Below are 43,145 nucleotides of genomic sequence, written 5' to 3'. Positions count from 1 at the left end.
TCCGTGCGGACCGGGAGGCGCGGGCGGCTGACCCGTCACGGCCGGACCCGCCAGCATCGTCGCGGCATGGTCCAGCCCGCCACCGAGCGAACCCGGCGAACCCGGAGGACCGGGCGGCGCGGGCACGCCGGCACCGGGCGCTCCGGGCGGACCGGGAGGCGCGGGCGGCTGACCCGTCACGGCCGGACCCGCCAGCATCGTCGCGGCATGGTCCAGCCCGCCACCGAGCGAACCCGGCGAACCGGGCGGACCAGGCGGCGCGGGCGGCTGACCCGTCACGGCCGGACCCGCCAGCATCGTCGCGGCATGGTCGAGCCCGCCACCGAGCGAACCCGGCGAACCCGGAGGACCGGGCGGCGCGGGCACGCCGGCACCGGGCGCTCCCGGCGGACCAGGCGGCGCGGGCGGCTGACCGGTCACGGCCGGACCGGCCAGCATCGTCGCGGCATGGTCCAGCCCGCCACCGAGCGAAGCCGGCGGCGCGGGCGGCTGGGGCACACCGGGCGCCGGAGCAGGCGCGGGCGGACCCGGGGGCGCCGGCTGGGCAGCCGGGCCCGGGCGGCCGACCTGGGCCTTGCTCGTCGGCGCGTCGGCGATGTCGCCGCTCAGCGCGGGCGAGACGGCGGTCTTCGGCAGCTGGCTGCCGCCCGCCATCAGGGTCGTCTTCGCCTCCGGGGCCACCCCGGGGCGCGGCGCGTCCTCCAGGTCGGACCCGGACAGCGGCGGCGCGAACACCGTCGCCGGCAGCGGTACGGACACGTCGTCCGCGCCGGAGTTCACATCGGTACCGGCCCACGGCGTGGCCCCGGCCGGCACCCCGTCGTTGGCGGTCGGCTCGTACGGGATCTCACCCCCGCGACGCAGCGGAACCGGCGCCTGCGCCGCACCGGGCGCCTCGGGCGCACTGTCGGCGGCAACCGCGGCAGCCGGGGCGGGCACCGGAGCCTCCACCACCGGCTCCGGAACCTGGACCGGCTCCGGAACCTGGACCGGGGCCGGCGCCGGGGCCGGGGCCGCAGCCGGGGCGGGCACCGGAGCCGGAGTCGGCGCGGGCGCCGGCGGGATCCCCGCCCGGTCCGCGGCCTCCTGCAACCACTCCGGCGGGCTCAGCATGAACGAGGTCTGCTCCGAGTCGATCCGCGGCGGCGGGACCGAGGCCTCCGAAGCCGCGGCCGCGGCCGAAGCCCCGTACTCCTCCTCGTACCGGCGGATCACCTCACCCACCGGCAGCCCGGGCCACAGCGACACCTCCCCGCTGTCACGCGCGATGACCAGCCGCTGCCGGCCCCCGCCCGAGACGGGGCCCGCCGCGCGGTCCTCGGCCCACAGCACGAACCCGAGCCCGAACTCCCGCACCCGCACCTCGCGGTGCTGGTAGGCGGGCACGTCCCCGTTGATCCACTCTTCGGCGCGCTCCTGCGCCTGTGCGAACGTCACCACCGCGCCGTCACCCCTCCACCGGCGTCGCCGCCGGACCCGCGACGGGAACCGAGCGCGCGAATCCGCCGTCCACCATCAGACCGGCCACCGTCTCCAGCTCCGGCGGATTACCCGCCAACCGCTCAAGGAAGGCATCGAAATCGGCACCGCACGGCAGCAACAGCCGCTCCACGCGCTCCTGCACCGACCAGCCGTCCCGGTCGCGTGCGTCGTCGTACGGGGAGAACCAGACGGAGCCGATCCCCTCGCCCTTGACCTTCACCGCGAGCAGCCCGCCCTGGGCGAAGGCCACGCACAGGTAGTCCTTCGTCAGGTGGTCCCGCAGACACTTGTTGACGTAGACGAGGTCGTTGACCGCCGCCTCCTCGCGCACCGTGAAGAACGGCTGGTCCACCAGCAGTCCCAGGTCCACGTCGAGGCCCGCGCCCACCGGCGCGCAGCCGCCCGCCGCCTTCAGGAAGGCGCGGTACGCCTCCGGCAGCCGGTAGCCGAGGTCCTCCTCGACGCCCTGCACCTGCTGCTCGGACACCGAGACCACCGACTTCGGCAGCCCGATGTGCACCGGGCGCACCTCCTGCAACGGCCGCGTACCGCGCTTGTCGTGGTCCACGGGCGCCGTCGCCAGCCCCGCGTGGTGCCGCAGCAGCGCCTTCACCTCGACCGGGACCAGCTCCATCCGGCGGGTGCCGGCCACGTGGTGCCAGGTCCAGCCGTGCGGGGTCGCCACCGGACCGACGGTGTCCCACAGTTCGTGGCCCGCCGCCCGCATGGCGGCGTTCGCGGAGACGCAGTCCGTCAGCCGCAGCTCGTCCACGCCGAAGCCCTCCGGCGGGTCTGCGATCTCCACCGCCGCGCGGGCGTACGGGGAGAAGTCGGGATGCCCGCCCCCGTCGATGCGTACTCCGTGGGGATGCCGAGCAGCCCGGACCGGGTCCGGGAAATGCACGACCTGCCCCGAGTAAGCGGCGTTGGGTGGCGCGGCCTGCTGCCCGAGCCGACCTGTCGTCATGGCGGTAGCCCCCTGCTGGATCTGGCTGGTTCACCACAGCCTATGCGGTTCGGCAAGAGCGTCACCCGCCTGCGAGGCGGGCACCGGCACGACGGCCGGGAAGATCCGAATTGATACGAATATTCGACCCCGCTTCCACACGACAGGGGACATTTGACAGGCTGTCCCCGCAGCACGGGGGCGTGCGCGACAGCGGCGACCACCGCGGGCACGGGAGGGAAAGCGCGACCATGCAGAACACGGCAACACGCACAGAACCGGCCGACGCCGCATCAGGGGGCTCAGGAGGCACGGGCGCCACAGCGACGCCGGGCCCCCCGGGCCAGCCCGGAACCACCGGCCACCCCGGCACGACCACCGGCCACCCCGGCGCCACCGCCGGCGACCCCCGCCTGCGCTGGAGCAGCACCGACGGCCGCCCCGCCGCGCCCACGCTCCGCTTCCGCCGCGACGGCATCCTCCCCACGGTCGCCGCCGCGCTCTCCGTACGCGGCGAAACCCTCACCGGCACCGCCGGCAAGGCCGACCATCCGCCCGTGCTCCACCCCCTGGTCCAGGACTTCCTCGACACCCTCACCAGCGGCCAGCGGGAACGCTTCACCGGCCGCTGTCCGGAGGCAATCCTGCTCTCCCGCCACCTCGCCGCCGTCGAGGGCGCCCGCAGCAAACGCGCGTCCCGCAAGCCCCTCACCCCGAGCGAGGCGCGCCGCTCCCTGAAGCACGCCAAGATCACCGCCCGCCGCATCCGCGAGGACGGCGACCCCCTGCACGGCAGCTACGCACCACCGTGCCGCTCCTGCGACGCCCTCCTCGCCCACTTCGGCGTACGCCCCGTCGACCTCTCCCATTCCGAGTAGCCGCCATGACCGCCACCTCAGCCTCCTACGACCGCTCCTCGACCACCCGCTTCCCGGTCGCCGTGGACTCCGCCCTGCGCACCGCCGGCTGGGAGCCCGGCCGCTGGGACATCAAGCAGGCCGAGTACTGGGCCGACGCACTCCGGGACCACACCACCCGGGCCGGACACCAGCACACCGTCTTCCCCGCGGCCGTCGAGGCCTGGGCCGAATTCGGCGGCCTCACGGTCACGGCCCCCGGCCCGGGCCGGCAGATAGCCCCCGCCGTGGTGCGCCTCGACCCGCTGACCGGCCTGCACCTCGCCCGCACCTTCGCCGACCTCGGCCGCGCCCTGTCCACGCAGCTGTGCCCGCTGGGCGTGGAGGCCGACGGGGGCTCCCACCTGGCCCTGGACCGCGAGGGCCGCGTCTACGGCATCGACCACACCGGCGACTGGTACCTCGGCGCGGGCCTCGACGAAGCCCTCACCCTCCTCCTGACCGGCCTCCAGCCGATCCGCCTCACCACGGCGCCGTAGCGCCGCGGCGGCTACAACGCGGGAGGCCGCTCCCCCACCCCGGGGTAGCGGCCCTCCTCCAGCCGCAACGGGTACCGGACGGACGCCGCTCCTTCCCCACGGACGTCCGCCGGACAACCCCTACCCCCTGTCGCGCGGCAGCACCGCCGAGACCTTGAAGCCGCCCTCGTCCGTCGGCCCGGACACGAACACCCCGCCCAGGCCCAGCACCCGCTCGCGCATCCCGACCAGCCCGTTCCCGCCGCTCGGCAGGCCCGGCTCGGCGGCCTTGCCGTCGCAGGGCCCGTTCTCCACCTGCATCGCCACTTCCCCGTCACGATGGGCCAGGCGTACGACGACCTTCGCGCCCGGGGCGTGCTTGTGGCAGTTCGTCAGCGCCTCCTGCACCACCCGGTACGCCGTCTGCTCCACCTCGGCCGGATACCCGGCCCCCGCACCCCGGACGTCCAGCTCGACGGCCATCCCCGCGGCCCGCGACTGCCCGACCAGCGCCTCCAGCTCCCCCAGCGAGGGCCCGTCGTCGAAGCTCCCCACGAGCGCCACGGGTGCGACCGCCGGCACCGCCTTGGGCGGCTCGGCCCGCAGTACCCCGAGCATCTCCCGGAGCTCCGTCAGCGCCTGGCGCCCCATGTCACCCACCAGTGCGGCGTTCTTCACCGCCTTCGCCGGATCCTTGGCCGCCACCGCCTGGAGCGCCGCCGCGTGGACCACCATGAGCGACACCCGGTGCGCCACGACGTCGTGCATCTCGCGCGCGATCCGGGTGCGTTCCTCCGTACGGGCCCACTCGGCGCGCTCCTCCGCGCGGTCCGCCAGCAGCGACAGCTCCCGCTCCAGCGAGTCCGCCCGCTCCTGCAGGCTCTCCATGAGCCGCCTGCGGGCCCCTATGTAGAGGCCGAGGAGCACCGGCGGCACGGTCAGCGCCACCGCGATGAAGACGGAGAGCACGATCACGAGCGTGCGGTCGGCCTCCACGTCCCCCTGGGTCCGCATGTACATCACCACGAAGGTCGCGGCCAGCGACATCGAGGTGAGGATGGCGGTGATCCGCCGCGGCACCTCGGAGGTGGCGAGCGTGTACAGCCCCACCACGCCGAGCAGGAACCCCATGGCGGCCGGCGAGACCGCGATCCCGATGAGCACCACGGCGATCGGCCAGCGCCGCCGCAGCGTGAGCGAGGCCCCGACCACGATCCCGAACATCACCCCGACGGCCACGGGCACCGCGGCCTCGTGGGCGAACGACACCCCCTCCAGGGCGCACTCGACGGCCGAGACCCCGCCGAGCCCCACGTCGAGCGCGGCCCCCCGCCGCCTCTCCCACCACAGCGGCCCGTCCCGCCCTGCCCCTTGCTCTTCCCCCGTACCGGTCATGCCGACCAGCGTACGCAGGGGTGCCTGCACAGCCGCGACCGAAATTCCGGCAAACCCCGGGTAATCGCACATACGACGGAATCGACCGCTCAGCGAGACCCGTATCCCACATTCCGGACGACATTGGCGACATGACCGAAATCCGACGTCGCCCCGGCGACGGCACCGGCGGCCTCCGCTCCGGAGCCGCGACCTTCGAATCCCTGCGCGAGCAGGCCATCGCCTTGCGGCGCGAGGGCCTCAGCCTGCGCCAGATCCGCGACCGCCTCGGCGTCCACAACAACAACATCCTCAACGCCCTGGTGAAGGGCGAGCCCCCACCCGAATGGACGAAGCGCCCCAACGCGAAGGACGACCTGCGCGACCGCGCCCGCGAGCTCCGCCTCAAGGGGATGACCTACGACGAGATCCAGATCGAGCTCGGCTGCTCGAAGAGCTCCATCTCCCTCTGGGTCCGCGACCTCCCGAAGCCGGAGCGGCGACGCACCACCGAGGAGGCCTCGGCCATCGCGCGGCGGGGCTGGGAACGGACACTGGAGGTCCGCGACGAGGACCGCCGCCGGGTGAAGCAGGACGCGGCCGCCGAAATCGGCGACCTCGCCGAACGCGAGCTCTTCCTGCTGGGGGTCGGCCTCTACTGGTCCGAGGGCAGCAAGGACAAGCCCTACGACCGCCGCGAACGTGCGGTCTTCGTGAACAGCGACCCGGGAATGGTGAGCGTCTACCTCGCGTGGCTACGCCTGCTCGACGTAGGAGCCGAGCACCTGCGGTTCGCCCTCACGATCCACGAGTCGGCCGACGTCACGGGTGCGGAGGAATTCTGGGCGGAACTCACCGGGGCCGCTCCCGGCCAGTTTCTCAAGACCACCCTGAAGCGGCACAACCCGAAGACCACCCGCAAGAACACCGGACAGAACTACTACGGCTGCCTCGCCATTCGCGTGCTCCAAAGCGCCGGTCTGTACCGTCGCATTGAAGGCTGGTGGTGCGGCATAGTAGGGGCTGCATCGAAGTTCGATCACGAGAATCGGACATAGAGGGCGAACCATCCCGGATCGTCTAAGGGCAGGACAAATGGTTTTGGTCCATTGAATGAGGGTTCGAATCCTTCTCCGGGAGCTCCGCACGTTCGGGTCCTGACCGTCAAGGGTCGGGACCCGGCCTCGTTTCCGGGCTCTGACCCACCGGTATCCTTCACGGGTCCACCACCCGAAGCCGAAGGGCACACCCGTGAGCGCCAACCGCCCGGCAGCCGTCGTCGTACTCGCAGCGGGTGAAGGCACCCGCATGAAGTCGGCCACACCCAAGGTTCTGCACGAGATCAGCGGGCGCTCGCTCGTCGGTCACGTCGTCGCCGCCTCCCGTGAGCTGGACCCCTCCCACCTCGTCGTCGTCGTCGGACACGCCCGCGACCAGGTCGTCGCGCACCTCGCCGGGATCGACGCCGAGGTCCGCACCGCGATCCAGCACGAGCAGAACGGCACCGGGCACGCCGTCCGCATGGCGCTCGAAGAGCTCGGCGGCACCGTCGAGGGCACGGTCGTGGTCGTCTGCGGCGACACCCCGCTGCTCACCGGCCAGACCCTCGGCGCCCTCGTCGCCACGCACGCCGCCGACGGCAACGCCGTCACCGTGCTCACCGCCGAGGTGCCGGACTCCACCGGGTACGGACGCATCGTCCGCGCGGCCGACGGGGCGGTCACCGCCATCGTCGAGCACAAGGACGCCACCGACGCCCAGCGCGCCATCCGCGAGATCAACTCCGGGGTCTTCGCCTTCGACGGCGCCCTGCTGAGCGAGGCCCTCGGCAAGGTCCGCACCGACAACAGCCAGGGCGAGGAGTACCTCACGGACGTACTCGGCATCCTGCGCGAGGCCGGCCACCGCGTCGGCGCGGCCGTCGGCGCCGACCACCGCCAGATCCTCGGCATCAACAACCGCGTCCAGCTCGCCGAGGCCCGCGCGCTGCTCAACGCACGCCTGCTGGAGCGCGCGATGCTCGCGGGCGTGACGATCGTCGACCCGGCCAGCACGCTCGTCGACGTGACGGTCACCTTCGGCCAGGACGCCGTCGTGCACCCGGGCACCCAGCTCCTCGGCGCGACCCACATCGGCGAAGGGGCCGAGGTCGGCCCGAACAGCCGCCTGAAGGACACCCGCGTCGGGCCGCGCGCCACCGTCGTCAACACGGTGGCCGACACCGCCGTGATCGGCGAGTCGGCTTCGGTCGGACCCTTCGCGTACCTGCGTCCGGGGACGAACCTGGGGGCCAAGTCCAAGGCCGGCACGTACGTGGAGATGAAGAACGCGACGATCGGCGAGGGCACCAAGGTGCCCCACCTGTCGTACGTGGGCGACGCGACGATCGGTGAGTACACGAACATCGGCGCTGCGAGCGTCTTCGTGAACTACGACGGCGAGCACAAGCACCACACGACCGTCGGCTCACACTGCAAGACGGGCTCGGACAACATGTTTGTGGCTCCCGTCACCATCGGGGACGGCGCCTACACGGCCGCCGGCTCGGTGATCACGAAGGATGTGCCACCCGGCGCGCTGGCCGTGGCCCGTGGCCAGCAGCGGAATATCGAGGGCTGGGTGGCCCGCAAGCGTCCGGGAAGTGCCGCCGCGACAGCGGCCCAGTCGGCGGTCCACGAGGACTCCGGCGAACGCTGAGGTGAACTGACCGGAAACGGGTACGCCGCAGACGGCGTACCGTGATAGGTGCACGCAATTCGGCTGGCTCACCGTGTGCGGGACGGACGCGCACGGGGGCGAGCAGCTTTCCCACGTCTGAGGAGACAGTGCTGTGACCGGGATCAAGACGACCGGCGAGAAGAAGCTCATGCTCTTCTCCGGCCGCGCCCACCCCGAGCTGGCCGAGGAGGTCGCACACCAGCTGGGAGTCGGCCTCGTGCCGACCAAGGCTTTCGACTTCGCGAACGGTGAGATCTACGTCCGCTTCCAGGAGTCGGCTCGTGGCGCGGACTGCTTCCTGATCCAGAGCCACACGGCTCCGATCAACAAGTGGATCATGGAGCAGCTGATCATGATCGACGCGCTCAAGCGCGCGTCGGCACGCTCCATCACCGTGATCGTCCCGTCCTACGGGTACGCCCGCCAGGACAAGAAGCACAAGGGCCGCGAGCCCATCTCGGCGCGCCTGGTCGCGGACCTGCTGAAGACCGCGGGTGCCGACCGCATCCTCACGGTCGACCTGCACACGGACCAGATCCAGGGCTTCTTCGACGGCCCGGTGGACCACCTCTCGGCCCTGACGGTCCTCGCGGACTACGTCGGCGCCAAGGTGGACCGCACCAAGCTGACGATCGTCTCCCCGGACGCCGGCCGCGTGCGCGTGGCCGACCGCTGGTGCGACCGCCTGGACGCGCCGCTGGCCATCGTGCACAAGCGCCGCGACAAGGACGTCGCCAACCAGGTGACCGTCCACGAGGTCGTCGGTGAGGTCAAGGGCCGCGTCTGCGTCCTGGTCGACGACATGATCGACACCGGTGGCACCATCTGCGCCGCCGCCGACGCGCTCTTCGCGCACGGCGCGGAGGACGTCATCGTGACGGCCACGCACGGCATCCTGTCGGGTCCGGCGGCCGACCGCCTGAAGAACTCCAAGGTCAGCGAGTTCGTGTTCACGAACACCCTGCCGGATCCGTCCGACCTGGAGCTCGACAAGATCACGGTCCTGTCGATCGCCCCGATGATCGCCCGCGCGGTGCGCGAGGTGTTCGAGGACGGTTCGGTCACCAGCCTCTTCGAAGAGCAGCAGTAACGAAGAGCAGCGGTAACCGGGACCACAGAAGATCCTTTTGAAGTACGGCCTCCCCGCCGGGTAGACTCTGCGAGTTGCTCGGCGAGGGAGGCCGTACCTTTTGGTACCGGCTCTCCGTTATCGACGCGCTCTTCGTAGCAGGCCGTTCCGGCCGGGTGACTCGTCCGTTTTCCGTCACCCCACGAGGAGTGAGCATGTCCGAGGTCAAGCTTTCCGCCCAGCTCCGCACCACCTTCGGCAAGGGCTCCGCCCGCCAGGCCCGTCGCGACGCGCTGGTCCCCGGTGTCATCTACGGCCACGGCCAGGACCCGAAGCACGTCAACGTCGAGGGCCACGGCCTGCAGCTGGCGCTCCGCACCCCGAACGTCCTGATCACCCTGGACATCGCGGGCGACGGCACCGAGCTGGTCATCCCGAAGGCCGTGCAGAAGCACCCGCTGAAGCGCTCCATCTCGCACGTCGACTACCTGATCGTCAAGAAGGGCGAGAAGGTCACCGTCGACGTCGCGATCGTCACCGAGGGCGAGCTGGCCGCCGGCGGCAACATGCTGGAGACCCTCCAGAACACCATCTCCGTCGAGGCCGAGGCCACCCACATCCCGACCGAGGTCACCGTCTCCATCGCGGGCCTCGAGGCCGGCGCCACCATCCACGCCAAGGACCTGGTCCTGCCGGCCGGCACCACGCTGGCCGTCGACGGTGACATCGCCGTCCTGCAGGTCGTCGCCCCGCAGGCCGAGGAGCCGGCCGCCGAGGAAGCGGGCGCCGAGGCCTGAGCCTCGCCCTTCCCCCTCAGCACTTGCTGACCGACCGCCGTCCGGCTCCACTGGAGCGGGACGGCGGTCGTTCTCGTATAAGGAGCTTTTGATGTCGGACGCGGACGACGCAGCGCCCTGGCTGATCGTCGGTCTCGGGAACCCCGGGCCGGAGTACGCGGGCAACCGCCACAACATCGGGTTCATGGTCGCGGACCTGCTGGCGGAGCGGATGCGCGGGAAGTTCAAGGCGCACAAGGCCCGTGCGCAGGTGGTGGAGGGGCGCATCGGCCCGCCCGGCCCCGCGAACCGCCGGGTGGTGCTGGCCAAGCCGATGTCCTTCATGAACCTGTCCGGCGGCCCGGTGACGGCACTGCGCGACTTCTACAAGGTGCCCCTGGACCGGATCGTGGCGGTCCATGACGAGCTGGACATCGACTACCCGACGCTGCGCCTGAAGCTGGGCGGCGGGGACAACGGCCACAACGGGCTGAAGTCGATGACGAAGTCCATGGGTCCGGACTACCACCGGGTCCGGTGCGGCATCGGCCGTCCGCCGGGCCGTATGCAGGTGGCGGACTTCGTGCTCAAGGACTTCTCCTCCACGGAGCGCAAGGAGCTGGAGTGGTTCGTGGACCGGGCGGCCGACTCCGTGGAAAGCCTGATCACGGAGGGTCTGGAGCGCGCCCAGTCGGCGTACAACTCCTGACCGGTCGGGGGCGTGTGCCGATCGTTACTTCGGACAAACCCGATCACGAGCCCCCAAGCCCGTACGAATACTGACGAGTACCTCTTGACCGGGGCGGCGCACTGTCACGAAGCTGAGCGCCGCCCCCCACGGCTCTCCGTCCTCATCAGTGTCAGAGGTACTCCAATGTCCCTTTCCAGGATCCAGCGCGCCGCCTTCACCGTCGCCGCGTCCTCGCTCGTCCTCGCCGCGGGTGCGGCTCCGGCCCTCGCCACCGACTCGTACACCGTTCCGCTGCACCAGCCGCTTCCCATCACGGCGGCCTCCTTCGGTGAGAAGGAAGCCAAGTGCGCCGACATACCGGAGTCCCAGGACGGCTGGCACTTCGTCGCGCCGGGCAGCCCGAAGAGCATCTCCTTCGTGAAGCTCACCGTGCAGTTCGAGGGCGGCGAGAAGCTGGTGACCACCACCTTCGCCAAGAACCCGAACCAGGCGTACGTGGCCTCCGCGCCCGGTGCCAAGCTCGTCTACGCCGTCGCCGAGCTGAAGGGCGGTGCGCTCCAGTGGTTCAACCTGTCGCACACCTGCCCGGCCAAGACCACGTCGCCGAGCCCGTCGCAGTCGCCGTCCACCTCGGCTTCGCCCTCGGCCAGCGCGTCGACCTCGGTCTCGCCCTCGGTCTCCACCTCGGTCTCCACCTCGGTCTCGCCCAGCACCTCCACCTCGGTTCCGCCGAGCGGGTCGCCGTCGGCCTCCTCCCCGGCTCCGACCGGTTCGGTCCCCGCGACGGGCGGTACCACCGGCGGGGGTGACCTGGCGAAGACCGGTTCCGACGCACCGGTCGGCCTGATCGCCGCGATGGCCGCCGCGCTGATCGGTGCGGGCGCCGTGCTGGTGACCCGCCGCCGCAAGGCCGGCGCCGCGGGCTGAGTCCCGTAGCTCCGCAACGACGAGGCCCCCGCACCAGGAAGGTGCGGGGGCCCTGTCATGCGTACGGCAGGCCGTCAGCCGGTGTTGCGCAGGCCGGCGGCGACGCCGTTGACGGTGAGGAGCAGGGCGCGGGAGAGGATCGGGTCCGCTTCCTCTCCGCGCTCGGCCGCCGCGCGCTGGCGGGCCAGCAGGGAGACCTGGAGGTAGGAGATCGGGTCCAGGTAGGCATCGCGGACGGAGAAGGTCTGCTGGAGGACCGGGTTGGAGTCCAGGAGCTTCTCGCCGCCGGTGATGCGCAGGACCTCGCGGACGGTGAGCTCGTGCTCGGCCTCGATCCGGGCGAAGACGTGCTTGAGGTGCTCGGGCACGAGGGTGTCGACGTAGTGGCGGGCGATCCGCAGGTCGGTCTTGGCCAGCGTCATCTCGACGTTGGACAGGAAGTTGCGGAAGAAGTGCCAGCGCTTGCCCATCTCGGTGAGCGAGTCGCCCTGGCCGGCCTCGCGCAGGGCCTTGAGGCCCGAGCCGACGCCGTACCAGCCGGGGACGATCTGGCGGGACTGGGTCCAGCCGAACACCCAGGGGATGGCTCGCAGGCCGTCGAGGCCGGCGCCGGAGTCGGGGCGGCGCGAGGGGCGCGAGCCGAGGTGCAGGTCGGCGAGCTGGTCGACCGGGGTGGCGGCGAAGAAGTACGCCGGCAGGTCCGGGTCCTCGACGAGCTCCCGGTACGCGGCGTGCGCGGCGTCGGAGACGATGTCCATGCCCGCGTCCCAGCGGGCCAGGTCGTCCTCGGACTGGCGCGGGGAGGTGTGCAGGGCCGAGGCCTGCAAGGTCGCCGCGACGGTCAGTTCGAGGTTCTCGCGGGCCAGCGAGGGCACGAGGTACTTGTCGGAGATGACCTCGCCCTGCTCGGTGACCTTGATCTCGCCCTCCAGGGTGCCCCAGGGCTGGGCGAGGATCGCGTCGTGCGAGGGGCCGCCGCCCCGGCCGACGGTGCCGCCGCGGCCGTGGAAGAGGCGCAGGCGTACGCCGTAGCGGTGGGCGACGTCGCGCAGCCGGCGCTGGGCGCGGTGGATCTCCCACTGGGAGGTGGTGATGCCGCCGAACTTGGAGGAGTCGGAGTAGCCGAGCATGACCTCCTGGACGTCACCGCGCAGGGAGACGAGGCGCCGGTAGGAGGGGTCGGCGAGCATCTCGTCGAGGATGACGTCGGCGGCGCGCAGCTCGTCGGTGGTCTCCAGGAGCGGGACGATGCCGATCTTGGCCCAGCCGGCGTGCAGGTCGATGAGTCCGGCTTCGCGGGCCAGGACGGCGGCGGCGAAGACGTCGTCGGCGCCCTGGCACATCGAGATGATGTAGGACTCGATGACCTCGGGACCGAACTTCTCGAAGGCGTCCTTGATGGCGCCGAAGACGCCGAGGGTCTTGTGTCCGGCGGCGTCGAGGGGTGCCGGGGTGGGGGCCAGGGGGCGGCGCGAGCGCAGTTCCTTGGCGAGCAGCTTGCCGCGGTAGTCGCGGGGCATGTCGGCGTAGCGCCAGGATTCCTCGCCGAGCCGGTCGAAGAGCTGGCCGAGCGCATGGTGGTGGGCGTCGGCGTGCTCGCGTACGTCCATGGTGGCGAGCTGGAGGCCGAAGGCGGCGAGCGTGCGGATGGTGCGGTCCATGCGGCCGTCGGCGAAGAGTGCGCCGCGGTGCTCGCGCAGGGAGCTCTGGATGAGGGTGAGGTCGGTGAGGAGTTCGGCGGTGCCGAGGTAGTCGCGGCCCTCCTCGTGGGGGATGCCCTTGGCGAGGCGCTCGCGGGTGTTGACGAGCTTCTGCCGGATGCAGGTGGCCTTGAGGCGGTAGGGCTCCTCGGCGTTCAGCCGCTTGTAGCGCGGGCTGATCTCGGGGAGGCGCTCCAGGTCGGCCTGGAGGGAGGAGAGGAGCTCTTCGGTGGCTCCGGTGTAGCGGATGGAGTTCGACAGCAGTCCGCGCAGGAAGTCGATGAGTTCCAGGGCGTCGGTGATGCCGTGTTCGTGCTGGAGGATCAGCACGTCCCGGGTGACCTCGGGGGTGACGTTGGGGTTGCCGTCGCGGTCGCCGCCGATCCAGGTGCCGAAGGTGAGCGGGCGGGTGCCGGGGGGCAGCTCGACGCCGACGCGCTGGAGCTCGGCGGCCAGGTCCTCCAGTACGTCCCCGACGGCGCCGGCGTGCAGCTCGTCGAGGTAGTAGATGGCGTTGCGGGCCTCGTCGGCGGGCTCGGGGCGGACCACGCGCAGTTCGTCGGTCTGCCAGACGAGGTCGATGTTCTCGGCGAGCCGCAGGTCGTGGCGGCGGCGCTCGCCGGCGCCGGTGACGGGCTCCTCCAGCAGGGCGGCGATGCGGCGCAGCTTGTTCAGGACGCTGCGTCGGGCGGCCTCGGTGGGGTGCGCGGTGAAGACGGGGCGGACGTTGAGGTTCTTGACCGTCTCGCGCAGGTGCTCGGGGTCGGCGTCCTTGAGCATGTCGGCGGTGCGGGCGAGGAGCCCGCCCTCGGCGGCCCGGTGGGCGCGCAGTTCCTTGCCGCGGTGCACCTGCTCGGTGACGTTGGCGAGGTGGAAGTAGGTGGAGAAGGCGCGCACCAGCTTGGCGGCGGTCTCCAGGTCGGTGTCGCCGAGCAGCGCGGCGGCAGCGATGCCGTCGGTGCGGGTGAGGGCGCGGACGCGTTCGACGAGGTCGAGGAGTTCCTGGCCCTCCTGGCGTACGAGGGTTTCGCCGAGGAGGTCGCCGAGGCGGCGGATGTCCGCGCGCAGCTCTGCGTTCGCGGCGGCTTCCGTGGTGCGGGCGGGGGCCTGGTCAGCACTGCTCACAGGTGCGGCTCCTTGCAGTGTTCGAGCGCTACTGGGAGGTGGGCGCCCGGGTGCGCGCGGCGGTGGCCGCTCCTGATGCGCAGCTCGGGACTGCCCGTGCGGACCGCGCTGTCCGACGACACCAGGATAGGTGTCCCGTCCTCGTGCCTCGGTATACGTGTCACCAGGCGGGACGGGGGCGTGCCCGGTCGGCGTGGTGGCGGTCGTGCTCCCCTTGCCGCAGGCCGGAGCTTTGCCATACTTACGTTGCCGTAGGTTACGGGTCCGTAGGGTCCGTGATCCACGCCTGCCGACCTCACCCCCAGGGGAAAATCACCCATGACCACCAGCCCCGATTTGATCGAGGGCGCCTCCGCGCCCTCCGATCCGTCCGAGTCGTCCGCGACCCTCGGCGGCGAGAACAAGCGGTCCATCGAGCAGATCGCGCTCCTGCTGTTCATCACCGTTCCCTTCCTGGCGCTGCTGGCGGCGATCCCGCTGGCCTGGGGCTGGGGGGTGAGCTGGTTGGACCTCGGCCTGATGGTGTTCATGTACTTCCTGGCCTGCCACGGGATCACCATCGGCTTCCACCGCTACTTCACGCACGGTTCCTTCAAGGCGAAGCGTCCGCTGCGGATCGTGCTGGCCGTGATGGGGTCGATGGCGGTGGAGGGGCCGCTGGTGCGCTGGGTGGCCGACCACCGCAAGCACCACAAGTACTCCGACCACGAGGGCGACCCGCATTCGCCGTGGCGGTTCGGGGAGACGCTCCCGGCGCTGATGAAGGGCCTGTGGTGGGCGCACATCGGCTGGCTCTTCGACGAGGAGCAGACCGATCAGCAGAAGTACGCCCCGGATCTGATCAAGGACCCGGCGATCCGGCGGATCTCGCGGGACTTCATCTTCTGGACGATGTTCTCGCTGGCGATCCCGCCGCTGGTGGGCGGTCTGGTGACGATGTCCTGGTGGGGGGCGTTCACGGCGTTCTTCTGGGGTTCCCTGGTGCGGGTCGCGCTGCTGCACCACGTGACGTGGTCGATCAACTCGATCTGTCACGCGGTGGGCAAGCGGCCCTTCAAGTCGCGTGACCGCTCCGGCAACGTCTGGTGGCTCGCGGTGCTGTCGTGCGGGGAGTCCTGGCACAACCTGCACCACGCCGACCCGACTTCGGCGCGCCACGGTGTGCTGCGCGGCCAGGTCGACTCCAGCGCGCGGCTGATCCGCTGGTTCGAGCAGGCCGGCTGGGCCTCCGACGTGCGGTGGCCGTCCGCGGCCCGCATCGATGCCCGGCGCAGGGAATACGAGTCGAACGCGGCATGATGGGGGGCGTGGCGATCGACGGCGGTACTTCCAGCAGCGACAAGCCCAGGCGCGGCCGCCGGGTTCGGATGACGGGCGCGGAACGGCGCCAGCAACTGCTGGACATCGGTCGGACCCTGTTCGCCGAGAAGGGCTTCGAGGGCACCTCGGTGGAGGAGATCGCGGCGAAGGCCGGGGTGTCCAAGCCGGTGGTGTACGAGCACTTCGGCGGCAAGGAGGGTCTGTACGCGGTCGTCGTGGACCGGGAGATGCGGCAGTTGCTGGACGGTGTGACGGGCGCGTTGACGGCCGGGCACCCGCGGGAGCTGCTGGAGCAGGCGGCGTTCGCGCTGCTGGACTACATCGAGTCGTACACGGACGGCTTCCGGATCCTCGTGCGGGACTCCCCCGTCGCCCAGTCCACGGGCACCTTCGCCTCGCTGATCAGCGATATCGCCACGCAGGTCGAGGACATCCTGGGCCTGGAGTTCAAGGCGCGGGGCTTCGACCCGAAGCTGGCGCCGCTGTACGCGCAGGCGCTGGTCGGGATGGTGGCGCTGACCGGGCAGTGGTGGCTGGACGTCCGCAAGCCGAAGAAGGCGGAGGTCGCCGCGCATCTGGTGAACCTGGCCTGGCACGGGCTGGACGGGCTGGAGTCCAAGCCCCGGCTGGTGGGCCACCGCAAGAGCTGAGCCCCGTACGAGTGGGTGTGTACGCGACGGCGCCCCGTCACCCGGTCCGGGTGGCGGGGCGCCGTCGCGTCGCGTGGTGGGCTCACCCCGCGTGCGGCTCCAGGAATTCGAGCCGGTTGCCCACGGGGTCCTCGGAGTAGAAGCGCCGGTGGCCCGGGAGGTTGTCGTCCCAGACGACCTTGGCGCCCTTCTCCTCCAGCCTGCCCGCGTACGCCTCGATGCCGGTGACCCGGAGCCCCGGGTGGGCCTTGAGGGCGGGCCGGAAGTCTTCCTCGATGCCCAGGTGGAGCTGTACGGGTCCGGCGGCGAACCAGCAGCCGCCGCGGGCCGCGAGGACGGGCGGCTTGGGGATCTCGGTCATGCCGAGGACGTCCTGGTAGTAGGCCCGGAGTCTGTCCTCCGAACCGGGTGGCGCGGCGAGTTGTATGTGGTCGATGGCGCTGAGCACGGTCATGCCTCCTTGCGGGCGACGGCGAAGATGCGGCGGAACGGGAACACGGTGCCACGCGGCCCGGGCGGGTAGGCCACGCGCAGCAGGTCGCGGTATTCGGCGAGGAATGCGGTGACGGCCTCGTGGTCGTCGCCGAGGGCGGTGAGCACCGGCCGCAGGGCGGTGCCCTTGACCCAGTCCAGCACGGGGTCGGGGCCTTCGAGGAGCTGGTAGTACGTCGTCTCCCACACCTCGACGGTGCAGCCGAGCTCGGTCAGCCGTTCCAGGTACTCGGCGGGTTCCAGGAGGTGGATGTAGCGGGCCCCGTGTCCGGCGAGCCGGGCCCGCCAGCGCGGGGTGTCGCAGAGGTCGGCGAGGAGCCGGTGGCTGGGGGCGCCGTAGTTGCCGGGGATCTGGAAGGCGAAGGTTCCGCCGGGGCGCAGGCCGTTGGTCCAGGCGGCGAAGGAGCCGGGGTGGCTGGGGACCCACTGGAGGGCGGCGTTGGAGACGATCAGGTCGTACGGCTCCTCGGGGAGCCAGTCGGCGAGGTCTCCCCGGCGGAAGTCGAGGCTGCCGCCGCCGCGCGTGGGGCCGGCGTACTCCCCGTCGGCGCGGTGGAGCATCTCGGGGGAGAGGTCGAAGCCGGTGATGCGGGCCTCGGGCCAGCGCTCGGCGAGCAGGGTGGTGACGTTGCCGGGGCCGCAGCCCAGGTCGGCGATCCGGGCGGTCCGGGTGGGCAGCTCGGGTATGCGGGTCAGGAGGTCCAGGAAGGGCCGGGTTCGGTGGCCGGCGTGTCGGAGGTATTGCTGCGGGTCCCAGGTCGGGGCGGATGGCGCTGTGGAGGTGGATGAGGACGTGGGGGCGGGGATCCTGGCCGAGGCGGTATCGGAATGCATGTTCGAGCCTCCCTACTGGTGGGGCGGGCGGAAGCGGAAGCCGTTCCGGCCACCTCCATGCCCCATGGTCGCGCAGAATATATCTCGACGTCAAGAAACATGATCACGAGATACTTGACATGAAGAGACTTCACATCGACAGACCCCTTACACTGATCGACATGGAGGACGAGGTCGACCGACTGGTAGCGGCATGGCGGCGGGAACGCCCTGACCTCGACGTGGAACCGCTCGAGGTGCTGAGCCGCGTGAGCAGGCTCGCGCGCCACCTCGACCGCGCGCGCAGACTGGCCTTCTCCGAGCACGGCCTGGAGCCGTGGGAGTTCGACGTGCTGACCTCGCTGCGGCGGGCCGGGGCGCCGTACCAGCTCTCCCCGGGCCAGCTGCTGACCCAGACCCTGGTCACCTCGGGCACCATGACCAACCGCATCGACCGCCTCGCCAAGAAGAGCCTCGTCGAGCGGCTGCCCGACCCCAGCGACCGGCGCGGGGTCCTGGTCCGGCTGACGGCCGAGGGCCGCGACCGCGCCGATCAGGCGCTGGCGGGACTGCTGGCCCAGGAGAGGGCGATCCTGGCCCAGCTCTCGCGTACCCAGCGCGGCGACCTCGCCGCGCTGCTACGCCAGTTGACCGCTCCGTTCGACAACATCCCCGGCTAGGTCCGCGGGCCGCACGCCGGCCCGCCGGGCCAGCGCCACCGCCGCCAGCGTCGAGTGCACGCCGAGCTTGCCCAGCACGTTCTGCATGTGGGTGCGGACGGTGTGCGGGGACAGGAACAGCCGCGCGGCCACGTCCTTGCGGCCCAGCCCCGCCACCATGCAGCGCAGCACCTCGTGTTCGCGCGGGGTGAGGGACTCCACGAGCCGCTCGCTGTCCGTACGGTGCTTGCGTGCCGCGGTCAGCTCCCGGAGCACTCCGGTGAGCAGCGCGGGCGGCAGGTGCGTCTCCTCGCGCAGGACCCCGCGGATGACGGCCAGCAGCCGCGAGAGCGAGCAGTCCTTGGCCACCCAGCCGGAGGCCCCCGCCTGGAGCGCCAGGGCGGCCCGGCGGGGGTCGTCCCGCTCGGCCAGGACGACGGTGCGGACCCCCGGATGGGACACGCGTACGCCCGCCACCAGTGCGATCCCGTCGGAGCCGGGCGGCGGGCCGGCGCCCGGGCCGGAGCCGGACTCCCGCTGCGCGGGCACGGCGCCGACGACGGCGCCGAGGTCGGCGTCGACCAGCAGGACGTCGAAGCGGCGGCCCTCGGCCGCCGCGCGTTCGAGGCAGCGCAGGGCGGCGGGACCGCTGCCGGCCGCGGACACGTCCACGTCCGGCTCGGCCGCGAGCGCGGCGGCCAGGGATTCGGCGAAGATGCGGTGATCGTCGACGACGAGAACACGGATACGAACCACAAAACCCCCAAGGGTCGGGGAACGGACGGCGGCGGGTACGGCGCCCGGACCGGGTGGTCCGCAGCCGCCGCGGCCGCCGCCGTGACACCTCTGCAACTACCCCGGACCGGACGTCGTACCCGACTTGTCTCGACCCCTGAATCAACACCGGCCCCCACCGGTGTCACGCATCAGCGTAGGGCCGGGGGTCGCACACGGTTGGCCGAATAGCAGAAGTTTTCCCAGGGATTTTCCGGCGGGGCGGTCCTGAACGGGCTTTATGGTGGCTTGAATTCGACTGCCCGGAAGGCCCGGAAGGCCGATTCCGGCAGGGCCCGTGCCACCGGCAGTTGCACGCTGCGCGTTTCACCCGGCGTGTGCACGCCGGGCGCCCGCGCACAGCGCCCCCGAACGGCGCACACCGAGCACACGCGCGCCCCCGGCGCCGAGTTGCGCCGGGGGCGGGTGGAACAGGAGGCGATGCGCGCGGGCAGGGCCGTCAGGAGAGCTCAGGAGCCGTCGCGAGTGGTCAGGAGCGCTGGCTGAGCGCGAAGTTCCAGGCGTCCGTGACGATGCCGTTGAGGTCCGAGCGGGTCGGGGTCCAGCCGAGCTTCACGCGAGCCGTCTCCGCGGAGGCCACGAGCACCGCCGGGTCGCCGGGGCGGCGCGGGGAGACGATCTCGGGGATCTCCCGCCCGGTGACCCGGCGGACGGCCTCGATGACCTCCCGGACCGAGAAACCGCTGCCGTTGCCGAGGTTGCAGATCAGGTGCTCCCCCTCGGCGGCGACCCGCAGCGCGGCCAGGTGCGCCTGCGCCAGGTCGGCGACGTGGATGTAGTCGCGGACGCAGGTGCCGTCCGGGGTCGGGTAGTCCTCGCCGAACACCGAGATCGACTCCCGCTCGCCCAGCGCCACTTGCAGCACCAGCGGGATCAGATGGGTCTCGGGGTCGTGCCGCTCCCCGAACTCCCCGTACGCGCCCGCCACGTTGAAGTAGCGCAGGGACACCGCGGCCAGGCCGTGCGCCGCGCACTCCCCCGCGATCATCTGGTCGACGGCCAGCTTCGAGGCACCGTAGGGGTTCGACGGCTCGGTCACCGAGGTCTCGGTGAGCAGCCCCCCGGCCGGCTCGCCGTACGTGGCGGCGGTCGAGGAGAACACCAGTCTGCGCACCCCCGCCGCGCGCATCGCGGTGAGCAGGGCCAGGGTGCCGCCGACGTTGTTGTCCCAGTACTTGCCGGGATTGGCCACGGACTCGGCGACCTGCGAGGAGGCCGCGAAGTGCAGGACGGCGTCGTAGGAGGAGTCCAGGTATTCGGCCGCGTCCTGGATCCGGCCGTTGATGAACTCGGCGCCTGCCGGGAGCCCGGTGCGGAAGCCGGTGGTGAGGTTGTCGACGATCGTGACCGCGTGGCCCGCCTCCAGGAGGTGCGCCGCGACGACGCTGCCCACATAGCCGGCGCCGCCGGTCACCAGGTACTTGCTCAACGCTCCACTGCCTCTCGTGCGGGGGCGCACACGGATTGCGCGTGCTGGAACTGGATACCCGATTCGCTCCCGCCGGGGAAATCCTCAGAGCTGCGCGGCCCCGGACACCGGCCCCGCCCGGTCCAGCAGACCCGTGCGCGCGGCCAGGGCGGCCGCCTCCAGCCGTGAACCCACGCCCAGCTTCATCAGCACCCGCTGCACGTGCGTACGCGCGGTGCTCGGTGCGATGGCCATGCCCGCGGCGATGAGCCGGGTGTCCTCGCCCTCGGCGACCCTGACCAGTACCTCGACCTCCCGCGGGGTGAGCAGCCGAAGCAGCCTGCTGCCCTCGTCGTCGGGCTGGGCGGTGGGGTTGAGCAGTTCGGCGAAGGCCCCCTGGAGCAACTGCGGGGCGATGGCGACCTCTCCGGCGCGCGCCTTGGCCAAGGCCCGCTCGACGCCCTCGATGCGCTCGTCGTGCCGTACGTATCCCGAGGCGCCGGCGGCGAAGGCCGCGGCGATCCCGCGCGGGCTCGGCACCGGGCCGAGCACGACCACGGCGATCTGCGGGCGCTCCCGCTTGATCCGCACGATCGGCTCGAAGACCCCGGGCTCGGCCGGGGTCGCGGTGCCCAGGAGGCAGACCTCCGGGGCGCGGCTGATGACCAGTTCGGCGGCGCCCGCGGCCGGGGCGGCCGCCGCGAGGACCCGGTGTCCGCGCAGTTTCAGGGCCGAGGCGAGCGCCTCGGCCAGCAGCCGGTGCTCGTCGACCACCATGACCCGTACGCCCATTAAGGCACCCACCCCCGACCCTTCTGACCCGGCAAGCTACACGCTTGTTCGACGGCGCGAGGCGGATACCGACGAGAAGCCCCCGAACGGTACGGACCGTTCGGGGGCTTTCCGGATGTGCGCGGTGCGGATCAGCTGGCGGTGAAGGAGACGAACAGGTACTCCGGGTCGCCGCTGTCGTAGGAGGACTTGCGCACCGACGGGCGCGCGATGAACAGCTTGTTGTTGTGGTACCGGTACTCGGCGCTCTCCGGCGGGTACTGGGTCTCGGCGCGCTGCGAGGCCTTGTCCGCCGGGTTCACCATGAGGACGGTCTCCTTCATCGTCGCCGTGTCGATGGAGACGATCTGGCCGCCCTTGTCGTACGGGGGGATCTTGTACGCGATGATGTTCGACCCGTCCATGCGCAGCGGCATGATCTTGTACCGCTCACCGGCGTCCGCGCGGTCGGTGGTCTGCTTGCCGGTCTCCAGGTCGAAGGAGATGATCTCGTTGGTCTTGCCGACCTCCGCCGAGCCCTGGTGCTCGTACGACGGCATGTAGATCTTGCCGTTGCCGACCACCATGTTGACGCACTTCTCGACCTCGGTGCCGCCGCACTTGGGGTTGAAGTTGCCGGAGGTGAGCGGGATGCGCGCCTTCAGCTGGCCCGCGTCGTCGACGACGAAGAGGTCGCTGACGCCAGTGGCGTTCTTGGCCGTGTTGTTGATGTTGGCCGAGACGACCAGCGGCTTGGTGGAGACGATGCTCGCCCACTCGATGCCCTGGGAGAGCTTGTACGAGAACTTCGGCGCGCCCGTCGCCGGGTCGAGCGTCTGCGCGTACAGGGTCTGGTTCGGGCTGCGGCCGCACTTGCGGATCACCGCGAGGGACGGGCCGCCGCCGTAGCCGAGGTCGTAGCAGCCCTCGCCGTCGACCTTGGGCGTCCACAGGGGCTTGCCGTCGGCGAGGTTCCAGGCGGCGCCGCCGTAGAGGCCGCCCGCGGCGACGGTCTGGCCGCTGAGGGTCACCTCGGCGAAGACCACGTTCTTGTCGCCGCTGGTCTGGGACTTGGTGGTGGCGGACCACAGGAGCTTGCCGGTGTTCAGGTCGATGACGCCGACCTGCGTGCACTGCGGGTACTTCCGCTCGGCGGTCGGCATCGCCTCGTCGAACATGATGGCGGTCTTGTTGTCCGAGACGAACGAGGTGGCCGCGCAGATGTTGGCCGGGAGCGGCGTCTCCCACTTCTTGCCGCCGTCGACCAGGTTGTACCCGACGACCTTCGCCATGTCGGACTTGATGTACGTGGTGTCCGTGATCCAGGAGCCGCGGACCGTGACCATGTCCTCGGGCTTCGGCATCGGGGCGTTGAACAGCGTCTTCGACTTGGGGTTGGCCGGCGGCTTCTCGCTGCCGAGGGCGGCGGCCTGGCCGCCCTTGCCCTTGTTGCCGTCGGGAGAGGTGCCCTGGCCGCCGTCGGCGCTGACGCCGGTGGAGCCGCCCTTGTCGTCCTCGGAGACGTACCAGAAGCCGCCGCCCACGATGAGGACGATGGCCAGCAGGGCCGCGCCGACGATCATCAGCTGGGTGCGCACGGCGTTGCCGGCCGCCGCCCCGCCCGGGGCCGGGGCCTGGGCCGCGTGCATGGGCGCGGTCGGCGCGCCGAACGGCTGCGGGCTGCCGGGCTGCTGCGGGTATCCGTAGCCGGCCTGCGGGTAGCCGTACGCGGCCTGCGCGGGGGCGGTCGGCGGCTGCGCCGGGGCGGCCGGGGGCTGGGCCGGCGGCTGCGGGGCCGTCGGCGGTACGGGCGGCGCCGGCGGCGGCGTGGGCGCACCGAAACCGCCGGGCGGGGGATCCTGCGGCGCGCCGAATCCACCGGAGGGCGGCTGGTTGGGCGGCGGCGGGGTACTCGGGGTACTCATCTGGGGGGTCTACTGCCTCTCGGTGGGCGCTCGGTGGACTCGTTCACTTGCCGAAGACCATCAGGAACTTCTCGTCCTTGCCCTGGGCCAGCAGGCGCGAGGCGGACAGGAAGAACCGCCCGTCCACGTAGTCGATCCTCGGGGAGTGGAAGGAGCTCTCGATCGGAGCGGCGGGGCCGGACGGGTTGCGCAGGACCGCGGTGGGGGTGCCCCCGCCGGCCGGGATGGTGAGGATCTCGCCGCCCTTGTCGTACTCGGCCTGGCGGTAGACGACCACCTGGCCGCCGGCGGCCTTGATCGGGACGAGGGTGCGGCCCTGGCCCGCCGGGGTGCGCCACTTCTCCTTGCCCGTGCCCAGGTCGAAGGCGACGAGCTCGTTGCCCTTGGTCCCGTCGGCCGAAGTGCGCAGGTACAGGGTGTTGGAGTCGACGGAGGAGGTGCCGCAGGCCTGGAGGGAGCGGTCGAAGCCCGCGCCGCAGTTGACCGCGAAGCTGCCCTGGCCGGAGACGGTGGCGCGCTGCTTGCCGTCGGGGCCGAGGACGATGATCGAGCGTTCCTTCTTCTCGTCGTTGCCGAGGTCGAGGACGATCGGGTCCACCGAGTACACGCTGGTGACCCTGAAGCCCTTGGGGAGCCGGTAGCTCCAGGTCTTCTTCCCGGTGACCGGGTCGGCGTCCTGGACCTCGACCGTGCGGTCGCCGTCCTGGCAGCCCGCGATGGCGATCATCTTGCCGTTGCCGGCGGCGTAGTCGTTGGGCTTGCAGCCCTCGAACTGGTTGGAGCCGAAGAGCTTGTCGCCGGTGCTGACCTTGAAGGCGCTGGTCTGCCCGAGCCGGTTGACGGCGACGGTGTCGCCGGTGATGGCGAGGTTCGGGGAGGTGAAGATGTCGAAGAGGCCTTCCTTCGGCACCTCGTGCGACCATCCCTCCTTGCCCGTCCTGAGGTCGACCAGCCGCATCTGGTTGCAGTTGGCGGAGTCGGACTCGCCGTCCTTGTACATGACGACGGTCTTGCCGTCCGCGGTGGTCTGGCCGGTGAGGGCGCAGATCACGGCGGGGAAAGCGAGGGTCCACTTCTCCTTGCCGTCGGCCACCGCGTAGCCGGTGAGGGACTTCCAGGCGGACTTGACGACGGTGTCGCCGACGACCCACTGGCCCTTGGTGTCGACGCCCGAGCCGGGGCCGTCGATCTTGTTGGTCTTGAGCCAGAGGACCTTGTCCTCGCCCTGCTTGCGGCCGGCGTTGAGGTCGCCCTGCGCACCCGCGCCGTTGCCGCTGCCGTCGCCGCTGTCCACGGACGCCGAGGCGGAGGGCTTGTCGTCGGCGGGCGTCGAGCCCTGCGCGACGGGCTTGTCGGTGCCCTTGTCGTCGTCCTTGAGGAAGGCGAAGTACGCGCCGGTGCCGAGTACGAGCACACCGGCGACGGCGGCCGCGATCAGCACCGCCGCACGCTTCTTCGGCGGCATCCCGGGGGCGCCCATCGGGACGCCGGGCGGCATGTGCGGGGGCGGCGGGAAGCCGTAGCCCCCGCCGGGGGGCTGCTGGCCGTACGGCGGCTGCTGCGCGGGCTGCTGGGCGTACGGGTTCTGGCCGCCGGCCGGCGGGTACCCGTAACCGGGCTGCGGCGGGCCGGGCAGGTGGCCGTAACCGGAAGGTGTCGGCGGCTGGTTCGGCGGCTGGGGCGGCTCGGTCATCAGCGCTTACCTTCGGCGTCGGGTGGTGGGGAGGATGACCTTTCTATCACTCACGGCGCCCATACATCGGGCCGGTCCGCCCCCTGTTCCCAAGGGAGGACCGGCCCGTGACGCCGCCGTTATCCGGCCAGTGGAAATCCGGCGGCCCTAGGTGACGCCTGACGGATGTCCGCGGTGTCGCGACGCCCGGCACGCGCTCTCGCCGCGGACATCCGCCAGACACCCCCTACGCCTCCTCCGCCAGCTCCAGCCAGCGCATCTCCAACTCGTCCCGGTCCGAGATCAGTTCGCGCAGCTCGGCGTCGAGCTTGGCGACCTTGTCGAAGTCGGTGGAGTTCTCGGCGATCTGGGCGTGCAGGCCGCTCTCCCGGTCCGCCATCTTGTTGAGCTGCCGCTCGATCTTCTGCAGCTCCTTCTTCGCCGCGCGGGCGTCGCCCGAGGCGGTCGACTTCGCGGCGGCGACGGGCGCCGGGGCCGCGGCCTCGATCATCCGCTGGCGGCGCTCCAGGTACTCGTCCAGGCCGCGCGGCAGCATCCGCAGGCTCGCGTCGCCGAGCAGCGCCATCACCGTGTCGGTGGTGCGCTCGATGAAGAACCGGTCGTGGGAGATCACGATCATCGAGCCGGGCCAGCCGTCGAGGAGGTCCTCCAGCTGGGTCAGGGTCTCGATGTCGAGGTCGTTGGTGGGCTCGTCGAGGAAGAGGACGTTGGGCTCGTCCATCAGCAGGCGCAGGATCTGCAGCCGGCGCCGCTCACCGCCGGAGAGGTCGCCGACCGGCGTCCACTGCTTCTCCTTGGTGAAGCCGAACTGCTCGCACAGCTGCCCCGCCGTCATCTCACGGCCCTTGCCGAGGTCGACGCGGTCGCGCACGCGCTGGACGGCTTCCAGGACCCGCAGCGAGGGGTCGAGCTCGCCGACCTCCTGGGAGAGGTAGGCGAGCCTGACGGTCTTGCCGACCGTGACGGAACCGGCCGCGGGCTGGACCTCGCCCTGCGTGCGGGCGGCCTCGGCGAGGGCGCGCAGCAGGGAGGTCTTGCCGGCGCCGTTGACGCCGACGAGACCCACGCGGTCGCCGGGGCCCAGGTGCCAGGTGAGGTGCTTGAGCAGCGTCTTGGGTCCGGCCTGGACGGTGACGTCCTCAAGGTCGAAGACGGTCTTGCCCAGGCGGGCGTTGGCGAACCTCATCAGCTCGGAGGTGTCGCGCGGCGGCGGCACGTCGGCGATGAGCTCGTTGGCGGCCTCGATGCGGTAGCGCGGCTTGGAGGTGCGGGCGGGGGCGCCGCGGCGCAGCCATGCCAGCTCCTTGCGCATCAGGTTCTGCCGCTTCGACTCCTCGGTGGCGGCGATCCGCTCGCGCTCGGCGCGGGCGAAGACGTAGTCGCTGTAGCCGCCCTCGTACTCGTGGACGTCACCGCGCTGCACGTCCCACATGCGGGTGCAGACCTGGTCCAGGAACCAGCGGTCGTGCGTGACGCAGACGAGCGCGGAGCGGCGCTCCTGGAGGTGCTTGGCCAGCCAGGAGATGCCCTCGACGTCGAGGTGGTTGGTGGGCTCGTCGAGCACCAGGAGGTCCTGGTCGGCGATGAGCAGCTGGGCGAGCGCGATGCGGCGGCGCTCGCCGCCGGACAGCGGGCCGATGACGGTGTCGAGGCCCTGCCCGAAGCCGGGCAGGTCCAGGCCGCCGAAGAGGCCTGTCAGCACGTCGCGGATCTTCGCGTTGCCGGCCCACTCGTGGTCGGCCATGTCCCGGATGATCTCGTGGCGGATGGTGGCCGCGGGATCGAGGGAGTCGTGCTGGGTGAGTACGCCCATGCGCAGGCCGCTGTTCTGGGTGACCCGGCCGGTGTCGGGCTCCTCCAGCTTGGCGAGCATGCGGATGAGGGTGGTCTTGCCGTCGCCGTTGCGGCCGACGACACCGATCCGGTCCCCCTCGGATACGCCGAGGGAGATGCCGTCGAGCAGGGTACGGGTTCCGTACACCTTGCTGACTGCCTCGACATTGACCAGATTGACGGCCATCAGACGCGCTCCAGGGAAGGGGTGTGGATCAGCCCCTCAGCCTAACCCTCCGGGGGGAGGCGGACCGTTCCACCAGCAGGGCGCCCCCGACGGCCATGGCGATCGCGGCCGGTGCGGTCAGCGGGAGCGCGATCAGGGTGGCGCTGTGGCCGTCCAGGAGGCCGCCGAGGCCGGTCATGGAGAGCCCGAGGACACCGAGCAGGCACAGGGTGGTCCCGACGGCGGCGCGGGGCCCGGAGCCGGCGGGGGCGCCGCTCCCCACGGCCTTGCCGGGGGCCTCGAAGCGCCGGAAGGCGGCCACCAGTACGCCGGTCAGCGCGGCCGCGGCCGCCATCCGTACCGGCACCTGCGCCCACCACGCCGCGGAGGCGGGTTCGGGGAGCGCGAGGCCCAGGCCGAGCTGGACGGCGTACACCGCCAGCATGGCGGTGAGGTGCCAGAGGAAGGCGGTCATGGCGACGCCGTTGGCGGCGACGACCGCGCGCCAGGCGCGGGGCCGGGCCAGCAGCCGGGTGGCGGGGTGCCTGAGCAGTTCCACGGCGCCCACGAGCCACATCCCGTGGCACAGCAGGGCGAGGGTGGGCGGGGCCATGTTGGAGACCTTCTCGCCGGGCATCCCGACCATGGAGAGCGGGTAGGGCCCGTACGCCACCAGGGCGACGGCGCCCAGCAGCCCGGCGGCGGCGAGCACCGCGGGGCGGCGCGGCAGGCCGAGGCGGCCGTCGGCGCGCAGGAAGCCGAGCTGGTGGACGGCGAGCCAGACGAAGCCGAAGTTCAGGAACTCCACGTACGGCACACCGAGCGCGAAGCGCAGCACGTCGACCAGCGCGGCCGCGCCCGCGAGCGCGGCGAAGGCCCCCCAGCCCCACCGTTCGTGCAGCCTCAGCAGCGGCGGGGTGAAGGCGACCATGGCGAGGTAGATCCCGATGAACCACAGCGGCTGCGTCACCAGCCGCAGCGCGGCCCCGGAGAGCCGCCCGTCGCCGCCGCCGGCGAGCTGCACGGCGAGCGCGACGGCGGTCCACACGAGGACGAAGACCAGCGTGGGACGCAGCAGCCGCTGCAGCCGGGCCCGCAGGAAGGCTGCGTACACGGGCCCGTCGGCCTTGCGGCGCAGGGACCGGTAGGACAGGGCGTGGGAGAAGCCCCCGACGAAGAAGAACACCGGCATGACCTGGAGCCCCCAGGTCAGCAGCTGGAGCGGCGGCAGCAGCGCGAGCAGGTTGCCTATCCCGTCCGCGCTGACCGCGGCCATCAGCCAGTGCCCGCAGATGACGGTGCCGAGCGAGGCGACGCGCAGCAGGTCGACGTAGCGGTCCCGGGTGGCGGGTGTCGCGGCGGCGAGTTCGGAGGCGGTGTGTCCCATACCCGTACGGTCGCGGCCGGCCCGCACCCCCCACCAGGGTGCGGGTACTCAATCCGGGCCTGAGTACGGGCGGGCGCGGGGGCGCCGACGGGGTCAGGACGGCAGGACGGTGGCTCCCGGCGCCGGGGAGGCGGCCACGCGGGTGGCGCGGCAGGTTCCCGAGGCGGCCAGGGCCGCGGCCACCTTCTCGGCGGTTTCCGCGTCGCGGCACAGGAAGGCCGTCGTGGGCCCCGAGCCGGAGACCAGCGAGGCCAGCGCCCCGGCCGCGGTGCCCGCCGCGAGGGTGTCGGCCAGCTGGGGCCGCAGCGAGAGCGCGGCGGGCTGGAGGTCGTTGGCCAGGGTCGCCGCCAGCGCGTCCGGGTCACCCGAGGCGAGGGCCGCCAGGAGCTCCGGGGAGGCCTGCGGGACCGGGATCTCGCGCCCCTCGGCCAGCCGGTCGAACTCGCGGAACACCGCAGGGGTGGACAGCCCGCCGTCGGCGACGGCGAACACCCAGTGGAACCCACCCGCGTCGAGCGGGCTCAGGACCTCGCCGCGCCCCGTGCCCAGCGCCGCGCCGCCCACCAGGCTGAAGGGGACGTCGCTGCCCAGTTCGGCGCAGATGTCGAGCAGGTCCCCGCGCGCGGTGCCCAGGCCCCACAGCGCGTCGCAGGCCAGCAGGGCCGCCGCGCCGTCGGCGCTGCCGCCCGCCATGCCGCCCGCGACCGGGATGTTCTTGGCGATGTGGATGTGCACGTCGGGGGCGACGCCGCCCCGGGCCGCGAGGATCTGCGCCGCCCGCGCCGCGAGGTTCGTGCGGTCCAGCGGGACCTGGTCCGCGTCCGGGCCGGTGCAGGTGACCGTCAGCTCGTCGGCGGGGGTCACGGTGACCTCGTCGTACAGGGAGACCGCGAGGAAGACGTTCGCCAGGTCGTGGAAGCCGTCGGGGCGCGCCGCGCCGACCGCCAGCTGCACGTTGACCTTCGCCGGGACGCGTACGGTCACGCTCGCCGTCCCGCTCACAGCGCGGGCCTCTGCTCCGCCGGCTTGTGCTCGGCGATCGCGGCGAACTCCTCCACCGTCAGCGACTCCCCGCGGGCCTGCGGCGAGATGCCGGCGGCGACCAGGGCCGCCTCCGCGCCCGCCGCCGAGCCGGCCCAGCCGGCCAGTGCGGCGCGCAGCGTCTTGCGGCGCTGCGCGAAGGCCGCGTCGACCACCGCGAAGACCTCCGCCTTGGAGGCGGTGGTCTTGATCGGCTCGGTGCGCCGCACGAGCGAGACGAGACCGGAGTCGACGTTGGGCGCGGGCCAGAAGACCTTGCGGCCGATGGCCCCGGCGCGCTTGACGTGCGCGTACCAGTTGGCCTTGACGGAGGGGACTCCGTACACCTTGTTGCCCGGCTCGGCGGCGAGCCGGTCGGCGACCTCCGCCTGCACCATGACCAGGGTCCGCTCGATGCTGGGGAACCGGTCGAGCATGGTCAGCAGCACCGGCACGGCCACGTTGTACGGCAGGTTCGCGACCAGCGCGGTCGGCGCCGGTCCGGGGAGTTCCTCCACGAGCATCGCGTCGGAGTGGACCAGCGCGAAGCGGTCCTTCTTCTCCGGCATCCGTGCCTCGATGGTGGCGGGCAGCGCCGCGGCCAGGATGTCGTCGATCTCGACGGCGACGACGCGGTCCGCGGCCTCCAGCAGCGCGAGCGTCAGCGAGCCCAGGCCCGGCCCGACCTCGACGACCACGTCGTCGGGCCGCACCTCGGCGGTGCGCACGATGCGGCGCACCGTGTTGGCGTCGATGACGAAGTTCTGGCCCTTCTGCTTCGTCGGGCGTACGCCGAGGGCGGCGGCCAGCTCTCGGATGTCGGCCGCGCCGAGAAGGGCGTCAGGAGTTTTTTCGGGCTGCTGCTCTGCGGTGCTCACCGGTAAAGCGTCTCAGATCGGCAGGGGTGCTCAACCCCGTGTGAGCCTGCGGCCGCAGTGGGGCCAGGGGCTCGCCCCCCTCTGCACGTAGAGCTTCTTGGCCCGGTACGTCTGTTCCGCGCCCGGGGCGTCCTGGGGGCGGCCGTTGCCGCCGAGGGACTGCCAGGTGCGTACGTCGAACTGGTACAGCCCGCCGTACGTGCCCGACGGGTCGGTCGCGCCGGGGCGGCCGCCGGACTCGCAGTGGGCCAGCGCGCCCCAGTCGAGGCCGTCCGCGCCGGCGACGGAGGTCGGCAGCGGCTTCGTGCCGACCTTGACGAGCTGCGTGACCGGCTCGCGGACCGTCTCCTCGGCGATCCGGCGGGGTTTCTGCCGGACCCCGTTGACGGTGCGCAGGCTGTAGGTGACCCGGCGCGCCCCGGGCCGGCCTGCGCGCTCGACGACTTCGGTGCCGGCGAAGAGCCCGGCGTCCTTGACCTTCTCGGTCTCGTACGGGATGCGTTCCTCGCGGACCTCGCGGGTGCCGGTGATGCGCAGCACGGTGACGGTCTGGCCGTCGCGCGGGAAGGATCCGGCGGGTACCGAGGTGGTGTCCTGGCCGTGCAGGGTGATGCCGGCCTGGCCGAGGGCCTCCTGGACGGTGGCGGCGTTGGTGCGCAGGGTGGTCTCGCGGCCGTCGGCCATGAAGGTGATGCTGCGTTCGGTGCGCACGGCGAGGGTCAGGCCGACGCGCGGGACGGGCGCGGTGCGCGGGGTGGAGAGGTAGGCGCCCTCGACTCGGATGCCGAACTGGCGCAGGGCTCCGTCCACGGTGCGGGCGGTGGTCCACACCTGGCGCTGTTGTCCGTCGACGGTGAGCCGCAGGGGGCGGCCGTAGTGGACGACGACCCGGTCGCCGTCGTCCAGGGCCTCGCCGGGGGTCGGGGCGACGAGGTCGTGGGGTCCGACGCCGAGTCCTTCGGAGGCGAGCAGTTCGTCGACGTCGTCGGCGAAGGTGTGCAGGGTCCGCGGGACCCCGTCCACGGTGAGCCGCACGGTCTTGTCGGCGGCGACGAAGGCGGTGGTGCCGCCCGCCAGGAACGCGACGACCAGGGCCTGCGGCACGATCCGCCGCCAGGTCCCGGCCGGGGTGGGCGCGGGGGCGGCCCGGCGCCTGCCGGTGCCGGGCGGGGCGGGCGCGGTCGCGGGCGCGGGCTGCGGCGGCGCGGCGCCCGGGCCGCCGTCGGGCATCGCCGCGCCGCGGCGCCTGCCCGTGCCGGGTGCCACGGGCGCGTCCAGGGTGGCGGTGGCCGTGCCACCTGCGGTCCCGTCGGCGGGGTCCGGGCCGGGCGGCGGGCCCGTCTCGGTGCGCCGGCGGCGCCCGGAGCCGCCCCGGGGCGAGGGCACGCCGGGCTCGGGCTCCCGGCCGGGGCCGGGGTTCGCGTACGGATCCGCGTACGACTGCGCGTACGGGTCCCGGTCCGCGTACGGATCCGGATCCGGGTACGGGCCGGGGGCGGGCCAGGACACCGGTCCGGCCCCGTCCCCGTACACCCCCGTGAAAGGGCTATCGCTCACGACGCTCGCTCCGCTGGTCCGTCCCCGCTGCTTCGGGCACGGCACCCTAGCGGAGCGACCGTCACTCACCAAAGCCGGGCGACTACCCAGCGTGGCGGCGCGCCCGGCGGATCAGTACCCGAAGGCGCGCGCCGTGTTCGCTGCCAGCGCCGTCGCCATGGCGTCCTCGTCGATGCCGCGGACCGCGGCCATCGCCCGTACCGTCAGCGGAATGAGGTACGGCGCGTTGGGCCGTCCGCGGTACGGCGCGGGGGTGAGGTAGGGCGCGTCCGTCTCCACGAGCACCAGCTCCAGGGGGGCGACCGCCAGGGCCTCGCGCAGGGGCACGGCGTTCTTGAAGGTGACGGTCCCGGCGAAGGACATGTAGTACCCGGCGGCGGCGCACTCGCGGGCCATCTCCGCGTCCCCGGAGTAGCAGTGGAAGACGGTCCGCTCCGGCGCGCCCTCCTCGCGCAGTACGCGCAGCACGTCGGCGTGGGCCTCGCGGTCGTGGATGACCAGTGCCTTGCCCTGGCGCTTGGCGATCTCGATGTGGGCCCGGAAGGAACGCTCCTGCGCGGCCATCCCCTCGGGGCCGGTGCGGAAGTAGTCCAGTCCGGTCTCGCCGACCGCCTTCACGTGCGGGAGCGCCGCGAGGGCCTCGATCTCGGCCAGCGCCTCGTCGAGCGCGGCCTCGCCGCCGCCGGCCCGCGCGCCCTGCCGGGACCAGCCGTCGGGATCGCCGTGCACGATGCGGGGGGCTTCGTTCGGGTGAAGGGCCACGGCCGCGTGGACGTTCTCGTACGCGGCGGCGGTCTCGGCGGCCCAGCGCGAGCCCTTCACGTCGCAGCCGACCTGGACCACGGTGGTCACGCCGACGGACGCGGCCTTGGCCAGGCCCTCCTCGACGGTGCCCAACTGCATGTCCAGGTGGGTGTGCGAGTCCGCCACCGCCACCCGGAGGGGTTCGGGCAGCGGCGGCGGTGCGTCCTTCGAAGCGGTGCTGGTGCTCATACGGCCGATCTTATGACCGGCGGAAGAACCCCATGAGGCGGCCGAGCAGGCCCTGGCTGCGCCGGGCCTCGTCGAGCGAGACGGGTCCCGGTGCGTCGTGCAGCCGGGTCGCCTTGCGCGGCTTCGGGGGCCGGGGGACGTTCTCGCCCGCGGGCACGGGTCCGGCGATCCCGGGGGCGATGCGGTGGTGGTAGAGGTGGTCGATCATGCCGAGCACGGAGGAGACCTGGCCGGCCCGCATGATGCGTACGACGTGGCCGCCGCAGTTCAGGCAGGTCGGGTTGGACAGCGGCGAGGGCACCCGCTCGCCCTTGACCGTGTACATGATGAACGGCTGGCCCTTGCCGTCGACGTGGTGTTCGATCTCGTACGCCTGCTCCCAGCCGTATCCGCACCTCATGCAGGCGAACGAATAGGCCTCGTGCACGGTCTGCACGGCAGGGTCGGAGCCGGCGTCGGGTGCGGCGACGGGTACGGGTACCGGGGTGTCAGCGATCTCACTCATGCCAGCTCCTCTTGTTCCACTGGTGCCATTGCCAGTGGACGCCTCTTCGGGCGGGAGCGCATCAGGCCCTGTCTAGTGTTGGACGGTCTTTGGGCGACTCCATGCCCAAAGCGCCCGGTGCGCGGTCTGAGCTTGTCTGGGCTTTGCTTTTCAGGTTATCCCTTTACCGACTTACGGCACCTTTTGTGCCGCATTCTTTGCCGCGACGACGGCGTCGAAGACCTCGCGCTTGGGTACGCCGGCCTCGGCCGCCACCGCCGCGATGGCCTCCTTGCGCCGTTCCCCGGCCTCCTCGCGCACCTTCACCCGGCGCACGAGCTCCTCGGCGTCCACGTCGCCCGGCGCCGCGGCCGGGGCGCCCTCGACCACGACGGTGATCTCGCCGCGCACGCCCTCCGCCGCCCAGGCGGCCAGCTCGCCGAGTCCGCCGCGCTTGACCTCCTCGTAGGTCTTGGTCAGCTCGCGGCACACGGCGGCCCGGCGGCCGGCGCCGAACACCTCGGCCATCGCGGCCAGGGTGTCGTCGAGCCGGTGCGGGGCCTCGAAGTAGACGAGCGTGCGCCGCTCGCCCTCCACCTCGCGCAGCCGGCTCAGGCGCTCGCCCGCCTTGCGCGGCAGGAAGCCCTCGAAGCAGAACCGGTCCACCGGCAGTCCGGACAGCGCGAGCGCGGTGAGCACGGCGGAGGGCCCGGGCACGGCCGTGACCTTGATGTCCTTCTCCACGGCGGCGGCGACCAGCCGATAGCCGGGGTCGGAGACCGACGGCATGCCCGCGTCGGTCACCAGCAGCACCCGCTTGCCCTCCTCCAGCGCCTCGACCAGCTCCGGGGTGCGCGCGGACTCGTTGCCCTCGAAGTACGAAAGGACGCGCCCGGTGGTGTGCACGCCCAGGCCCTGGGTGAGGCGGCGCAGCCGGCGGGTGTCCTCGGCGGCGACCACGTCGGCCCGCTCCAGCTCGGCCGCGAGCCGCGGCGGGGCGTCGGCGAGGTCGCCGATCGGGGTTCCGGCGAGCACGAGGACGCCGGGGGCGCCGGGGGCGCCGTGCGAGGGGGTGGTGTCGGTGGCGCGGGGCTGGTCAGTGGTCACCGCACCATCCTCTCAGCCGTCACGGGCGCTCCGGCCGCGCCGCCCGACGCTCCTTGATGCCCCTGCCGCCGGTGCACTCACAGCGGCGTTCCCTACGATGACCCGGTGACCAGTACCGCGACGCCGCCGCCCAGCTCCGCGGGGGCCCCGCCCTCCTCCGAGGCGGGGCGCGACTCCGCCGCCCAGCCGTCCGTCTGGCTGCGCCGCCTGCGCGGCTTCGGCTACGTGCCGCCGGCCGGGTCCGCGCGCCGCGCGGACGTGCGGACCCGGCTGGTGCCCCCGTACGCCCGGCCCTCGGCGCAGCTGTGGACGGCGCTCGGCGTCCCGGCCGCGGCGACGGCCCACTGGCAGCGGGTGCTGGCGTGGGCGGGGCCGCTGCTGGTGGCGCTGGTCGCCGGCGTGCTGCGGTTCGCGCACCTGGGCAGCCCGAAGGCGGTGATATTCGACGAGACGTACTACGCCAAGGACGCCTGGGCCACGGTCCGGCAGGGTTACGAGGCGAGCTGGCCCAAGGACATCGACAAGTCGATCCTCGCCAACCCCGACGGGGTCCCGCTACCGCTGGAGCCGGGCTACGTCGTGCACCCGCCCGTCGGCAAATGGGTGATCGGGCTCGGCGAGTGGATGTTCGGCTTCGATCCGTTCGGCTGGCGGTTCATGACCGCCCTGCTCGGCACCCTGTCCGTGCTGATGCTGTGCCGGATCGGGCGGCGCCTGTTCCGCTCCACGTTCCTCGGCTGCCTGGCCGGCGCGCTGATGGCGGTGGACGGCCTGCACCTGGTGATGAGCCGGACCGCGCTGCTCGACCTGGTCCTGATGTTCTTCATCCTGGCCGCCTTCGGGGCGCTGGTCATCGACCGGGACAAGGCGCGGGCCCGGCTCGCGGCGGCGCTCCCGGTGGACGAGGAGGGCCGGACCCGTCCGGACGTGCGGATCGCCGAGACCCTGAACCTGGGCTGGCGCCCGTACCGGATCCTGGCCGGCATCTGCCTGGGCCTGGCCTTCGGTACGAAGTGGAACGGCCTGGTGGTGCTGGCCTTCTTCGGTGTCCTGACCGTGCTGTGGGACGCCGCGGCCCGCCGCACCGCGGGCGCGGGCGCGCCGTACGCCGCGATGCTGCGCCGCGACGCGCTGCCCGGCTTCCTGTCCACCGTCCCGGTGGCGGTGGCCGTGTACCTGACGTCCTGGCTCGGCTGGATCCTGAGCCCGGACAACGGCAAGGGCGGCTACTTCCGCGACTGGGCGGCCAACAACGACCAGCACAGTTCGCTCTCCTTCCTGCCGGAGTGGCTGCGCAGCCTGTGGCACTACGAGACCGAGGTCTACAAGTTCCACGTCGGCCTGACCTCGGGGCACACCTACGAGTCCAACCCGTGGAGCTGGCTGGTCCTGGGGCGGCCCGTCTCCTATTTCTACGAGTCCCCCGCGCCCGGCACCGACGGCTGCCCGGCCACGGAGACGGCCAAGTGCGCCCGCGAGGTCCTGGCCCTGGGCACCCCGCTGCTGTGGTGGGCGGGCTGCTTCGCGCTGCTGTACGTGCTGTGGCGCTGGATCTTCCGCCGCGACTGGCGGGCGGGCGCCGTCGCCTGCGCCCTGGGCGCGGGTCTGCTGCCCTGGTTCAACTACCAGGAACGGACGATCTTCTTCTTCTACGCGGTGGTCTTCCTGCCGTACCTGTGCCTGGCGGTGGCGATGATGATCGGCGCCATGCTGGGCCCGGCGGGCTCCTCGGAGCGCCGGCGCGCCCTGGGGGCGATCGGTGCGGGTGTGCTGGTGCTCCTGATCGTGTGGAACTTCATCTATTTCTGGCCGATCTACACGGGCCAGACCCTGCCGATGGACTCCTGGCGCAACCGGATGTGGCTGGACACCTGGGTCTGACGGATAGTTCCGGTCCGGTAACAACAGCACGTGCACGTGCTCGCTCAGCGTAAGGTCCACCCCAGAGGTTCTTGAACATGTTCAGGACCTACGACACGGGGAACGAACGGGGATTTACGTGAACGGGGCGGCGAAGGGTGCCATCGTCGGCGGTGCATTGCTGGCGATGCTGGGCGGGGCCGGGTACGGGGTGTACGCGCTGGTGGGGGACGCCGGCGGAAACGGGGACGACAAGAAGGGCGGCGCGGTCGGCGGGGCGCCGCAGAAGCCGGCGAAGGGCAGCGGGCCCGTCAGCGAGAAGGAGATCGCCGAGACCGCCAAGGCGTTCCTCGCCGCATGGGCCGCCGGGGACGCCCGGGCGGCCGCCGACCTGACGAACAACCCGCAGGAGGCCCAGACGGCCGTCGCGGACTACGCGGCCAAGGCCTACGTCGCCAAGGCCGCGATCACCCCGGGCACGCCGACCGGCACCATGGTGCCGTTCACCGTCGCCGCCGAGATCACGTACGAGGGCGTGACCAAGCCCCTCGCGTACGAGTCCAAGCTGACGGTGGTGCGCGGGATCACCAGCGGCCTGCCGCTGGTCGACTGGCAGCCCGAGGTCATCCACCCGCAGCTCCAGAAGGGCGACAGGCTGCGCGCGGGCACCCCGCCGAGCCCGCCGGTCAAGGCCGTCGACCGCAACGGCAAGGAGCTGACGGCCGAGCTGTACCCCTCGCTGCGGCCGGTACTGGACTCGCTGCGCAAGACGTACGGGGAGAAGGCGGGCGGCACCGCCGGCTCCGAGATGTGGATCGAGCCGGCCGCCCAGGACGCCCCCCGACGGAACCTGCTGACGCTGGCGGAGGGCAAGCCGGGGCGGATCGAGACCGTGCTGGACGCCGACGTGCAGGCGGCGGCGGAGAAGGCGGTCGGGCGGTTCCCCGAGGCCTCGGTGGTCGCCGTCAAGCCGAGCACCGGGGACATCCTGGCCATCGCCAACCACCGCAAGGACGGCTTCAACGCGGCCATGCTGGGCGGGCGGGCGCCCGGCTCCACGATGAAGATCGTGACGGGGGCGATGCTGATCGACCGCGGGCTGGTGGCGGCCGACAAGGTGGCCGAGTGCCCGGCGACGGTGTCGTGGGACGGCCGCACCTTCAAGAACATGAACGACTTCAAGCTCGACAACGAGCCCTTCGCGACGAGCTTCGCCCAGTCGTGCAACACCGCCTTCATCAAGCAGATCAAGCCGGTGGGCGACAACGCGGCGCTGCCCAAGGAGGCGCGCGAGGTCTTCGGCATCGGCCAGCAGTGGAAGACCGGCATCCCCAGCTTCGACGGCGACGTGCCGGAGGCGTCGGGCGCGGCCGCGGCGGCGGAGTACATCGGCCAGGGGCAGATCCGGATGAACCCGCTGAACATCGCGTCCATCACGGCGACCGCCCGGACCGGGGTGTTCCGCCAGCCGGTGGTCGTCAAGGCCTCGCTGGACGGACGCGACCTGGCCCGTGCCTCGCGGCCGATGAAGCCGGCGGTGGCCGCGCAGCTCGTACGGATGATGAAGCTGACGGCCACCAGCGGTACGGCGCAGGGCGCGATGGCCTCGGTCACCGGCTCCGACAAGGGCGCGAAGACCGGCTCGGCGGAGGTCGGCGGCGCGGCCAGCAGCCCGGACAGCTGGTTCACCGGCTTCAGCGGTGACGTGGCCGCGGCCGCGATGGTCGAGGGCGGCGGCCACGGCTCGGACGCGGCGGGCCCGATCGTCGCGCAGGTCCTCAATTCCTGACGCGCCCCTCGCACCGCTGCGCGGGCCTCGGGCGGTGGCGGGATACGGGGCCCCCTCCGCCCGGCGCCCGGGCCTGGATCCGGCCCGGCCCGGGGGCCCGTCCCAGCGGTAGCCGGGGGAGCTTGAGGCGGGGGTCGGGGGCCGGCCCCCGGGCAACGGCGCCGCACCCGCGTAAATCCGGCCGCGCCAAGGGGCGGGGCGGGGGTAGCGTCGGCGCATGACGACTGCGCACCCCCGCTTCGCCGAAGCCCTCGCGGAGCTCGGCCTCGACGGCTTGGACGTCCGCACCTTCCCGGACGGCACCCGCACCGCCGCGGACGCCGCCGCCGCGATCGGCTGCGAGCTGAGCCAGATCGCCAAGTCGCTGGTGTTCGCCGCGGACGGCGTCCCCGTACTGGTCCTCATGGACGGGGCGTCCCGCGTGGACGTGGACGCGGTGCGCCGGGAGCTCGGCGCGGCCGAGGTGACCCGGGCCGACGCGGCGCTGGTGCGCGAGACCACCGGGTACGCCATCGGCGGTGTGCCGCCCTTCGGCCACCGCACCCGCACCCGGGTGCTCGCGGACCGCTCGCTGCTCGCGCACGAGGTGGTCTGGGCGGCCGCCGGCACCCCGCACTCGGTGTTCCCGATGGCCCCGCGGGACCTGATCGGGCACGCGGGGGCCGTACTGGCCGACGTACGGGAAGGGGCCCCGCGGCCCTAGGGAGTGTCGTCAAAGTGGCGTCGGTCGCCCGAAGGCCCCGCCGGCCAGACGGGACTTTGACGACACGACCTAGAGGACCGACTGGAGGGCCCTGACCAGGGACTGGGCCCTCGGGTCGGCGGTGACCGACTTGGCGTGGGCGTTGGTGACGTAGCCGAATCCGACCCCCGCCTCCGGGTCCGCGAACGCCAGAGAGCCACCGCGGCCCGGGTGGCCGAAGGAGGCCGGGGACAGCAGCGGAGAGGCGGGGCCGTGCAGCATGTAGCCCGGCCCGAAGCGCGTGCCCACCACCAGGACCCGGTCCGGGCCGGCCGCGAACTCCCGCGCGGCCAGCGCCGTGGTCGCCGGGGTGAAGATCCGCGCGCCGTCCTCGACCACGCCGATGGTGGCGGCGTAGAAGCGGGCCAGAGCGCGTGCCGTGCCGATGCCGGCCGAGCCGGGGAGCTCGGCGGCCTGGTAGACGGGGTCGTTCTCGTCGGGCAGCGGGTCGATGGCCGCGAAGGCGCGGCGGGTGAGGGAGTTCGGGTCGGCGTAGGCCTCGGAAACGTTTCTCCTCGGCCGGGTCCGCAGCAGGCCCGCGCTCTGCGGCGGGTCGACGGGCGCCACCCGGCCCACCCGGTGCGCCTCGGCCTCCGGCAGGCCGATCCAGAAGTCGAGCCCGAGCGGCTCGGCGATCTCCTCGGCCAGGATCGAGCCCACGGTGCGGCCGGTCGCCCGCAGCACCAGCTCGGACAGCAGCCAGCTGAAGGTCTGCGCGTGGTAGCCGTGCGCGGTGCCCGGCTCCCAGAAGGCCTGCTGCGCCGCGACCGCACGGGGCCCGGACACCCCGTCGGCCGCCTGCTCCATGGTCAGGCCCCGGTCCAGCGCGGGCACCCCGGCCTGGTGCGCGAGCAGGTGGCGGACCAGCGTCTTCTCCTTGCCGCCCGCCTTGAACTCCGGCCAGTACGAGCTCACCGGCGCGTCCAGGTCCAGCAGCCCGCGCTGGTGCAGCAGCAGCGGCACGGCCGCGGCCACGCCCTTGGTCGCCGAGCGGACGATCTGCGCGGTGTCCTCCGTCCAGGGGGCCCTGGGCTCGGTGCCGTTCGCGTCCTTCGTGCCGCCCCACAGGTCGACGACCTTGCGGCCGTCCCGGTACACGGACACGGCCGCGCCCCGGTCCCCGAGCACCTCGAAGTTGCGCGCGAACGCGTCCCTGACGGGCTCGAAGCCCTCTGTCACCGTCCCGTGGACATCCACGTCTGCTCCCCGCACGTGCCGCGGCGCCCCGACGGCGCCCACGTCGCAGTGCAACACGCGCCGGACGCCCCTGCTTCCCCGGGTCCCCGGAGCGGCGCCGATCAGTGCGAGGGACGCGTCAGGAGCGCCGTACGCGGGTCGAAGCCGAAGGGGAGCTCCAGGCGGTGGGCCCGCATCAGCTCCTCGTCGCACAGGAGCTCGTGCGTGCGGCCGTCCGCCGCGATGACCCCCTCGCTGAGGACCACCGCCCGCGGGCACAGCTCCAGCGCGTACGGCAGGTCGTGCGTCACCATCAGCACCGTCACGTCCAGCGAGCGCAGGATGTCCGCCAGCTCCCGCCGCGAGGCGGGGTCCAGGTTGGACGAGGGCTCGTCCAGGACCAGGATCTCCGGCCGCATGGCCAGTACGGTCGCCACCGCGACCCGGCGCCGCTGCCCGAAGGACAGGTGGTGCGGCGGCCGGTCGGCGAACTCCGCCATCCCGACCTGCTCCAGGGCTTCGCGTACGCGGGTCTCCAGCTCGGCGCCGCGCATCCCGGCGGCGGCCGGGCCGAAGGCCACGTCCTCGCGGACGGTGGGCATGAAGAGCTGGTCGTCGGGGTCCTGGAAGACGATCCCGACCCGGCGGCGGATCTCGGCGAGGTGCCGCTTCGCCACCGGCAGCCCCGCCACCGTCACCGAGCCGACCCCGCCGCCCAGGATGCCGTTGAGGTGCAGCACCAGGGTGGTCTTGCCGGCGCCGTTGGGTCCGAGCAGGGCCACCCGCTCGCCGCGGCCGACGGTCAGGTCGACCCCGAAGAGGGCCTGGTGGCCGTCCGGGTAGGCGTAGGCGAGACCGGCCACTTCCAGCGAGGGCGGGGGCGGGGAGGCGGGCGAGGGGGAAGCGGAGTGGTTCACAGCGTCCATCCCATCAGACAGACGGCGAGGGCCGTCACCGGGAGCACGGCCGCGTACGCCCACTGGGCGCGCGTGGCGGCGACTTCGTCGATCACCGGCATGGAGCCGGTGTAGCCGCGGCTGACCATCGCGAGGTGGACCCGCTCGCCGCGCTCGTAGGAGCGGATGAACAGCGCGCCGGCGGTCTTGGCCAGCACACCCCAGTGCCGGATCCCGCGCGCCTCGAAGCCGCGCGAGCGGCGGGCGATCGACATCCGGCGCAGCTCGTCGGTGATCACGTCCCCGTACCGGATCATGAAGGAGGCGATCTGTACGAGCAGCGGGGGCAGCTTCAACCGCTGCAGGCCCAGCAGCAGCGCCCGCAGCTCGGTCGTCGAGGCGAGCAGTACGGACGCGGCGACGCCCAGCGTGCCCTTGGCCAGTACGTTCCAGGCGCCCCACAGCCCGGAGACGCTGAGCGACATGCCGAGGAAGTCGACCCGCTCGCCCTGCGCCACGAAGGGCATCAGCACGGCGAAGGCGACGAAGGGCACCTCGATGAACAGCCGGCGCAGCAGGAAGCCGGCCGGGATCCGGGCCGCGGCCGTGACCGCCGCGATGAGGACGGCGTACAGGCCGAAGGCCCACACCGCCTCGCGCGGGGTGGACACGACGACCAGCACGAAGGCGAAGGCCGCGGCGAGCTTGCAGTGCGGCGGCAGCGCGTGGATCGGGGAGTGCCCGTGCCGGTAGAGCTTGTGGGCGTGGCCCGCGCCCATGTCAGGCGGCCGACGGGGCCGAGGGGACGGGGGCGGCCTCGTCCGTGCGGCGGCGGCGCACCGTCCAGAAGATCCCGGTGCCCACGGCGATGGTCGCGCCGACGCCGATGACCCCGGCGAGGCCGCCGGAGAGGCGGGCGTCGTCGACGTCCTTGACGCTGTAGTCGGCGAGCGGGGAGTCGGCGGCCGCGTGCTCGGTCACCTTCTGGTCGATGCCCTTGTCGGCGGCGACCTTCTCCAGGCCGTCGGGGCTGGCGGAGGCGTAGAAGGAGACGAAACCGGCCAGGACCAGGGCGGTGACCAGGCCGGTGGCCCACACCTTCTTCGGCGAGCGGGCGGCGACGGCGGCGGCAGCGGGGGCTGCTGCGGCGGCCGGAGCGTCGACGAGCTCGCCGCCGACGCGCAGCTTCAGCGGCGCGGACAGGCCGCGCGCACCGTGCACCAGGTCGGGGCGTACGGCCAGTACGGCGCCCACGGTCGCGGCGGTGATGGCGGCCTCGCCGATGCCGATCAGCGTGTGGACGCCGACCATGGCGGCGAACACCTTGCCGAGGGGCACGTCGGTGGTGCCGCCGAGGGAGTAGAAGACGGTGAACATGGCGGCCGCGGCGGGCACCGAGACCAGCGCTCCGACGAAGGCGGCCGCGGTCACCGAGCGGCGGGTGTCGGGCAGCAGCTTCAGCAGCCCGCGGAAGATCGCGTACGCGACGACCACGGTCACGACGCCCATGGTCCAGACGTTGACGCCGAGGGCGGTCAGCCCGCCGTCGGCGAAGAGGACGCCCTGCATGAGCAGCACCACGGACACGCACAGCACGCCGGTGTAGGGGCCGACGAGTATCGCGGCGAGCGCCCCTCCCAGCAGGTGGCCGCTGGTACCGGCGGCGACCGGGAAGTTGAGCATCTGGACGGCGAAGATGAAGGCGGCGACGAGGCCGGCGAGCGGCGCGGCCCGCTCGTCGAGCTCCCGGCGGGCACCGCGCAGGCTCACGGCGACCGCTCCGGCGGCTGCGACGCCTGCGGCGATGGAGACGGGGGCGTCGATGAAGCCGTCGGGTACATGCATGGGGCTGCTCCGCTTCTGCGGTGGTGCTCGCGGTGAGACTCACCGAATCTTTAACCGTTCAAGGATAGTGCCCAATTGCAAACCGTTGGCAAGAGCATCCACATCACAAATAGCGGCGCGCGGATTCGTGGGAATGTGCGAGGCTGGGGGCAATACGGACGGATATGTTCCGATTCGAGGAGTCTTGTCGATGTCTGCGACCGCCGAGAATCCACCCACGACCGCCGGTGCGACCGCCACCGTCGCCGCCGCCGTCGAGGAGCGCGTCCGCGCGCGGGTGATCACCGACGACCCGCTCTACCGGGCCATCCCGGTCGCGCTGCGCTTCGCCCCCGCCGAGCCCCTTGCCGTACGGATCGTCTTCCCCGCCGGCCTCTCCCCCGAGGGCACCGACAACGAGTGGGTCTTCCCCCGCGCCCTCCTGGAGGCGGGCCTCCAGGCCCCGACCGGCACCGGCGACGTACGCGTCTGGCCCTGCGGGCGGGTACAGGCCGTCGTGGAGTTCCACTCCCCCGAGGGCGTCGCCGTGGTCCAGTTCGACATCGCCGCCCTGCGCCGCTTCCTGCGCCGCACGTACGCCCCCGCCACCCGTTAGGCGGCATCCAACGGCAGCGGGGGGGGGGGGGGGGGGGGGGGGGGGGGGGGGGGGGGGGGGGGGGGGGGGGGGGGGGGGGGGGGGGGGGGGGGGGGGGGGGGGGGGGGG

At 72.5% G+C, this 43,145-nt stretch carries 37 protein-coding genes, 1 tRNA gene and 1 pseudogene; 16 read left to right on the top strand and 23 right to left on the bottom strand.

Translation table 11 applies throughout. The features are described from left to right. Together ACZ7GJ_RS33760 and ACZ7GJ_RS33755 are read right to left on the bottom strand one after the other, a co-directional pair. Window positions 1–1,440: pseudogene (locus ACZ7GJ_RS33760) on the bottom strand (SUKH-4 family immunity protein); the annotation flags it as partial. Between the two features lie 7 nt (window positions 1,441–1,447). Beyond that, window positions 1,448–2,449: an SMI1/KNR4 family protein gene (locus ACZ7GJ_RS33755; RefSeq protein WP_470757154.1), complete on the bottom strand. Its 1,002-nt coding sequence runs from the start codon at window positions 2,447–2,449 to the stop codon at window positions 1,448–1,450. 230 nt (window positions 2,450–2,679) lie between these two features. On the opposite strand from ACZ7GJ_RS33755, the gene ACZ7GJ_RS33750 reads away from it, so the two are divergent. Both ACZ7GJ_RS33750 and ACZ7GJ_RS33745 read left to right on the top strand, forming a co-directional pair. Then, window positions 2,680–3,306 carry a YwqJ-related putative deaminase gene (locus ACZ7GJ_RS33750; RefSeq protein WP_470757152.1) on the top strand — a complete coding sequence of 209 codons (627 nt, stop codon included), beginning with the start codon at window positions 2,680–2,682 and terminating at the stop codon, window positions 3,304–3,306. A 5-nt stretch (window positions 3,307–3,311) separates the two neighbouring features. Further along, complete coding sequence (locus ACZ7GJ_RS33745) at window positions 3,312–3,824, top strand: SUKH-3 domain-containing protein (RefSeq protein WP_470757150.1); 513 nt, start codon at window positions 3,312–3,314, stop codon at window positions 3,822–3,824. A gap of 120 nt (window positions 3,825–3,944) precedes the next feature. Here ACZ7GJ_RS33745 and ACZ7GJ_RS33740 read toward each other — a convergent pair whose 3' ends face one another. After that, the gene (locus ACZ7GJ_RS33740) at window positions 3,945–5,198 is read right to left on the bottom strand and encodes a sensor histidine kinase (protein WP_470757148.1); all 1,254 of its coding nucleotides are present in this window, start codon (window positions 5,196–5,198) and stop codon (window positions 3,945–3,947) included. Window positions 5,199–5,329: 131 nt separating this feature from the next. On the opposite strand from ACZ7GJ_RS33740, the gene ACZ7GJ_RS33735 reads away from it, so the two are divergent. The 7 genes from ACZ7GJ_RS33735 (at window position 5,330) to ACZ7GJ_RS33705 (ending at window position 11,358) form a co-directional block, all read left to right on the top strand. Further along, complete coding sequence (locus ACZ7GJ_RS33735) at window positions 5,330–6,235, top strand: hypothetical protein (protein WP_470757146.1); 906 nt, start codon at window positions 5,330–5,332, stop codon at window positions 6,233–6,235. A gap of 11 nt (window positions 6,236–6,246) precedes the next feature. Beyond that, window positions 6,247–6,317: transfer RNA gene (locus ACZ7GJ_RS33730), tRNA-Gln, on the top strand. 111 nt (window positions 6,318–6,428) lie between these two features. Further along, entirely contained in the window at window positions 6,429–7,874 is a 1,446-nt protein-coding gene (gene glmU, locus ACZ7GJ_RS33725) for a bifunctional UDP-N-acetylglucosamine diphosphorylase/glucosamine-1-phosphate N-acetyltransferase GlmU (RefSeq protein ID WP_470757145.1), read from the top strand. Window positions 7,875–8,007: 133 nt separating this feature from the next. Next, on the top strand, window positions 8,008–8,985 hold the full coding sequence (locus ACZ7GJ_RS33720) for a ribose-phosphate diphosphokinase (protein WP_053679484.1): 978 nt from the start codon (window positions 8,008–8,010) through the stop codon (window positions 8,983–8,985). A gap of 194 nt (window positions 8,986–9,179) precedes the next feature. Then, a complete protein-coding gene (locus ACZ7GJ_RS33715; protein WP_470757143.1) occupies window positions 9,180–9,761 on the top strand; it encodes a 50S ribosomal protein L25/general stress protein Ctc in 582 nt (193 codons plus the stop codon). A gap of 91 nt (window positions 9,762–9,852) precedes the next feature. Then, on the top strand, window positions 9,853–10,449 hold the full coding sequence (gene pth / locus ACZ7GJ_RS33710; RefSeq protein ID WP_470757141.1) for an aminoacyl-tRNA hydrolase: 597 nt from the start codon (window positions 9,853–9,855) through the stop codon (window positions 10,447–10,449). Between the two features lie 165 nt (window positions 10,450–10,614). Next, on the top strand, window positions 10,615–11,358 hold the full coding sequence (locus tag ACZ7GJ_RS33705; RefSeq protein ID WP_470757139.1) for an LPXTG cell wall anchor domain-containing protein: 744 nt from the start codon (window positions 10,615–10,617) through the stop codon (window positions 11,356–11,358). A gap of 74 nt (window positions 11,359–11,432) precedes the next feature. Here ACZ7GJ_RS33705 and ppc read toward each other — a convergent pair whose 3' ends face one another. Continuing rightward, complete coding sequence (gene ppc, locus ACZ7GJ_RS33700; RefSeq protein ID WP_470757137.1) at window positions 11,433–14,183, bottom strand: phosphoenolpyruvate carboxylase; 2,751 nt, start codon at window positions 14,181–14,183, stop codon at window positions 11,433–11,435. A 318-nt stretch (window positions 14,184–14,501) separates the two neighbouring features. Between ppc and ACZ7GJ_RS33695 the strand changes: the two genes are divergently transcribed. Then, window positions 14,502–15,482, top strand: coding sequence for an acyl-CoA desaturase (locus tag ACZ7GJ_RS33695; protein ID WP_470757135.1), 981 nt, complete (start codon window positions 14,502–14,504; stop codon window positions 15,480–15,482). Continuing rightward, on the top strand, window positions 15,479–16,153 hold the full coding sequence (locus tag ACZ7GJ_RS33690) for a TetR/AcrR family transcriptional regulator (RefSeq protein WP_365916735.1): 675 nt from the start codon (window positions 15,479–15,481) through the stop codon (window positions 16,151–16,153). Before ACZ7GJ_RS33695 ends, ACZ7GJ_RS33690 begins: the two co-directional genes overlap by 4 nt. Window positions 16,154–16,235: 82 nt before the next feature. Here the strand turns inward: ACZ7GJ_RS33690 and ACZ7GJ_RS33685 are convergent, their stop codons facing one another. Together ACZ7GJ_RS33685 and ACZ7GJ_RS33680 are read right to left on the bottom strand one after the other, a co-directional pair. Further along, window positions 16,236–16,607, bottom strand: a complete 372-nt coding sequence (locus ACZ7GJ_RS33685; protein WP_470757133.1) for a VOC family protein — start codon at window positions 16,605–16,607, stop codon at window positions 16,236–16,238. Beyond that, window positions 16,604–17,479, bottom strand: coding sequence for a trans-aconitate 2-methyltransferase (locus ACZ7GJ_RS33680; protein WP_470757131.1), 876 nt, complete (start codon window positions 17,477–17,479; stop codon window positions 16,604–16,606). Before ACZ7GJ_RS33680 ends, ACZ7GJ_RS33685 begins: the two co-directional genes overlap by 4 nt. Before the next feature lie 161 nt (window positions 17,480–17,640). Between ACZ7GJ_RS33680 and ACZ7GJ_RS33675 the strand changes: the two genes are divergently transcribed. Continuing rightward, on the top strand, window positions 17,641–18,138 hold the full coding sequence (locus ACZ7GJ_RS33675) for a MarR family winged helix-turn-helix transcriptional regulator (RefSeq protein WP_470757129.1): 498 nt from the start codon (window positions 17,641–17,643) through the stop codon (window positions 18,136–18,138). Here the strand turns inward: ACZ7GJ_RS33675 and ACZ7GJ_RS33670 are convergent. The 13 genes from ACZ7GJ_RS33670 to rsmI form a co-directional block, all read right to left on the bottom strand. After that, the gene (locus ACZ7GJ_RS33670) at window positions 18,097–18,873 is read right to left on the bottom strand and encodes a LuxR C-terminal-related transcriptional regulator (protein WP_470757127.1); all 777 of its coding nucleotides are present in this window, start codon (window positions 18,871–18,873) and stop codon (window positions 18,097–18,099) included. The two genes, ACZ7GJ_RS33675 and ACZ7GJ_RS33670, sit on opposite strands and share 42 nt — an antisense overlap. A 508-nt stretch (window positions 18,874–19,381) precedes the next feature. Next, complete coding sequence (galE, locus tag ACZ7GJ_RS33665) at window positions 19,382–20,341, bottom strand: UDP-glucose 4-epimerase GalE (RefSeq protein WP_470757125.1); 960 nt, start codon at window positions 20,339–20,341, stop codon at window positions 19,382–19,384. 84 nt (window positions 20,342–20,425) lie between these two features. Further along, window positions 20,426–21,112, bottom strand: coding sequence for a response regulator transcription factor (locus ACZ7GJ_RS33660; protein WP_470757203.1), 687 nt, complete (start codon window positions 21,110–21,112; stop codon window positions 20,426–20,428). 131 nt (window positions 21,113–21,243) lie between these two features. Further along, the gene (locus ACZ7GJ_RS33655; protein ID WP_470757123.1) at window positions 21,244–23,016 is read right to left on the bottom strand and encodes an outer membrane protein assembly factor BamB family protein; all 1,773 of its coding nucleotides are present in this window, start codon (window positions 23,014–23,016) and stop codon (window positions 21,244–21,246) included. 43 nt (window positions 23,017–23,059) lie between these two features. Further along, window positions 23,060–24,709, bottom strand: a complete 1,650-nt coding sequence (locus ACZ7GJ_RS33650; RefSeq protein ID WP_470757121.1) for an outer membrane protein assembly factor BamB family protein — start codon at window positions 24,707–24,709, stop codon at window positions 23,060–23,062. 226 nt (window positions 24,710–24,935) lie between these two features. Next, on the bottom strand, window positions 24,936–26,729 hold the full coding sequence (locus ACZ7GJ_RS33645; RefSeq protein ID WP_470757119.1) for an ABC-F family ATP-binding cassette domain-containing protein: 1,794 nt from the start codon (window positions 26,727–26,729) through the stop codon (window positions 24,936–24,938). A 28-nt stretch (window positions 26,730–26,757) separates the two neighbouring features. Then, window positions 26,758–28,095: an acyltransferase family protein gene (locus ACZ7GJ_RS33640; protein WP_470757117.1), complete on the bottom strand. Its 1,338-nt coding sequence runs from the start codon at window positions 28,093–28,095 to the stop codon at window positions 26,758–26,760. 93 nt (window positions 28,096–28,188) lie between these two features. Beyond that, window positions 28,189–29,097 (bottom strand): 4-(cytidine 5'-diphospho)-2-C-methyl-D-erythritol kinase, encoded by a 909-nt coding sequence (locus ACZ7GJ_RS33635; RefSeq protein ID WP_470757116.1) that lies wholly within the window; start codon window positions 29,095–29,097, stop codon window positions 28,189–28,191. Beyond that, window positions 29,094–29,993 (bottom strand): 16S rRNA (adenine(1518)-N(6)/adenine(1519)-N(6))-dimethyltransferase RsmA, encoded by a 900-nt coding sequence (rsmA, locus tag ACZ7GJ_RS33630; RefSeq protein WP_365916755.1) that lies wholly within the window; start codon window positions 29,991–29,993, stop codon window positions 29,094–29,096. Before rsmA ends, ACZ7GJ_RS33635 begins: the two co-directional genes overlap by 4 nt. A 30-nt stretch (window positions 29,994–30,023) precedes the next feature. Continuing rightward, window positions 30,024–31,223, bottom strand: coding sequence for a ubiquitin-like domain-containing protein (locus ACZ7GJ_RS33625; RefSeq protein ID WP_470757202.1), 1,200 nt, complete (start codon window positions 31,221–31,223; stop codon window positions 30,024–30,026). 438 nt (window positions 31,224–31,661) lie between these two features. Continuing rightward, window positions 31,662–32,543 carry a TatD family hydrolase gene (locus ACZ7GJ_RS33620; protein ID WP_470757113.1) on the bottom strand — a complete coding sequence of 294 codons (882 nt, stop codon included), beginning with the start codon at window positions 32,541–32,543 and terminating at the stop codon, window positions 31,662–31,664. Between the two features lie 10 nt (window positions 32,544–32,553). Further along, window positions 32,554–33,048 carry a hypothetical protein gene (locus ACZ7GJ_RS33615; protein WP_470757111.1) on the bottom strand — a complete coding sequence of 165 codons (495 nt, stop codon included), beginning with the start codon at window positions 33,046–33,048 and terminating at the stop codon, window positions 32,554–32,556. Window positions 33,049–33,219: 171 nt separating this feature from the next. Beyond that, window positions 33,220–34,134 carry a 16S rRNA (cytidine(1402)-2'-O)-methyltransferase gene (rsmI, locus tag ACZ7GJ_RS33610; protein WP_470757109.1) on the bottom strand — a complete coding sequence of 305 codons (915 nt, stop codon included), beginning with the start codon at window positions 34,132–34,134 and terminating at the stop codon, window positions 33,220–33,222. Window positions 34,135–34,239: 105 nt separating this feature from the next. Between rsmI and ACZ7GJ_RS33605 the strand changes: the two genes are divergently transcribed. The 3 genes from ACZ7GJ_RS33605 (at window position 34,240) to ACZ7GJ_RS33595 (ending at window position 38,486) form a co-directional block, all read left to right on the top strand. Next, on the top strand, window positions 34,240–36,015 hold the full coding sequence (locus ACZ7GJ_RS33605) for a dolichyl-phosphate-mannose--protein mannosyltransferase (RefSeq protein WP_470757107.1): 1,776 nt from the start codon (window positions 34,240–34,242) through the stop codon (window positions 36,013–36,015). Between the two features lie 118 nt (window positions 36,016–36,133). Next, complete coding sequence (locus ACZ7GJ_RS33600; protein WP_470757105.1) at window positions 36,134–37,783, top strand: penicillin-binding transpeptidase domain-containing protein; 1,650 nt, start codon at window positions 36,134–36,136, stop codon at window positions 37,781–37,783. 217 nt (window positions 37,784–38,000) lie between these two features. Continuing rightward, window positions 38,001–38,486 carry a YbaK/EbsC family protein gene (locus ACZ7GJ_RS33595; protein WP_470757103.1) on the top strand — a complete coding sequence of 162 codons (486 nt, stop codon included), beginning with the start codon at window positions 38,001–38,003 and terminating at the stop codon, window positions 38,484–38,486. A 69-nt stretch (window positions 38,487–38,555) separates the two neighbouring features. On the opposite strand, the gene ACZ7GJ_RS33590 is transcribed toward ACZ7GJ_RS33595, so the two are convergent. The 4 genes from ACZ7GJ_RS33590 to ACZ7GJ_RS33575 all read right to left on the bottom strand — a co-directional run bounded on the left by ACZ7GJ_RS33590 (window position 38,556) and on the right by ACZ7GJ_RS33575 (window position 42,442). Then, the gene (locus tag ACZ7GJ_RS33590) at window positions 38,556–39,722 is read right to left on the bottom strand and encodes a serine hydrolase domain-containing protein (protein ID WP_470757101.1); all 1,167 of its coding nucleotides are present in this window, start codon (window positions 39,720–39,722) and stop codon (window positions 38,556–38,558) included. Window positions 39,723–39,823: 101 nt separating this feature from the next. Beyond that, a complete protein-coding gene (locus ACZ7GJ_RS33585) occupies window positions 39,824–40,627 on the bottom strand; it encodes an energy-coupling factor ABC transporter ATP-binding protein (RefSeq protein WP_470757099.1) in 804 nt (267 codons plus the stop codon). Then, window positions 40,615–41,376: a cobalt ECF transporter T component CbiQ gene (cbiQ, locus tag ACZ7GJ_RS33580; RefSeq protein WP_470757097.1), complete on the bottom strand. Its 762-nt coding sequence runs from the start codon at window positions 41,374–41,376 to the stop codon at window positions 40,615–40,617. The genes ACZ7GJ_RS33585 and cbiQ overlap by 13 nt, the downstream gene beginning before the upstream one ends. A 1-nt stretch (window position 41,377) precedes the next feature. Continuing rightward, window positions 41,378–42,442, bottom strand: coding sequence for an energy-coupling factor ABC transporter permease (locus ACZ7GJ_RS33575; protein WP_470757095.1), 1,065 nt, complete (start codon window positions 42,440–42,442; stop codon window positions 41,378–41,380). A gap of 190 nt (window positions 42,443–42,632) precedes the next feature. Between ACZ7GJ_RS33575 and ACZ7GJ_RS33570 the strand changes: the two genes are divergently transcribed. Then, window positions 42,633–43,037, top strand: coding sequence for an SsgA family sporulation/cell division regulator (locus ACZ7GJ_RS33570; RefSeq protein WP_470757093.1), 405 nt, complete (start codon window positions 42,633–42,635; stop codon window positions 43,035–43,037). Window positions 43,038–43,145: the final 108 nt, after the last annotated feature.

This window comes from Streptomyces sp. NPDC037242 (assembly GCF_055604165.1).
Note: the sequence above shows the minus strand (reverse complement) of the source record. Positions and strands in the feature narration are given on the sequence as shown.

What these genes read in the sequence shown, in the direction of transcription:
- ACZ7GJ_RS33705 (WP_470757139.1), top strand. Translation starts at nt 10,615, where the DNA reads ATGTCCCTTTCCAGGATCCAGCGCGCCGCCTTCACCGTCGCCGCGTCC.
- ACZ7GJ_RS33585 (WP_470757099.1), bottom strand. Translation starts at nt 40,627, where the DNA reads ATGGACGCTGTGAACCACTCCGCTTCCCCCTCGCCCGCCTCCCCGCCC.
- ACZ7GJ_RS33575 (WP_470757095.1), bottom strand. Translation starts at nt 42,442, where the DNA reads ATGCATGTACCCGACGGCTTCATCGACGCCCCCGTCTCCATCGCCGCA.
- ACZ7GJ_RS33595 (WP_470757103.1), top strand. Translation starts at nt 38,001, where the DNA reads ATGACGACTGCGCACCCCCGCTTCGCCGAAGCCCTCGCGGAGCTCGGC.
- ACZ7GJ_RS33715 (WP_470757143.1), top strand. Translation starts at nt 9,180, where the DNA reads ATGTCCGAGGTCAAGCTTTCCGCCCAGCTCCGCACCACCTTCGGCAAG.
- ACZ7GJ_RS33620 (WP_470757113.1), bottom strand. Translation starts at nt 32,543, where the DNA reads ATGAGCACCAGCACCGCTTCGAAGGACGCACCGCCGCCGCTGCCCGAA.
- ACZ7GJ_RS33660 (WP_470757203.1), bottom strand. Translation starts at nt 21,112, where the DNA reads ATGGGCGTACGGGTCATGGTGGTCGACGAGCACCGGCTGCTGGCCGAG.
- ACZ7GJ_RS33640 (WP_470757117.1), bottom strand. Translation starts at nt 28,095, where the DNA reads ATGGGACACACCGCCTCCGAACTCGCCGCCGCGACACCCGCCACCCGG.
- ACZ7GJ_RS33675 (WP_470757129.1), top strand. Translation starts at nt 17,641, where the DNA reads ATGGAGGACGAGGTCGACCGACTGGTAGCGGCATGGCGGCGGGAACGC.
- ACZ7GJ_RS33735 (WP_470757146.1), top strand. Translation starts at nt 5,330, where the DNA reads ATGACCGAAATCCGACGTCGCCCCGGCGACGGCACCGGCGGCCTCCGC.
- ACZ7GJ_RS33745 (WP_470757150.1), top strand. Translation starts at nt 3,312, where the DNA reads ATGACCGCCACCTCAGCCTCCTACGACCGCTCCTCGACCACCCGCTTC.
- ACZ7GJ_RS33680 (WP_470757131.1), bottom strand. Translation starts at nt 17,479, where the DNA reads ATGCATTCCGATACCGCCTCGGCCAGGATCCCCGCCCCCACGTCCTCA.
- cbiQ (WP_470757097.1), bottom strand. Translation starts at nt 41,376, where the DNA reads ATGGGCGCGGGCCACGCCCACAAGCTCTACCGGCACGGGCACTCCCCG.
- ACZ7GJ_RS33570 (WP_470757093.1), top strand. Translation starts at nt 42,633, where the DNA reads ATGTCTGCGACCGCCGAGAATCCACCCACGACCGCCGGTGCGACCGCC.
- ACZ7GJ_RS33690 (WP_365916735.1), top strand. Translation starts at nt 15,479, where the DNA reads ATGATGGGGGGCGTGGCGATCGACGGCGGTACTTCCAGCAGCGACAAG.
- ACZ7GJ_RS33695 (WP_470757135.1), top strand. Translation starts at nt 14,502, where the DNA reads ATGACCACCAGCCCCGATTTGATCGAGGGCGCCTCCGCGCCCTCCGAT.
- ACZ7GJ_RS33645 (WP_470757119.1), bottom strand. Translation starts at nt 26,729, where the DNA reads ATGGCCGTCAATCTGGTCAATGTCGAGGCAGTCAGCAAGGTGTACGGA.
- ACZ7GJ_RS33615 (WP_470757111.1), bottom strand. Translation starts at nt 33,048, where the DNA reads ATGAGTGAGATCGCTGACACCCCGGTACCCGTACCCGTCGCCGCACCC.
- ACZ7GJ_RS33685 (WP_470757133.1), bottom strand. Translation starts at nt 16,607, where the DNA reads ATGACCGTGCTCAGCGCCATCGACCACATACAACTCGCCGCGCCACCC.
- pth (WP_470757141.1), top strand. Translation starts at nt 9,853, where the DNA reads ATGTCGGACGCGGACGACGCAGCGCCCTGGCTGATCGTCGGTCTCGGG.
- ACZ7GJ_RS33625 (WP_470757202.1), bottom strand. Translation starts at nt 31,223, where the DNA reads ATGCCCGACGGCGGCCCGGGCGCCGCGCCGCCGCAGCCCGCGCCCGCG.
- ACZ7GJ_RS33755 (WP_470757154.1), bottom strand. Translation starts at nt 2,449, where the DNA reads ATGACGACAGGTCGGCTCGGGCAGCAGGCCGCGCCACCCAACGCCGCT.
- ACZ7GJ_RS33650 (WP_470757121.1), bottom strand. Translation starts at nt 24,709, where the DNA reads ATGACCGAGCCGCCCCAGCCGCCGAACCAGCCGCCGACACCTTCCGGT.
- ACZ7GJ_RS33750 (WP_470757152.1), top strand. Translation starts at nt 2,680, where the DNA reads ATGCAGAACACGGCAACACGCACAGAACCGGCCGACGCCGCATCAGGG.
- ACZ7GJ_RS33740 (WP_470757148.1), bottom strand. Translation starts at nt 5,198, where the DNA reads ATGACCGGTACGGGGGAAGAGCAAGGGGCAGGGCGGGACGGGCCGCTG.
- ACZ7GJ_RS33655 (WP_470757123.1), bottom strand. Translation starts at nt 23,016, where the DNA reads ATGAGTACCCCGAGTACCCCGCCGCCGCCCAACCAGCCGCCCTCCGGT.